The organism is Arthrobacter sp. 05L421 (genome assembly GCF_056397785.1).
The window spans coordinates 1-55,153 of record NZ_JBFTOC010000021.1 but is presented as its reverse complement, the minus strand read 5'-3'; the positions used below and the strand labels follow the sequence as shown (position 1 = coordinate 55,153).

At 65.8% G+C, this 55,153-nt stretch carries 54 protein-coding genes, 1 pseudogene and 1 riboswitch (1 of these 56 cut by a window edge); of the genes and pseudogenes, 23 read left to right on the top strand and 32 right to left on the bottom strand.

The window, feature by feature from the left end:
* Nucleotides 1-390: the 3' portion of an aspartate/glutamate racemase family protein gene (locus AC1DKQ_RS18930; protein WP_476919831.1), read on the top strand. Its footprint begins 264 nt before the window's first position; the window shows 390 of its 654 coding nt (coding positions 265-654); its start codon lies beyond the left edge, outside the window; it ends in the stop codon at nt 388-390.
* 91 nt (nt 391-481) lie between these two features.
* Here the strand turns inward: AC1DKQ_RS18930 and AC1DKQ_RS18925 are convergent, their stop codons facing one another.
* Nucleotides 482-1,552 carry a glycoside hydrolase family 16 protein gene (locus AC1DKQ_RS18925; protein WP_476919830.1) on the bottom strand — a complete coding sequence of 357 codons (1,071 nt, stop codon included), beginning with the start codon at nt 1,550-1,552 and terminating at the stop codon, nt 482-484.
* Between the two features lie 351 nt (nt 1,553-1,903).
* Here AC1DKQ_RS18925 and AC1DKQ_RS18920 point away from each other — a divergent pair, with 351 nt between their 5' ends.
* Complete coding sequence (locus tag AC1DKQ_RS18920; RefSeq protein ID WP_476919829.1) at nt 1,904-2,617, top strand: DNA alkylation repair protein; 714 nt, start codon at nt 1,904-1,906, stop codon at nt 2,615-2,617.
* Nucleotides 2,618-2,700: 83 nt separating this feature from the next.
* Here the strand turns inward: AC1DKQ_RS18920 and AC1DKQ_RS18915 are convergent, their stop codons facing one another.
* Together AC1DKQ_RS18915 and AC1DKQ_RS18910 are read right to left on the bottom strand one after the other, a co-directional pair.
* A complete protein-coding gene (locus AC1DKQ_RS18915) occupies nt 2,701-3,915 on the bottom strand; it encodes a cation:proton antiporter (RefSeq protein ID WP_476885679.1) in 1,215 nt (404 codons plus the stop codon).
* Nucleotides 3,912-4,190, bottom strand: a complete 279-nt coding sequence (locus tag AC1DKQ_RS18910; RefSeq protein ID WP_476919828.1) for a hypothetical protein — start codon at nt 4,188-4,190, stop codon at nt 3,912-3,914. Before AC1DKQ_RS18910 ends, AC1DKQ_RS18915 begins: the two co-directional genes overlap by 4 nt.
* A 181-nt stretch (nt 4,191-4,371) precedes the next feature.
* Nucleotides 4,372-4,561, top strand: a riboswitch (cyclic di-AMP (ydaO/yuaA leader).
* Nucleotides 4,562-4,569: 8 nt separating this feature from the next.
* Between AC1DKQ_RS18910 and AC1DKQ_RS18905 the strand changes: the two genes are divergently transcribed.
* A complete protein-coding gene (locus tag AC1DKQ_RS18905) occupies nt 4,570-5,283 on the top strand; it encodes a hypothetical protein (RefSeq protein WP_476919827.1) in 714 nt (237 codons plus the stop codon).
* Between the two features lie 98 nt (nt 5,284-5,381).
* Here the strand turns inward: AC1DKQ_RS18905 and AC1DKQ_RS18900 are convergent, their stop codons facing one another.
* Genes AC1DKQ_RS18900 through AC1DKQ_RS18885 form a run of 4 tightly spaced genes read right to left on the bottom strand, consistent with a single transcriptional unit; the run spans nt 5,382 to nt 8,596 of the window.
* Complete coding sequence (locus AC1DKQ_RS18900; RefSeq protein WP_476919826.1) at nt 5,382-6,386, bottom strand: sensor histidine kinase; 1,005 nt, start codon at nt 6,384-6,386, stop codon at nt 5,382-5,384.
* Nucleotides 6,379-7,056, bottom strand: coding sequence for a response regulator transcription factor (locus AC1DKQ_RS18895; RefSeq protein ID WP_476919825.1), 678 nt, complete (start codon nt 7,054-7,056; stop codon nt 6,379-6,381). The genes AC1DKQ_RS18900 and AC1DKQ_RS18895 overlap by 8 nt, the downstream gene beginning before the upstream one ends.
* Nucleotides 7,057-7,061: 5 nt before the next feature.
* The gene (locus AC1DKQ_RS18890) at nt 7,062-7,805 is read right to left on the bottom strand and encodes a DedA family protein (protein WP_476885684.1); all 744 of its coding nucleotides are present in this window, start codon (nt 7,803-7,805) and stop codon (nt 7,062-7,064) included.
* A 2-nt stretch (nt 7,806-7,807) separates the two neighbouring features.
* Nucleotides 7,808-8,596, bottom strand: coding sequence for a phosphatase PAP2 family protein (locus AC1DKQ_RS18885; RefSeq protein ID WP_476919824.1), 789 nt, complete (start codon nt 8,594-8,596; stop codon nt 7,808-7,810).
* 669 nt (nt 8,597-9,265) lie between these two features.
* On the opposite strand from AC1DKQ_RS18885, the gene AC1DKQ_RS18880 reads away from it, so the two are divergent.
* Nucleotides 9,266-9,976 (top strand): serine hydrolase, encoded by a 711-nt coding sequence (locus AC1DKQ_RS18880; RefSeq protein ID WP_476919823.1) that lies wholly within the window; start codon nt 9,266-9,268, stop codon nt 9,974-9,976.
* Between the two features lie 15 nt (nt 9,977-9,991).
* Here AC1DKQ_RS18880 and AC1DKQ_RS18875 read toward each other — a convergent pair whose 3' ends face one another.
* From AC1DKQ_RS18875 to AC1DKQ_RS18860, 4 genes are all read right to left on the bottom strand, one after another.
* The gene (locus tag AC1DKQ_RS18875) at nt 9,992-10,690 is read right to left on the bottom strand and encodes a hypothetical protein (protein ID WP_476919822.1); all 699 of its coding nucleotides are present in this window, start codon (nt 10,688-10,690) and stop codon (nt 9,992-9,994) included.
* 222 nt (nt 10,691-10,912) lie between these two features.
* Complete coding sequence (locus AC1DKQ_RS18870; protein ID WP_476919821.1) at nt 10,913-14,068, bottom strand: efflux RND transporter permease subunit; 3,156 nt, start codon at nt 14,066-14,068, stop codon at nt 10,913-10,915.
* A gap of 1 nt (nt 14,069) precedes the next feature.
* A complete protein-coding gene (locus tag AC1DKQ_RS18865) occupies nt 14,070-14,537 on the bottom strand; it encodes a hypothetical protein (RefSeq protein ID WP_476885689.1) in 468 nt (155 codons plus the stop codon).
* A complete protein-coding gene (locus AC1DKQ_RS18860) occupies nt 14,534-17,764 on the bottom strand; it encodes an efflux RND transporter permease subunit (RefSeq protein WP_476919820.1) in 3,231 nt (1,076 codons plus the stop codon). The genes AC1DKQ_RS18865 and AC1DKQ_RS18860 overlap by 4 nt, the downstream gene beginning before the upstream one ends.
* A 290-nt stretch (nt 17,765-18,054) precedes the next feature.
* On the opposite strand from AC1DKQ_RS18860, the gene AC1DKQ_RS18855 reads away from it, so the two are divergent.
* Nucleotides 18,055-18,249 carry a DUF1918 domain-containing protein gene (locus AC1DKQ_RS18855; RefSeq protein WP_476885691.1) on the top strand — a complete coding sequence of 65 codons (195 nt, stop codon included), beginning with the start codon at nt 18,055-18,057 and terminating at the stop codon, nt 18,247-18,249.
* Between the two features lie 23 nt (nt 18,250-18,272).
* Here AC1DKQ_RS18855 and AC1DKQ_RS18850 read toward each other — a convergent pair whose 3' ends face one another.
* Nucleotides 18,273-19,730 carry a DUF5129 domain-containing protein gene (locus tag AC1DKQ_RS18850; protein WP_476919819.1) on the bottom strand — a complete coding sequence of 486 codons (1,458 nt, stop codon included), beginning with the start codon at nt 19,728-19,730 and terminating at the stop codon, nt 18,273-18,275.
* Nucleotides 19,731-19,927: 197 nt separating this feature from the next.
* Here AC1DKQ_RS18850 and AC1DKQ_RS18845 point away from each other — a divergent pair, with 197 nt between their 5' ends.
* Together AC1DKQ_RS18845 and AC1DKQ_RS18840 are read left to right on the top strand one after the other, a co-directional pair.
* Nucleotides 19,928-20,125 carry a YegP family protein gene (locus AC1DKQ_RS18845; RefSeq protein WP_476885693.1) on the top strand — a complete coding sequence of 66 codons (198 nt, stop codon included), beginning with the start codon at nt 19,928-19,930 and terminating at the stop codon, nt 20,123-20,125.
* Nucleotides 20,126-20,175: 50 nt separating this feature from the next.
* Nucleotides 20,176-20,643 (top strand): SRPBCC family protein, encoded by a 468-nt coding sequence (locus tag AC1DKQ_RS18840; RefSeq protein ID WP_476919818.1) that lies wholly within the window; start codon nt 20,176-20,178, stop codon nt 20,641-20,643.
* A gap of 84 nt (nt 20,644-20,727) precedes the next feature.
* On the opposite strand, the gene AC1DKQ_RS18835 is transcribed toward AC1DKQ_RS18840, so the two are convergent.
* Nucleotides 20,728-21,768 (bottom strand): isopenicillin N synthase family dioxygenase, encoded by a 1,041-nt coding sequence (locus tag AC1DKQ_RS18835; RefSeq protein ID WP_476919817.1) that lies wholly within the window; start codon nt 21,766-21,768, stop codon nt 20,728-20,730.
* Between the two features lie 347 nt (nt 21,769-22,115).
* Here AC1DKQ_RS18835 and AC1DKQ_RS18830 point away from each other — a divergent pair, with 347 nt between their 5' ends.
* Nucleotides 22,116-23,063: an alkaline phosphatase family protein gene (locus AC1DKQ_RS18830; RefSeq protein WP_476919816.1), complete on the top strand. Its 948-nt coding sequence runs from the start codon at nt 22,116-22,118 to the stop codon at nt 23,061-23,063.
* A 57-nt stretch (nt 23,064-23,120) separates the two neighbouring features.
* On the opposite strand, the gene AC1DKQ_RS18825 is transcribed toward AC1DKQ_RS18830, so the two are convergent.
* Nucleotides 23,121-23,831 carry an endonuclease/exonuclease/phosphatase family protein gene (locus AC1DKQ_RS18825; RefSeq protein ID WP_476885765.1) on the bottom strand — a complete coding sequence of 237 codons (711 nt, stop codon included), beginning with the start codon at nt 23,829-23,831 and terminating at the stop codon, nt 23,121-23,123.
* A 210-nt stretch (nt 23,832-24,041) separates the two neighbouring features.
* Here AC1DKQ_RS18825 and AC1DKQ_RS18820 point away from each other — a divergent pair, with 210 nt between their 5' ends.
* Complete coding sequence (locus AC1DKQ_RS18820; RefSeq protein ID WP_476919815.1) at nt 24,042-24,845, top strand: thioesterase family protein; 804 nt, start codon at nt 24,042-24,044, stop codon at nt 24,843-24,845.
* A 50-nt stretch (nt 24,846-24,895) separates the two neighbouring features.
* On the opposite strand, the gene AC1DKQ_RS18815 is transcribed toward AC1DKQ_RS18820, so the two are convergent.
* Complete coding sequence (locus AC1DKQ_RS18815) at nt 24,896-25,285, bottom strand: DUF2177 family protein (RefSeq protein ID WP_476885698.1); 390 nt, start codon at nt 25,283-25,285, stop codon at nt 24,896-24,898.
* A 16-nt stretch (nt 25,286-25,301) separates the two neighbouring features.
* On the opposite strand from AC1DKQ_RS18815, the gene AC1DKQ_RS18810 reads away from it, so the two are divergent.
* Nucleotides 25,302-26,048, top strand: coding sequence for a lipoate--protein ligase family protein (locus tag AC1DKQ_RS18810; RefSeq protein ID WP_476919814.1), 747 nt, complete (start codon nt 25,302-25,304; stop codon nt 26,046-26,048).
* Nucleotides 26,049-26,063: 15 nt separating this feature from the next.
* On the opposite strand, the gene AC1DKQ_RS18805 is transcribed toward AC1DKQ_RS18810, so the two are convergent.
* From AC1DKQ_RS18805 to AC1DKQ_RS18795, 3 genes are all read right to left on the bottom strand, one after another.
* Entirely contained in the window at nt 26,064-27,632 is a 1,569-nt protein-coding gene (locus AC1DKQ_RS18805) for a carboxyl transferase domain-containing protein (RefSeq protein ID WP_476919813.1), read from the bottom strand.
* The gene (locus AC1DKQ_RS18800; protein ID WP_476919812.1) at nt 27,626-28,855 is read right to left on the bottom strand and encodes a CaiB/BaiF CoA transferase family protein; all 1,230 of its coding nucleotides are present in this window, start codon (nt 28,853-28,855) and stop codon (nt 27,626-27,628) included. The genes AC1DKQ_RS18805 and AC1DKQ_RS18800 overlap by 7 nt, the downstream gene beginning before the upstream one ends.
* 111 nt (nt 28,856-28,966) lie before the next feature.
* Nucleotides 28,967-30,379: an SLC13 family permease gene (locus tag AC1DKQ_RS18795; protein ID WP_476919811.1), complete on the bottom strand. Its 1,413-nt coding sequence runs from the start codon at nt 30,377-30,379 to the stop codon at nt 28,967-28,969.
* A gap of 124 nt (nt 30,380-30,503) precedes the next feature.
* On the opposite strand from AC1DKQ_RS18795, the gene AC1DKQ_RS18790 reads away from it, so the two are divergent.
* Both AC1DKQ_RS18790 and AC1DKQ_RS18785 read left to right on the top strand, forming a co-directional pair.
* Nucleotides 30,504-31,211 (top strand): FadR/GntR family transcriptional regulator, encoded by a 708-nt coding sequence (locus AC1DKQ_RS18790; RefSeq protein ID WP_476919810.1) that lies wholly within the window; start codon nt 30,504-30,506, stop codon nt 31,209-31,211.
* A gap of 6 nt (nt 31,212-31,217) precedes the next feature.
* Nucleotides 31,218-32,543, top strand: coding sequence for a carboxylesterase family protein (locus AC1DKQ_RS18785; RefSeq protein WP_476919809.1), 1,326 nt, complete (start codon nt 31,218-31,220; stop codon nt 32,541-32,543).
* Here the strand turns inward: AC1DKQ_RS18785 and AC1DKQ_RS18780 are convergent.
* The 3 genes and pseudogenes from AC1DKQ_RS18780 to AC1DKQ_RS18770 form a co-directional block, all read right to left on the bottom strand.
* Nucleotides 32,540-33,187 carry a hypothetical protein gene (locus AC1DKQ_RS18780; protein ID WP_476919808.1) on the bottom strand — a complete coding sequence of 216 codons (648 nt, stop codon included), beginning with the start codon at nt 33,185-33,187 and terminating at the stop codon, nt 32,540-32,542. The two genes, AC1DKQ_RS18785 and AC1DKQ_RS18780, sit on opposite strands and share 4 nt — an antisense overlap.
* 44 nt (nt 33,188-33,231) lie before the next feature.
* Nucleotides 33,232-33,456 (bottom strand): annotated as a pseudogene (locus AC1DKQ_RS18775) (GNAT family N-acetyltransferase); the annotation flags it as partial.
* A 300-nt stretch (nt 33,457-33,756) separates the two neighbouring features.
* Complete coding sequence (locus AC1DKQ_RS18770; protein WP_476919807.1) at nt 33,757-34,014, bottom strand: hypothetical protein; 258 nt, start codon at nt 34,012-34,014, stop codon at nt 33,757-33,759.
* A gap of 166 nt (nt 34,015-34,180) precedes the next feature.
* Between AC1DKQ_RS18770 and AC1DKQ_RS18765 the strand changes: the two genes are divergently transcribed.
* From AC1DKQ_RS18765 to AC1DKQ_RS18750, 4 genes are all read left to right on the top strand, one after another.
* Nucleotides 34,181-34,921, top strand: coding sequence for a GNAT family N-acetyltransferase (locus AC1DKQ_RS18765; protein ID WP_476919806.1), 741 nt, complete (start codon nt 34,181-34,183; stop codon nt 34,919-34,921).
* A 264-nt stretch (nt 34,922-35,185) separates the two neighbouring features.
* Nucleotides 35,186-35,383, top strand: coding sequence for a hypothetical protein (locus AC1DKQ_RS18760; protein ID WP_476919805.1), 198 nt, complete (start codon nt 35,186-35,188; stop codon nt 35,381-35,383).
* A 23-nt stretch (nt 35,384-35,406) separates the two neighbouring features.
* On the top strand, nt 35,407-35,958 hold the full coding sequence (locus AC1DKQ_RS18755) for an N-acetyltransferase family protein (protein WP_476919804.1): 552 nt from the start codon (nt 35,407-35,409) through the stop codon (nt 35,956-35,958).
* A gap of 387 nt (nt 35,959-36,345) precedes the next feature.
* Nucleotides 36,346-37,269, top strand: coding sequence for an alpha/beta fold hydrolase (locus tag AC1DKQ_RS18750; RefSeq protein WP_476919803.1), 924 nt, complete (start codon nt 36,346-36,348; stop codon nt 37,267-37,269).
* Nucleotides 37,270-37,348: 79 nt separating this feature from the next.
* Here the strand turns inward: AC1DKQ_RS18750 and AC1DKQ_RS18745 are convergent, their stop codons facing one another.
* Nucleotides 37,349-38,194 carry an alpha/beta hydrolase gene (locus AC1DKQ_RS18745; protein ID WP_476919802.1) on the bottom strand — a complete coding sequence of 282 codons (846 nt, stop codon included), beginning with the start codon at nt 38,192-38,194 and terminating at the stop codon, nt 37,349-37,351.
* Between the two features lie 145 nt (nt 38,195-38,339).
* On the opposite strand from AC1DKQ_RS18745, the gene AC1DKQ_RS18740 reads away from it, so the two are divergent.
* Nucleotides 38,340-38,828, top strand: coding sequence for a hypothetical protein (locus AC1DKQ_RS18740; protein ID WP_476919801.1), 489 nt, complete (start codon nt 38,340-38,342; stop codon nt 38,826-38,828).
* A 105-nt stretch (nt 38,829-38,933) separates the two neighbouring features.
* Here the strand turns inward: AC1DKQ_RS18740 and AC1DKQ_RS18735 are convergent, their stop codons facing one another.
* Nucleotides 38,934-40,310 (bottom strand): alpha/beta hydrolase, encoded by a 1,377-nt coding sequence (locus AC1DKQ_RS18735; protein WP_476919800.1) that lies wholly within the window; start codon nt 40,308-40,310, stop codon nt 38,934-38,936.
* Nucleotides 40,311-40,579: 269 nt separating this feature from the next.
* Between AC1DKQ_RS18735 and AC1DKQ_RS18730 the strand changes: the two genes are divergently transcribed.
* The gene (locus AC1DKQ_RS18730) at nt 40,580-43,195 is read left to right on the top strand and encodes a bifunctional lysylphosphatidylglycerol flippase/synthetase MprF (protein WP_476919799.1); all 2,616 of its coding nucleotides are present in this window, start codon (nt 40,580-40,582) and stop codon (nt 43,193-43,195) included.
* A gap of 48 nt (nt 43,196-43,243) precedes the next feature.
* On the top strand, nt 43,244-44,032 hold the full coding sequence (locus tag AC1DKQ_RS18725; protein WP_476919798.1) for a GNAT family N-acetyltransferase: 789 nt from the start codon (nt 43,244-43,246) through the stop codon (nt 44,030-44,032).
* Here AC1DKQ_RS18725 and AC1DKQ_RS18720 read toward each other — a convergent pair.
* On the bottom strand, nt 44,000-45,283 hold the full coding sequence (locus tag AC1DKQ_RS18720) for an MFS transporter (protein ID WP_476919797.1): 1,284 nt from the start codon (nt 45,281-45,283) through the stop codon (nt 44,000-44,002). The two genes, AC1DKQ_RS18725 and AC1DKQ_RS18720, sit on opposite strands and share 33 nt — an antisense overlap.
* 129 nt (nt 45,284-45,412) lie before the next feature.
* Between AC1DKQ_RS18720 and AC1DKQ_RS18715 the strand changes: the two genes are divergently transcribed.
* On the top strand, nt 45,413-45,766 hold the full coding sequence (locus tag AC1DKQ_RS18715) for a ClpX C4-type zinc finger protein (protein WP_476919796.1): 354 nt from the start codon (nt 45,413-45,415) through the stop codon (nt 45,764-45,766).
* Here the strand turns inward: AC1DKQ_RS18715 and AC1DKQ_RS18710 are convergent.
* Nucleotides 45,763-47,205: an AAA family ATPase gene (locus AC1DKQ_RS18710; RefSeq protein ID WP_476919795.1), complete on the bottom strand. Its 1,443-nt coding sequence runs from the start codon at nt 47,203-47,205 to the stop codon at nt 45,763-45,765. The two genes, AC1DKQ_RS18715 and AC1DKQ_RS18710, sit on opposite strands and share 4 nt — an antisense overlap.
* A gap of 209 nt (nt 47,206-47,414) precedes the next feature.
* On the opposite strand from AC1DKQ_RS18710, the gene AC1DKQ_RS18705 reads away from it, so the two are divergent.
* The gene (locus AC1DKQ_RS18705) at nt 47,415-47,726 is read left to right on the top strand and encodes a hypothetical protein (RefSeq protein ID WP_476919794.1); all 312 of its coding nucleotides are present in this window, start codon (nt 47,415-47,417) and stop codon (nt 47,724-47,726) included.
* 96 nt (nt 47,727-47,822) lie between these two features.
* Here AC1DKQ_RS18705 and AC1DKQ_RS18700 read toward each other — a convergent pair whose 3' ends face one another.
* From AC1DKQ_RS18700 to AC1DKQ_RS18690, 3 genes are all read right to left on the bottom strand, one after another.
* The gene (locus AC1DKQ_RS18700) at nt 47,823-48,224 is read right to left on the bottom strand and encodes a hypothetical protein (RefSeq protein ID WP_476919793.1); all 402 of its coding nucleotides are present in this window, start codon (nt 48,222-48,224) and stop codon (nt 47,823-47,825) included.
* A gap of 993 nt (nt 48,225-49,217) precedes the next feature.
* Nucleotides 49,218-49,520, bottom strand: a complete 303-nt coding sequence (locus AC1DKQ_RS18695) for a hypothetical protein (RefSeq protein ID WP_476919792.1) — start codon at nt 49,518-49,520, stop codon at nt 49,218-49,220.
* 15 nt (nt 49,521-49,535) lie between these two features.
* Nucleotides 49,536-50,261: a GAF and ANTAR domain-containing protein gene (locus AC1DKQ_RS18690; protein ID WP_476919791.1), complete on the bottom strand. Its 726-nt coding sequence runs from the start codon at nt 50,259-50,261 to the stop codon at nt 49,536-49,538.
* 330 nt (nt 50,262-50,591) lie between these two features.
* On the opposite strand from AC1DKQ_RS18690, the gene AC1DKQ_RS18685 reads away from it, so the two are divergent.
* Nucleotides 50,592-51,293: a GAF and ANTAR domain-containing protein gene (locus AC1DKQ_RS18685; protein ID WP_476919790.1), complete on the top strand. Its 702-nt coding sequence runs from the start codon at nt 50,592-50,594 to the stop codon at nt 51,291-51,293.
* A gap of 52 nt (nt 51,294-51,345) precedes the next feature.
* A complete protein-coding gene (locus AC1DKQ_RS18680; protein WP_476919789.1) occupies nt 51,346-52,089 on the top strand; it encodes a GAF and ANTAR domain-containing protein in 744 nt (247 codons plus the stop codon).
* A 24-nt stretch (nt 52,090-52,113) separates the two neighbouring features.
* On the opposite strand, the gene AC1DKQ_RS18675 is transcribed toward AC1DKQ_RS18680, so the two are convergent.
* From AC1DKQ_RS18675 to AC1DKQ_RS18660, 4 genes are all read right to left on the bottom strand, one after another.
* Nucleotides 52,114-52,614, bottom strand: coding sequence for a DinB family protein (locus tag AC1DKQ_RS18675; RefSeq protein ID WP_476919788.1), 501 nt, complete (start codon nt 52,612-52,614; stop codon nt 52,114-52,116).
* A 99-nt stretch (nt 52,615-52,713) separates the two neighbouring features.
* Complete coding sequence (locus AC1DKQ_RS18670) at nt 52,714-53,373, bottom strand: MBL fold metallo-hydrolase (protein WP_476885728.1); 660 nt, start codon at nt 53,371-53,373, stop codon at nt 52,714-52,716.
* Nucleotides 53,370-54,455 carry an S-(hydroxymethyl)mycothiol dehydrogenase gene (locus AC1DKQ_RS18665; RefSeq protein WP_476885729.1) on the bottom strand — a complete coding sequence of 362 codons (1,086 nt, stop codon included), beginning with the start codon at nt 54,453-54,455 and terminating at the stop codon, nt 53,370-53,372. The genes AC1DKQ_RS18670 and AC1DKQ_RS18665 overlap by 4 nt, the downstream gene beginning before the upstream one ends.
* A 123-nt stretch (nt 54,456-54,578) precedes the next feature.
* Nucleotides 54,579-54,836, bottom strand: a complete 258-nt coding sequence (locus AC1DKQ_RS18660; RefSeq protein ID WP_011692168.1) for a mycoredoxin — start codon at nt 54,834-54,836, stop codon at nt 54,579-54,581.
* Nucleotides 54,837-55,153 lie beyond the last annotated feature (317 nt).

Here is a 55,153-nt window from a genome sequence, read left to right as displayed (position 1 = left end):
GACATCCCCGTCATCGGGGCAGGCTCCGCAGCCGCGGCCGCCGCACTGACCTTTGGTGGACGGATTGGGGTCCTTGGACTCGGCGCCCACGTACCGGGTCCGATCTCGGAAGCGCTAGGGGAGCGCATGCTGCTTATTGATGGGGAGGGGCGGGTCGAAACGCCCGACGCGTTCCTCATGCCTGCCGGGATCTTCGATGCCCTCGCCGCGGCGCACATGCTGGTTGACGCCGGCGCCGACGTGATCGTCCAGGCCAGCACCGGCCTGAGCAGCATCGGCATGGCGGACGTGCTCCGCCGTCGGCTCGGGGTTCCGGTCATCGACGCCGTGACGGCGGCCGGCTCCATGCTCGTCTCCGCGGTGGTGGCCCGGGAACTTCAGGAGGTTTGAGTCCCGCCGCCGGTGGCTGCGCGCCACCGGTCAACGACAAGACAGCCCCGCACCCTGTTGGGGCGCGGGGCTGTGGGGTGCTGAGCCGGTCCTACTTGTAGACGCGGACCCAGTCGACCTGCATCTGCGAAGGTTTGGTGGCCGACCCGTCAGGGAACCAATCCAGCTGCAACGTCTGATGCATGCCCACGGAGGGCAGGTGCGCGCGGTTCGTGTCGGAGAAGGTCTTCACGCCGTCGATGTAGCCCGTGATTCCGGTCGGGGTCCATTCCACGGCGTAGTTGTGCCACTGGGTGGTGTCGATCGTCTTGGCCGCCGTGGTTTGGAAGCTCGAGCCGCCGCAGGCGTAGTGCAGGAAGAATTTGATCTGCGTGGTGTTGGTGCTGCCCTCGGCGTAGTCGATCTCGGCGCAGTTGGGGGAGGTGTTGTTGTTGGGCCACAGGATCAGCACGGGGTGGTACTTCGGGTCCCGGGCGCTGGTCCGCATGCGCGTCTCCCATTTGCCGTACTTCTGCTGTGCAAATTTTGCCGACATGCCGCCCGTAGTGCCGGCCGAGTTGCCGCTGACCGTGGCCACGCCATTGGCGACCGACCATGCCTGCGGGCTCCGCACACCCTTGCCGGCATGTCCGGTTCCCTTGAAGACGCTCCACTTGGTGGAGTCGGGGGCGCCGGCCTTGGAGAATTCGTCGCCTGCAACAACCGCACCCCAGCCCCGGGCGGTGGCGGCTTGCGACCCGCCGCCGGTCGCGGCGACGGCGGCCTTGGCCGCAACGGGCGCGGCGGCCGGCGTCGAGCCCGTAGTGGCTGCCGCTTGTGCGGCGCCCGATGCTGGCGCGGCGCTGAGCGTGGAGGAAGGTGCGACGGCGGCTGCCGGTGCCGCTTCGACCCTGGGATCCGCCGTTGCAGCGGCGGTGCCGACGACGGGTTTGGGTGCAGAGGGCTTCGCCGTCTTAGCCGCTGCGGCCGCTGCTGACGTGGAAGCCGCGGCAGGCCGCGGGGCCTGGGTGGCCGCCGCTGACGTGGAAGCCGCGGCAGGCCGCGGGGCCTGGGTGCCGCCGGAGGGTGCTGCCGCGCCGTCCGTGGGAGCGACGCTGCAACCGGTCAGGGACAGTGCTCCCAAGCTCAACGCAATCGCTATTTTGTGGAGCTGCGGTGTCATGAAGCGTGGTGGCTTCGACTCTGCGTGATTGAACTGTGCGTGATTGAACTGTGCGTGTTTGGACGGTGTTTTCTGGAACAACGGACCCCTCCGGGCTTTGTGACGGGCGCTCACTACCGTCGCTGCCAGGGCGGCGAGTGCGGGAAGCAACATCGGGCCCCTGCTGCCAGAGCATGGGCGAGCAGGCGCCGAACGGCGCAACCGGGCCCTGAGAAGGGGCGGTCCGGGGCCCTGCATTCGGGCCAGGCCTTCGCGGCCAGTGGCCTACGTTACCGGAACGTTACCTTGACCCGCAAACCTTCCGGGAAGGGTTCACGGCATTTTCCGGCGCCCAGGCGAAAGAATGGACGGGTGAGTGATGCTGGCGAATTCATCGACCTCTCGCTGCAGCGGGAAAGTTCCTGGCGCCGTGCGGACGGGCTGGCTTCGCGGCTGGAGATGGAACCAGGAGGCAACGGCCTTCGGTTCTACGGCACGTCCATGGGTGCCGTGCGCGGGACCGTCCGGGACGCCGGCCGCCGCTATCCCGGGCTGTCACACGATGAAATCACTGCGCTGAGTTCCGAACTGTGGGGCTCGAAACCGGGGACTATGCCGGTTTTCGAGCGCAGGCAGGCCGCGGTGATCCTGCTACAGGCCAATGTGAAGCTGCTGACCAACTCCGACCTCACCCGGCTGGAGGGCTTCATCCGGGAGGCGCACGTGCGGGAGCTCGTGGATCCGCTCGCCGTTGACGTTGTCGGCCCGTTGGTGGGCGGGCTTGACCTTTTGGCCAGGGTGCGGGCTGACAGCGTGCTGGACCGGTGGATGCGCGAGCCCGATGCCTGGCTGCGCCGGGCCGCGCTGCTTTCGCCGCTGCAGGCTCTGCGCGCAGGTACGGGGGACTGGGACAGATTTGTCCGCCACGCCAATGCTGTGCTGGGCGAGCCTCAAGGGCCGTTCGACTCCGACGCCGACCTCCACGCCGAGGGCGACGGCGCTGTGGTCCGGGATGCGGTTTCCCGCGTCCTGGCCGAGATGGCTAAGACAAGGCCGGAGCTGCAATTCACCGCCGCTGGAGAGTGACGACTCGAGTGCTGGCGCCAGCCCGGCCCGGCCCGGCCCGTGTTCTGACTTGCGGACCTTCGGGCTTCCCGTCGTCCGGACTTTCAGACTTTCGGATCTCCCGGACCGCCGGGATCACCCGGTCCGACGGCGCTGCCGGCATCGCCGGATCTGCCGCCGGCATTTGCGGGCAGCGCGAATGTCCTCGCCGCCCGCGAGCCGGCGACGGCGCTCGCGGCTATGGTGACCAGCGCGCCGACCAGCAGGGCCGCAGCCTCGCCCGGGAGTAGGACCTGCAGCTGAGTGCCGATGCTCGCCGCCGCCACGGGCACGCCCAGTTGGGCCGCCGACAACACCCCGAGTGGCAACGGAAGCCCCAGGAACGCCAGGCCGGCGTGCGTCAGCAGGGTCCCGGCTCCGAGGGCCAGTCCGAGGGCAATCATCTCCGGATGCCCGGCAAGGTCTTTGAGTGTCAGTGACGCGCCCAGCCACACGAAGAACACCGGGCCAAGGAAGCCGTCACTGAGGGCGAACAGTTGCCGGGCCAGGCGCCTCGGTTCGCCGACGGCGGCCACCACCAGGCCGAATGAAAAGCCTGCCAACATCACGGACACATTGCTCCACGTCGCGACTGCGGCCAAGGCGAAGAGGACGGCCAGTTGGCTCCTCAGCTCCAGGGCAAACTTGCGGCTTTCCGAGAGTCGGTGCATGCGCCCGTTGATTCCCCTGCGATCGAGCCAGCGCAGGACGAAGTAGAGCACCACCGCGCAGCCGGTCACTGCGAGCACGCCCAGTGCCGCGCGGCCTGCGTGGGGCGGGTCCACGAGGAGCGGCAACGCCACAATGCAGGCTAAGTCGGCGATGGCCACCTGCGCGGTCATGGCGATGACATGGGGTCCGCCGAGGCGCAGGGAATCGATGATCGGAAGGACCAAGGCGGCCGACGAGGAGGCCAGCAGCACTGCGTAGAGGGGAGCATGTCCAGTTCCGAAGAGCAGGCCGATGCCGGTGGCGACCGCCACCGCTGCCGCTGCGGCCGCAATGGCCCGGCGGGAGCCATGGCCAAGGGCGGAGCGGATCTGCGGATCCCTCACGGGAACATGGGTTCCGGCCACAAACATCATCAGCGCGAATCCGATGTTGGCCAGCAGGGTAAACGTCGGGTCTGTGGGGTCCACGAGGGCCAGGCCTGAACGTCCGATCGCGATGCCGGCCAGCAGTTCGCCCAGCACCACCGGCAGCCGCCAGCGCACCGGCAGAGCCAGCAGGGGGCCAGCGAGGGCGACGACGGCAATCAGCGCCAGGGACAGGAATGTCACGGCTCGCCGCTGCTCTCCTGCGCCGGGCCTGACCGCCGCTCCACCACCGCGTAGGCCTTGCCGTCCAGGAAGGCCCAGTCGTTGACAACCATGTACCCGAGCGCATCCACCCGATCATTGAGGACGTGCTCGTCGAAGCCGCCGTCGCGCGGTTCCGCGTCCCACGTGGTCACGCGGACGTCCTGGCCGTCCAGGATCAGCAGCTCGGTGTTGACGTCGAAATCTTCCTGGGGCTGAGTGCTCAGCTGGCAGATGGCGACACAGTGGCTGTTCATTTCGGGCCTCCGCTCAGGCGTGGTGCTGATGGCATCATCCTACGTTCGGATGCGGCGCCGCCCCATGGGCAATTGCGGGACCGTACTGTGGCCGCCGTTACCTGAATGTGACATTTACATCCGGTTCGGGTTACGGTGGATAGGCGCCTGTTGTCTCCGATACGGGCGCTCCCCAGCCGATTGCCTAACTCTGCCGCGGCCCGGGGATAACTCGCATCAACTACCGGCAGAGACGGGGAAACCACATTTGGCCTGCTGATGACGCAGGTCTTGGGGTGAAGCCGCACAGTGCCCGCAGTGACGGGCCCGGGAGTGCGGCCGGGTGACTCCCATCCGAATCCGACAGCTCACCTCGCAGGCACTGGGAGAGGCTACACTCATGTCTTCAATCAATACTTTTGCGCGCCATGCCGCCGTCTTCGCCGCCGCATCCGGCCTGGTCCTCACCAGCGGAATGGCAGCCAACGCAGCTGCAGCACCTGCGCAGCGCGACTCCGCTCCGGCGTCCAAAGTGGACGTCAACGCGCTGGTCAGTGCGCCCGTCAACGCTGATTCAAGCGTCAAGATCAGCTTTGACCGCCCGGCGGTAGCTACCGTCGCAGCACCGGTGATCGAAAAGCCCGTTGCCGTGGCGACGGCTCCCGCCGCAGCCCCCGCCGCAGCCCACGCCGTTGCCCCTGCTGCAGCGCCTGCAGCAGCACCGGCCGCAGCACCCAAGGCAACCATCAAGGTGCAGTCCGCTCCGGCCGCAGCGCATGCCGCGGCGCCGGCTGCCGGCGGACGCAACGCCATCATGCTCTCGGCCGCCTACAGCCAGGTGGGCATCACCCAGGACTGCACCGCCATGGTGGAAAAGGCCCTTGGCGCCGCGGGCAAGCCCGTCGGTGACATCGGTCCCCGGGCCTTCCTTGGCCTCGGAACCGTCGTTTCGACCCCGAAGCCCGGCGACATGGTGGTCCAGTCCGGTCACGTTGGCATCTACGCCGGCAACGGCCAGGTGGTCAGTGGCGGGATGAACGGGAAGAACCAGACGATGGTCCACCCGCTGTCCTGGCTGACCGCGACCGGCGGCGTGACCTTCGTCCGCGCCTAAGCTGTACGGCCCCTTCCAGGGCTATACAGTCCGGAAAGACCGGCGATCGATTCCCTTGGGGGCAAATCGATCGCCGGTCTTTTCTGTGCATATGGTTCTCAGGGATTCACGCGCCCGGCCAACGGCAGCGTCAATTTCATGACCGTGCCCTCGGCACCCGTCGCGGCCACCTCGACGGTCCCCCCGGCAGCGACGGCGATCTCCCGGACCAAGGCCAGGCCGATCCCAAAGCTCCGCTGTCCCTGTGAACCGTCAGTGCTGGCGGTCCGCACGAAGCGGTCAAAGATTCGGGCCTGATCGACGCCGGTGATGCCGGTCCCGGTGTCCGCCACCGTGATGACGGCGCGGCTCTGCTCGATCGACGTCGTGATGGACACGCGGCCGCCCTCAGGGGTGTGGGCAAGGGCGTTGTCCGCCAGGGCCAGTACGGCACGGCGCAGTGCATCCTTCTCGATCCGGGCCAGCGGCCGGGCATCGGCCACGAAATCCAGGCGCACTCTGCGCTGGTCCGCGACCTGCTGGAGGCTCCCTGCGACGCTGGCGGCGGCGTCGGCAAGGTCGGCAGGCGGTGCGGAGCGGTCCGGGGCTTCCGTGGTTGCTGCGAGGAGGAGTTCGTTGACAATCCCGGTCAGCGTTGCTGCGTCCTCTCGGATCCTGGCAAGGTCTTGGCCTTGCCTGGAGCCGGGCACGGTGTTGCGCTGGGCAAGCTGGATCCTGGTGTCCAGGATGGTTAAGGGTGTGCGCAATTCGTGGCTCGCATCCTGGACGAAGCGCCGTTGCCTGGCCAGGGCATCACCGAGGGGGCGGATGGCGCTGCGCGCGCTGAGCCACCCGACGATGCCGGCCAGCAAGATTCCCGCCACCCCGGCGATGACCATGGCTTCGAGCACATCTTTGGAATCCAAGTATGCGTAGGCCGTCCCGGCCGCCGCAGAGCCTGGCACTTCGGGATGGGCCAGTTGATTCAGGAGGTAAAGCGCCGTGGCGGCGAGCAGCCCGATGACCATGACCGCGCACGCGCCGCTGATCCGCAACGCGACCTTGAGCGAGGCCTTGCGCAGGATGGAGTAGTCCGGATTTCCGCCGGTTCCGCCGTTACTCATCAGCCTCGCCGATCTGGTAGCCGAGGCCGTGCACCGTGCGGATGACGGCCTTGGAGATCTTCCGGCGCAGGTGGTGAACATACGTATCGATCACGCCGGGCTGATCCGAGGCGTGGAAGTACGCCGTGAGGAGTTCGTCCCGGGTGAAGACGCGGTCCGGTTCTGCGGCCAGGGCTGCGAGTAGTTGGCCTTCTTTCGCCGTCAGCGACACCGTCTGCCCGTAGACGGAGCGGACTGTGCGCTGCGTCGGATCCAGTTCCCAGTTCCCGATCATCACCCGTGCCGGGGCCGGAGAAATGAAGGTGCGCGTCAGTGCGCGCAGGCGTGCTGCCAGTTCGCCGGCGTCGAACGGCTTGGTCACGTAATCGTTGGCGCCGGCGTCCAGGCCCCTGACCTTTTCGTCGGCATCGCCCAGCGCGGTCAGGATCAGGATGGGAGTGACAATGCCCTTCGACCGCAGCGCCGCGATCAGGGCGATGCCGTCCATTACCGGCAGCCCGCGGTCGATCACCATGACGTCCCATGTCCCGGTGAGCCCGTGGTGGAGGCCATCACGGCCGTTGGTGACCAGCTGGATCCGGTAATCCGGGTCCAGGAGCTCGGCGATGAGCGGTCCCAGGACGGCGTCGTCCTCGACGAGCAGCAGGGACGGGCGGTCAGCGATAGTCATGTCAGCTATTCTTTCGCGGCCATTTCCTCAGTCCGCAGTCCATCCTCGGATTCCTGCGCCGTGTCGCCGGCGGCTGTGCCCGTGGTGACGTCGGAGACCCGACTGTTGCGGCGGCGCTTGAGTAACTGCACGGCCGCCGGTAAGACGGAGACCAGAACCATGGCCACCGCAATGACGTCGATATTCTTGGCGATGATCTCAAAATGTCCCAACCAGGTGCCAAGCAACGTCACGGAGCTGGCCCAAGCCACCGCGCCGATGACGTTCCAGAGGGTGAAGTACTTGTACTCGTAGCGCGCAATCCCAGCGGTGAGAGGCGCGAACGTCCTGACCATGGGGACGAAGCGGGCCAGCACGATTGCCGCCCCGCCGTGGCGGCGGAAGAAGTCCTCTGTGGTGGTCAGGTGCGCTGTCTTCAGGATCCTGGCGTCATCCTTGAACCATCGCCTGCCAAATTTCCGTCCCAGCAAGTAGCCGACCTGGTCACCGGCGACGGCGGCCGCGGTGACGACGCCGATCAGCACTGGCAGCGTCAGTTGTAGCTGCTGGTGCAGAAGGCCTGCGGTGAACAACAGCGAGTCACCGGGGAGGAAGGGAAAGAGCACGCCCGATTCGATGAAGACCATGAGTGCGATGACGCCCAAAGCGGCCGGACCCAGCCCGGCGAGCAGGCTTGCCGGGTCCAGCAGTGACGGTGTACCGGCGGCGTCGGCGGCCGGTAATAAGGAATAGACGTCCAAGGCGTGCATTCTCATTTCCTCTCAGGGTCAGGGGAGAGGATGGCAGACGGGCCACGGAGCCGGTCCGCCACCCTGGGTATGACAACGTTCCAGAGTCCCGTCAGCAGGACCACTGCGGCGCTCGCGGCCAGGAATGAAGCTGCGACATCGGTGGGGTAGTGGACGCCGATATACAACCGCGACCAGGCGACGACCAGTGCCATCGCCGCCGCCCCCACGGCGGTGACCTTGGCCCAGCGGGTTCCACGGGCCAGGAAGTAGAGTGCGAAACCGACCGCCACCGCACAGGCCACATGGCCGCTCGGGAAACTGTCGGAGCCGTTTTCCGGAGCCAGGGGATCGAAGAGCAGGGCGGGGTTGGGCCGCTGGCGGGCAATGATGATCTTGAAGATTTCGCTGGCCACCCAACCGGAAGTTGCCACCAGGCCAAAAGCTACCGCCTTGAGGAGGCCGCCGCGGAACAGCAAGATGAAGAGGGCAGCGGCTCCGATCAGCGCGAGACCTGCCACCGGGCCAAAGATCACATTCAGGGCCATCGCGACGGCGGTCAGGGCGGCGAGGTGATGGTGGCTGAGGTCCTGGTCCACGCCGAGCTCGGTGGCGCTGAAGCCCGGGGTCAGCTGCGCGGCCAGCCCCAGTGCGACGACGGCGGCGGAGAGCAGGACACCCAGCAACAACCAGTGGCGGATCTGGGGGAGGGACCACAGGCGCGGCCCCGCGGCAGGACGGCCGGCGTCGGGACGGCCGCTGTCGGGACGGCGCTGTGCCATATCGCGGCTTGGTGCTGCATCGCGATTCACTGCTTCGCGTCTAACAGGGGCGGGTCCAGTCATGGGATCCTCCGGCTCGGGGCAAGGGGCGCCCGGTGAGGCACCACCTCCCACTCTCCCGCCCGGCGATTAAGAAACGCTTAAGAAGTGCAGTGGAATGTCGGCGAGATCCGCCCCGGCGTTGCGTCGCTGACTGGGGCGGAATAGGGGGCCCTGCCCTTGCGCGGGCAGCCGCCAGCGGGAAGAATGCTGGGAGTCCATGGCCTCACCGCGGTCAGTTACTTTCGGGGGAAGAACAAATGCCTGCGAACCATTTCAAGCAAATGCCCGGGGCCGGTCTGGATGTCTGAGCCCACGCCGCGCCACTACCGCTCCGGCGCGCACCGGGCTGGAGGCGGATCCCACTCCGGCGCGCGGCCCCTCACCAGGCGTGCGGGATGGATCCGGCCGCAGCATCTGACCGCGGGCGCCGTCGCACTCGCCCTTGTAACCGCCGGTGGCGTCTACGCAGGCGTCCAGGCAGGGTTACCGGATCCGCCGGCCGCTGCTGCAACCGCTGTCGCCACCTCGACTGGGACCGCGGTCGCGCCCGCGCCAGTTACCGTCGCCAGCCGCACAGCTCCGGGAGCTGTCCCGCCGGCCACCGCCGCCGCCAGCCGGACAGCTCCCGCATCTGCCCCGCCAGCTAAAGCCCCCGCCGTGCCCGCTGCCCCGGTCCGGGCCATCGGCCCCGGACTGGACGGCCAGATCAACGACATTATCGAGGACAACAGCGCTTACGCGCTGGGGGTGTCGCTGATCGATCTTTCGGATGGTGTGGTCCACGGCTACGGAGTCCAAGGCAATTTTGTGGCCGCCAGTACGGCCAAGATCCTTGCCGCGTCGGCGTATTACCACCTCGTGGAGACCGGCCGCGCCTCGCTGACTGCCCGGATGGGGGCCTCGACGGCCGGGGCCCAGATCCGCCAGATGGTCCAGCAAAGCAACAACGACTCGTGGGCGCTGATCCTCTCGGCGGTCGGCTATGGGCGCATTGCCGACTACGCCGCCTCGATCGGGATCACCTATGACTGCACGGTGAACCTGCTGGCCCCGGCAGAAATGGCCCGGACCCTCCAGCTGCTCTACACGGGACGGTTGCTCAATGCCGGCCACACCGCCCAGCTGCTGTCCTACATGCAGAACACCAATTTCGAGACGCTGATCCCTCCTGCGGTTCCACCGGGCGTCGGGGTCTTCCATAAGTACGGGCTGCTGTCCGGATACCTGCACGATGCCAGCATCCTGGTCAAGGACGGCCGGGCCTTCGTGTTCGTTGTGTACACCCGTGGCCTGAACTATTCGGACACGGGTCCCCGGACCCGGATCATTCAACAGCTCACCCGGACCGTGACCGCCGCCCTGTTCTGAGAGTACCGGTGGTTTTCAGGACCCGGCGCAGGACCTTTCGGTGGCCCTTTCGGTGGTGCCGTAGACGTCAGGGCTGACTTTATAGCCGTGGCGGTCCTGCGCCAACGCGCGCTTGTTGACGGCGGCCAAGGCGGCCGCATCCAGCGTCGTGGTGGAGTGGAGGTCCAGGAATTCCTGGCTGTCCCCACCGGAGGCCGTTACTTTGAAACTCCCCTCTCCGGCGCGGTAGTACTTCTGCTGATGGCCGGACGACGCCCCCTCGAGGGGGTTGAACTCGTCGACCCTCAGAATTTTGGCTTTCATGCTGACCACCTGGCCGCAGTCCAGGAAATCAATCGATGGTGCTGACCCCTCTGTATAGGGGCCAAATTTTCTCGTGGGGTGCGCCGGCATGGCAATGCCGGCCCGCGCATTGTCTACTCCGGCGATGAACGTGCTGGGGGCGCCGGCAAATTTTCCGGATTCAAGCTCCTCCGGGTACTCGCCCAATAGCCAGACCGTCCCCTTCCTGGTCTGGGCAAAGAAGGCCAGTTCGGATTCTTCGAGGACGCCGTCGGAGTAGTCACGGTCCCACAGGACAACCGTGCGAACTCCATCCACCACCTTTGTCAGGTCCGTCACGATTGACACCACACGGTGCGTGTGGACCTCCGGCGGACTCGTGGTGAGGTCGGTGACCCTGCCAATGAAGTCGGATCGGGTTCCCGGATTCATGGGAAGCCAGATGTTATCAACCTTCGGCTCGTCCGGGAAAAAACCCGCCCTTAAGTCAGGGAGCGTGCCTGGGCCGCAGTCGGTCGCGGCGCCGGTGCTGGACTGGGCGGCCCCGACTGTGAAGAGTGACAGCGGCAACGCCAGAAGGCAACTGACTATGGCCATGCTTTTGCGGAGCATCGGATTTCCTTTGAGGCGTTACGGCGCTGTCTCTGTCCGCGGTCAGGCCGTGACCGGCCCGGCGGCAGCCTGTTCCCGCTCGCGTGTCTTCCTGGATTTGGCGAACCGGAGGTAGAGCGAGGGCACGATAAACAGATTGAGCAGGGTGGAGGTGATCAGGCCGCCCAGAATCACGACGGCCATGGGGTGTTCGATTTCGTGGCCGGGGATGTTGCCCATGACAACCAGGGGCACCAGGGCCAGCCCGGTGGCCAGAGTGGTCATGAGAATCGGCGACAACCGCTCGGCGGCCCCGCGCAGTACCAGCTCGCGGCCGAAGGTCTCGCCTTCATAGGTTTCCAGGTGCTGGCAGTGGTTGATGAGCAGGATGCCGTTGCGGGCGGCGATGCCCATCACCGTGAGGAAGCCAACGAGGGACCCAAGGGACAGGACTCCGCCGGTTATGTAGGCGGCAATGACCCCGCCGACCAGGGCCACCGGCAGCGTGAGCAGCGACAGGACTGCCAGCCGCCAGCTCCGGAAGGACGCCTGCAGCAGCAGAAGGATCAGGGCAAGTGCCGCCGTGGAGTAGATCATCAGGCGGTTCGTTGCCGCCTCGCGTTCGGTGTATTCGCCGAGCAGCTGCACGCTGTAGCCGGCCGGGAGATCCAGGCTGGCCAGGCGCGACTTCAGTTCGTTGGCCACCTTTCCCAAGTCCGCTCCCCGGGCCAGGAAGGATCCCACCTCCACGCGGCGGGATCCGTTAGTGCGGTCGATCTGGTTCGGCGTCGCCTGCAGGCTCACGTCGGCGACGTCGGCAAGCCGGACCCGCGTTCCACTTGGCGTATCGATGGGCAGGTCCTCGATGCTGGTGACGGACGAGCGGGTGGCCGGCGTGCTCCATACCTGGACGTCGTAGGCCCGGCCGTCCCGGAAGACGTCGCCGACTTCCTCGCCGGCTACGAGTGTCGCGGCCGCGCGCCGGACGTCCCCTGGTTTGAGTCCGTACTTCTGAGCCGCGGCCAGGTTAACCGTGACGGCGATCTGGGGGACTTCCACCTCCAGGGAGACATGCGGGTCCTCGGTGCCCTCAATCGAGTCCATGACGGCCTTGACCCGTTGCGCCTGTTCCCGGAGCGTCTTGAGATCGTCTCCGTAAACCCGGACCAGGATGGGCTCGCTGGCGCCGGTGATGACCTCTTCAATCCGCTCCTTCAGATAGGTCTGGACGTCACGGTGCAGCCCGGGGTAGCCGTTGACCACTTCCTCCACCGCGGCCACCGTCTTGTCGTAGTCGGCGTGGCGGTCGATGCTGATCCAGTGTTCGCCGGCGTTGACACCGACGATCTCGTCCGCGGCGAATGCCTGCCCGATGTGCGTGCCACAGTTCAGGACACCGGGGACCTTGAGAAATTCCTCGCAGCCGCGCTGGGAGATCCTGAACTCTTCCGCGGCAGAGGTTCCCGGTTCCGAGATCCAGTGCATCAGGAAGTCCCTTTCCTTGAACGTGGGGAACAGGGACGAGCCCATCAGCGGAGCGAGGACCAGGCCCACTACCGCCAGCACGCCAAAGCCTGCGTAGCCGATCCGGGGCCGGTTCATGGTCTTGGACAGGGCAGTGTGATAGCCGCGTTTGAGCACACGGACCAGCGGCGCGTCGCGTTCTTCCAGTTTGGCGTTGCCCAGCAAAATCAGGGCAAGGGCCGGCGTCACTGTCAGCGCCACAAGCATGGAGGCAAGGACAGCAAGGGTGTAGGAGACGGCCAGCGGCCGGAAGAAGACCCCGGTCAGCCCGTCCAGGAAGAAGATCGGTACGGCTGCGACCACAATGATCAGGGTCGCGTAGACGATCGGGCTACGCATTTCCAGCGAGGCTTTCAAAACCACCGATGCCGCAGATTCGTCACTGCCAGAGCCCTTAGCGGCCCCGGCACGCCGCTGCCGGAGCCGGCGCATGATGTTCTCGACGTCGATGATCGCGTCATCCACCACGACTCCCACGGCGATGACCAGACCCGCAAGCACCATCGTGTTGATTGCACTGGAGGTGAAATAGAGCACGAGTGCGGCTGTGAGCAGGGACAAAGGAATCGCGACGATGCTGATCAGGGCCGTGCGCCACTGGAACAGGAACGCGACGAGGATCATGACCACGAGCAGGCAGCCCAGCAGCAGCGCAATACTGAGGTTGGAGATCGCCTCCTCAACGAAGCTGGCGGGCCGGAAGATCGTGGTGTCGAAGTTGATGCCGCTCAGGCCCGGCTGCATCTCGCGGAGGGCCTCCTCTACCCCCTTGGTCACGTCCAGTGTGTTGCCCCACGGCAACTTCTCGACGATCAGCATGAGCCCGTGCCCGTTGTTGATCACCGCATCACCAATCAGCGGCTGGTGGTCCTCGACAACCTGGGCCACATCGCCCAGATGCAGCGCCACCCCGTCCTTTTCCCGAATGGTTACCTGGGCCAGATCAGCGGGAGTCTGGATCGGCTGGACGTGGCGGATCCCCATTCTCTGGGTCGGGCTGTCAATGAACCCACCGGTTCCGATGAACCGTCCGGGGGAGTATTTCAGCAGCCCGGCGTCGAGGGCGCCGGCGGTGACTTCCATGACCTGGTTGAGAGAGACGTTCTGGGCCTTGAGCTTGTCAGGTTCCACTTGGACCTGAAGCATCTGGAGCCGCTCGCCCCAGATGGCTACATTTGCCACCCCGGGGACCCGCAGCAGCCGGGCCCGGATGGTCCAGTAGGACAGCATGGACATTTCGATGAGCGAATGTTCCGAGGACGTCATGCCGATCTTCATCACGCGGCTGGTCGCAGACAGCGGCTGGAGCATCACCGGCGGGGCCGCCCAAGTGGGCAGCGCCGCAGTCACCGCAGCCATCCGTTCTGATACGAGCTGACGGGCGTTGAGCAGGTCAGTGCCCTGATGGAAGAGCAGCACGATCGAGGAGAGCTGGGGTACGGACTTGGACCGGATCTCGTCCAGGCCCGGCATGCCGCTCACGGCGGCCTCGATCGGCACACTGACGAGCTCTTCGACTTCCTGGGCGGTCAACCCCAGGCACGCTGTCTGGATTTCCACCCGTGGCGGGGCGAATTCCGGGAAGACATCCACGGACGCGGAACTCAACTGCAGGGAACCGAGAAGCATCACGGCGCACGCGAGGGCGACAACAACCGTCTTGAAACGGAGGCTGATCCCGATGAGCCAGCGCATGTCACTCAGCCGTATCGAATTCAGTGCCGAGAAGTTCCTCCGCACCCGTCGTGACCACCACGGTCCCTGCCGGCGGCCCGTCCGTCAGGACGGCAACGTCGCCGTTGATGCGCTGGACCGTGATGGATTGGCGGACGTAGACCCTAGGTTCAGGGTTGGTGTACACCCACGCCTTGCCCGAGCTGTCGTACAGTATGGCCCCGTAGGGGACAGTGAGCTTCTTGGTCTGGGGATCGGCGGCAATCACGGCTGTCGCGATCCCGACCCGTTCGACGGCGTGCTCCGTGAGGGTGAGCCGGTGAAGGTCCGTGCCGGGTACTTCGGCGATCTGCGCCGGTTCGCCTTCGGACGGTGCGGCCTCCGGCGCCTGCGCGCAACCTGTGGCGGAGAACGCCAGGAAGACCGTTACGAACACCGCCACGATGAAAGTGGCCACCTTGTTGCCCCGCGACGATAGTGGGGAGTTCATGGTGCATCCTGGCTTTCAGTTGGTGCAGCGGTGCCCTCTCCGGTCCGGGCGCTTGGCGCTGGCTTCGGTTCGAAGCGCAGCAGCATAGCGGGCACAACAAACAGGGTGAAGAAGGTTGTTGTCAGCAGGCCGCCCCAGATGATCACGGCAAGCGGCAGGATAATTTCCGTTCCGACGACGCCGCCGAGGAGGACCAAGGGCACGAGCGCCAGGGCCGTTATCACGATCGACATCAGGACGGGCCCCAGCCTCTCCTTGGTTCCGCGGACCACCAGCGCGGGCCAGGGCGCCGAAGCATCTGTTGCCTGCAGGCTCCGGACCTGGCCTGTCAGCAGGAGGGCACCGCGGACGGCTATTCCCAGCACTGCGGCGAATGCGACAAGGGCCACCAGCGAGTTGACGCCGCCCGTGGCCTGGGCGGCCAGCACGCCGCCGGACAGTGCCAAGATCAGGCCGAGGAAGAGCGGGGCGGCGAGCCGCCAGCTCCCCGTCGCCGTCTGCAGTAACACCAGGATGCCGGCGGTGGCAACGGCAGCGAGCAGCCAGAGCCACTGGTAACTGTTTTGCTGCTGGGCGTATTGGGTGAGGATCTCGGCATGGTAGGAAATCGGGAACTGCATCTGCTGCAGCGCCGTGTCGATGTCCCGCTGGATGTCGCCCAGCGGACGGCCCTGGATCTCGGCCTTGACATCGACGCGCCGCGAGGTGTCGTCGTGCAGGATCACGGACTCGTTCCCGACCATGGTCACCTGCGCGACGTCGCCGAGGCGGGCGTGGCCGCCGTTGGGGGTGTCAATGATCAGGTTGCGGACGCTGTCAAGGCTGCTGCGGGTGGCCGCATTCCCCTTCACGATGACCGAGAAGACCTTCTGCTGTTCATAGAGGTTGCCGACTTCGATGCCTTGGAGCAAGGCGGCAGCCGCCCGCCGTACATCACCAGGGACGACGCCGGCCTTTTGGGCCGCGGCCAGGTTCACTTTGACCTCGGCGATCGGCTGTTCAGCGGGCAGGTCGACATGCGGATTGACCACACCGGCCGTGTGCTCAAGAATCTGTTGCACCTCCGCCGCCTTCTGCCGCAGAATCGTCGGGTCCAGTCCGAAGACCCGGACGGCAAAGCCGCTGTCCGCTTCTTCCCGGATCTGGTCGATGCGTTCCTGCGGATAGGTGGAGACTTTGCTGGTCAGGCCCGGATAGCCTGCGATCACCTGGTCGACGGCGGCGGCCGTGTCGGGGTAGGACGCGTCCGGGGCCACGGTCACCCACAGCTCGCCGGAGCTGACGTCGCCGACCTGATCCGAGGTGATTGCACGCCCGACGTGTCCTCCGACGTTTGCCACGCCCTGCACTTTGCGCAGTTCTCCGGCGGCCGCTTCGGTGATCCGGCTCATTTCCTGGTCCGACGTGCCGGCTATCGCGCTCCAGTGCACCACCAGGGTCTTGTCCGCCAGCACCGGAACCACGGGACGAGTCCCGGCCAACTGGGGTGCGAGCGCCAGACCTGCCACCGCCACCACTGCCGCGGCGGCAAATACCCACCGCGTCTTTTGCGTTAGGCGCGTTACCGTGCGGCCGTAAGCGCCTTGCAACCGCGCCAGCGAACGGCGTTCCGACGCCTTGGAACCGCCAGGAAGGACGAATGCCAGGGCCGCCGTGACCGTCAGCGCAACAATCATCGAGACCACCAGCGCGAGCAGATAGCTCTGCACCAGGGGGCCGAACAGGGCGCCGTTCTCACCCGGGATAAAGAGCGCAGGCATGAGGGCCAGCGCCATGATCAGCAATGCGTAGAGGATTGGCGTCCGGGCTGCCCGCAGGGCGCCCGGGATCACCGAGTCGCGTCGGTCCTGGTCCTGTTCCGGGCCCTGAACCGGGACGTGGTCCTGGCCGGTGCCGGGACCGGCATCGGCGGATGCTGAATCTGCCCCGGCGGCAGCTCTGGCGGCGGCGCTGCGTGCCCGTGCGATTCCGTTCAGGTCCTCCGCAACGTCTCCCACGATGACTGCCAGAGCAAGCACCAGGCCGGCCAGGACCATGGTGTTCATACCGGTGCCGCGCAGATCGAGCACCAGCGCTGCCGCGGTCAGCGACACGGGAATCGTGATCAGACTGATCAGGGCCGTGCGCCAGGAACGGAAGAAAGCACCGAACAAGGCAACGATCAGCAGCAGCGCGATCAGCGCAGCAACGCCGAGCGTACCGACCTCTTCGTCGATGAAGGAGGCCTGCCGGTAGACGCTGGTATCGATCGTGACCCCTGGCAAACCGGGTTGGAGCTCGCGGAGGACCTCGTCGACGCCCCGGGTCACGTCCATCGTGTTGGTCTCCGGGAACTTCTCGATGACCAGCAATAGCTCGGCTTCGTTGCTGAGCAGGGCGTCGCCGATCAGGGGCTGGTGGTCGGTTGCCACCGAGGCCACGTCCTTAAGCAGGAGCTTGCCGGCCGGACCCTGGAGGGGAACCTGGCCCAGGTCCTCCGGGGTGGTAATCGGCAGGACATGCTGGACGCCGATCCGCTGATGGCCCGTCTCGAAGAAACCGCCGGTGCCCGGTGTGGATGCTTCCAAGTAGCTCAGGGGCGACACCCACACGGAGTTGCCGGTGGTCTTGATGATCTCGTCAAGGGTGACTCCCTTGGCCTCGAGCCGCGCCGGGTCCACCAGGACTTGAAGTTGTTGGTCGCGCTGGCCCCAGATGGCCACGTTCGCGACCCCGGGCACGGCCAATAGCCCGGGCTTCATGGTCCAGCGGGCCAGGACGGACATGTCGATGGCGGACATGTTTTTGGAGGTCAGCCGGACCATCATGACCCGGCTGGTCGAGGACAGCGGCTGCATGAGCACGGGAGCTGCCGAAACATTGGGCAGTGCGCGCGCCTGGGTCAGCCGTTCCGAGACGAGCTGCCGTGCGCGCAAGATGTCGGTCCCCGGCTTGAAGACCATCTGGATCGACGAAAGGCCGGGCACGGATTTGGATCGTATTGCCTCAACCCAGGCCACCCCGTTCAGCAGGTCGGCCTCCATGGGGGAAGTGATGAGTTGCTCCACCTCGGCGGCCGAGAGTCCCAGCGCTTCCGTCTGGATCTCAACCTGCGGCGGGGCGAACTCCGGAAAGGCGTCCACGGACATGCTCGGCAGGTTGGTGAGCCCGAGGGCAAGGATTCCTGCCGTAGCGGCCAGGACCAAGAGCCTGAACTGCAGAGTCCAGCGCACGATTGCACTCATCATGGCCGTTACCCCGCATGCCGCACAGGGGTGCCGGGACCACGGAATTGACTCCGGCGTCGTCGGTAGCGTGGGCCGGTGGGGTGGGCCTGGGGAGTGGCCGGACCGTGCAGTCGCCCTGCCGCGGAAGCGGCTTCTGTAAATACGATGCTGACTGCTATTCCTGTGTGGCGAACTGCCAATATTCCATTCACGGCGCGGCTCCTCAACCTAAAGCCATAGCGCCCCCCAGCCGTCAAGAGCAATAATGATCTTCGGGCACACAGGCGTCAATAGAGATACAGGTGATCGCCATGAAAGCAGTCGCAGGGGACCGCATCATCATTCGGGGGCACACGGTCGAGTCCACAGACCGGCACGGCCAGATCCTTGAAGTGAGAGGGGACGATGGTGCGCCGCCGTACCTCGTCAAGTTTGACGACGGCCACGAGACGATCATATTTCCCGGCGGTGATTTCGTCGTCGAACGGCCCGGAAGCGGGCCCTAGAAACTCCGCACTGGAACCCGGTCCTAGAAACTCGACGAGCTCCCGGACCCGGAGAAGCTGCCGCCGCTGGACCCGTACCCGGTGGTGGTGGCGCCGCCGCCGCGCGCGCTGCTGACGCTGCTCACACCGCTGGTGAAGCCGCTGTTGAAGCTCGGGACCGAGAAGAAGTAGTAGGACGGGTACACCGTTCCGAGGATGCTCGGCTCGTACGCGTGGCCGTATCTGGCCTTGGTCCCCGACTGCGCACTGTCCATTTCCTGGCGCATGAGTCCGGCTTCCTTGTCATTGCGGGCATAGGCGTCGATCAAGGTGTCCGCGTGGTTCTTCAGGAGCTCCGAGAGGTGGGTCCGGGCGTCACGCAGCCGGTCCAACGCCGTCTCGGGTGTGATTGAGCCGTCCGCCAGTTCCGCCGACCAGCGCTCCACATCACGCCGGCTTTCATCGCGGAAGGACCGCAATGCCGCAGCCGTCGCCGAGGTTCCTTCGGCACGGCGCTGGCTGAGCAGGTTTTCCAGATCGTCCAGGTCACTGCAGAACGGTTCGAGCTGACGGTCCCATGCGGCGGGCCACGCTGAGCCGCGGTTGAGCAAGGCATTGGTATCGGCGATCACGTCGTCCAGTGCGTCGAGTTCGGCCGCGGCGTCGGCGTAGCTCCGGACCAGTTTGAGGTTGGGCCGGCGGCCCAGGTCCCCGCTGCCGAGGGCACGTACCTGGTTGGAAAGCTTGGTGGCAGCGTTGTACCGGTTCACAAATGTGCGGTGCTTCTCCAGGACGGTGCTTCCGTACCGGGACGACTCGGGAATGGTGCTGGCGTTGAGCTCGGTGACCTGCAGGTCCATGCTGACGTTGGCGTAGCTGACGTCACCCCGTGCCAGTTCCTTCCGGCTGGACACCCGCGTCCGCCACCGCACGATCAGCCACGCCGCAGCCCCGCAGACCGCGGCGGCCACCACCGTCCAGGCCGTGACCAGGAAAGCCGTGGAACGGTACCACGGCTGGTTGATGAGTTCGGCGCCGCGGCGGATCCCGGCAATGGTGCCGTCGGTCCACTGCGCATCGCGGAGCAGCTCCTTGGAGGCGTTCTGGATGTCCTCGCGCTGTTCGGGGGAGACCTTCCGGTCCTCACCCATGTACGTCCCCACATGCCGGCCCACCGGATCGAGGGCGAAGATAAACAGCCCGTCCGCCCACTTCTGCCCGTCGGCGCTGATCCATTCTGGATGTTCGGTGCGGGCGAACCGCAGGACTTCCGCGTTCAGGTTGTCCGCGGCCGTGCCGTTGTACGTGTAGATCGCAACTTTGGTGGGCATGTAAAAGTCGGTGGACCGCACCGCGGGCAGCAGCGTTCTTTGGTCCAACACGCCGGCGCGGTCTTCAACCATGACGGCGGTCGGCGTCACGGCGAGCGCCACGGAGGCTCCGCCGAGAAGGCCGGCCATCAGCACTACCAGGGCGGCGAGGGCCTTGCGCGTGATTCCCATTTTCCGAGCGTAGTGGCTGGCTCCAGCGACGTCGACGCACACGCCGCCGCAACGGGGAGCTCGCCGTTGGGTTGACCGTCCTGCGGGGCCGACGCGCGGCAAACCGATGGACTCTGGTCAGGCGATAGCGGCAACGCTACGCTATTCCGTGCCGGCTCCCCGGCCGGCCACACCGATGGAGAAATCAGGGATGCACCATGGCTGGCAAATTTGAGGTCTACAAGGATAAATCCGGCGGATTCCGGTTCCGGCTCAAGGCCTCCAACGGCGAGGTGATCGCCTCCTCGCAGAGCTACAAGACCAAGGCGAGCGCCATGGGCGGCGTTGAGTCGGTTAAGAAGAACGCGGCCTCGCCAGTGGTCGATATGACGGAAGCGGCCGCCGAGACGGGATGAAACCGCAGGTCAGGTGTCCCGTTGGGCCGGCCACCGCCTAGGATTGCGGCATGTCTACCTATGAACTTACCCGCAGCGCAGTCATTCCCGCGCCGGCCCGGGACATCTATCCGCTGGTGAACAGCTTCCACGAGTGGACCAAGTGGTCCCCTTGGGAGGCCGTAGATCCCGCCATGGAACGGAGCTACTCCGGCAGCGAATCCGGCGTCGGCGCCAAGTACACCTGGAGCGGGAACCGCAAAGCCGGCTCCGGCACGATGGAGATTGTCGATACCGCCGAGCCGCGCAACATCAAGATCCGCCTGGAGTTCACCAAGCCCTTCAAGGCGGTCAACCCCACGTCATTCACGTTCGCGCCCTCAGGCGACGGCACCCAGGTCACGTGGACCATGACCGGGGAGAACAAAGGCATCGGCAAGGTCTTCGCGCTGTTCATGAACATGGACAAGATGGTCGGCTCGGACTTCGAAAAGGGCCTGGCCTCGCTCGCGGGCGCCGTCGCACAGCGACAAGTCTGAAAAGGGATTCGCCGGACCGCCCGGTGACGGGTTCGTTATACCGGGACGGCTCGTAATACCGGGTGGTGCTGGCGGTTGGGGCCGTCAGGGTTGCCCGGCGGTCCGGACGAGTCCGGGGTGATGAATCCGGGCGACTTCCGGGTGGGCCCGCAGCCAGCCCTTGAGCACGTTGGCGCCGTAGGACGCGAGCATTGGATTGTCCGGATCATCCGTGATCCCCCGGGACCGGGCCGCAAGCGCGGGCGGAAGCGGCACCGGCTCAATGACGGCGTCGAGCCGGGGCGAGAAGAAGAAGGGGACCGTGTAGCGGTCGACTCCGGGCGGCGGCGCCTCGACGCGGTGAATGGTGGCCGCCAGGTAGCCCTGGGTGGCGACTTCGAGCATTTCCCCGAGGTTGACCACCAAAGCCCCCAGAGTCGGCTGCACCGGAATCCAGCTGTCGCTGCCCGGTGGGAGCACCTGCAGGCCGCCGACTTGGTCCTGGAGCAGCAAGGTGACGAAGCCGTAGTCCGCATGGGCGCCAACTCCTTGGGGCCCGGCGTCCGCGACGACGCCGCCGACGTAATGGACCAGCTTGGCCATCCAGGCCGGTGAGTCCCGGAACGGTTCATCGAAGTAGCCTTCCGGCAGTTCGAGGGACACGGCAATGGCGCTCAGCAATTCTGCGCCGACGCGGGACATGCGGTCCGCCCAGGCCATGCACACGGTGCGCAGTTCAGGCAGCGCCCGGTCCGGCAGCAGGTTCGGTCCCTGGACCAGCCAGTACGGCTGATCCGGCGGGTAGTCCTCGACGGCGGGGCGCTCGGGCCCGAAGTCGAGCTGCTCGCGGGCGTCCGGCCGTCCCTGGGTGATTTCGTGGCCCAGCCGCGTGTAGCCGCGGAAGTGGGGAGAAAGCCTGTTGTCCAGTTCGAGTCTTGACTCCAGCGGGAGCTCGAAGAACCGCCGGGTGACGTCGAAGAGTTCGTCCACCTCGGCCGCAGAGGCTCCATAACCCGTCAACTGGAAGAAGCCAACTCGATGGGTAGCGTCGCGCAGGGCATCGATAAACGCCGGGTCAAACGTGCCGTCCTCCCGCCTGGCGGTACTCAGGTCCAGGAGCGGAATTGAATCCGATGGTGCGTCCATGAGTGCAAAGTACCACCGGCCATGCTCTCCCAGCCACAAGTCAGGGTCCTCCCGGGTTTTGTGGACCGCGGTGTGAGAGAGTGCAACTGCTGGAGCCGCCAATGCACGCTGATCGGTCAATTAGAAAGCCGGAATCCATGAGCCGGAATGCCACGCAAAGTCATCGACGAGTGGCCGTGCGGCTGCTTGTCGCAGCAGTCCTCATGGTGTCGGCTGCGGCGTGCGAGCCGTCGCCGCCGGCCGGCAGCCCGGGTCCCAGTGCCGGAGGCACAGCTCCCACCGCCGGGGGCACAGCTCCCACTGCCGGGGGCACGGCCACCGCGGGGACGGGGTCGAAGCCCGGGCACGTGTTCGTGATCAATCTCGAGAACAAGGGCTACAACAAGGTGTGGGGCGCGGGCTCTGAGGCTCCCTACCTGTCGCAGACGCTTCGCAGCCAGGGTGTCCTGCTCTCCAAGTACTACGGGATCGCCCACAACTCGAACCCAAACTATTTGGCCCAGATCTCCGGCCAGGCATCCAACGCCATGACCCGCGACGACTGCCCCACCTACGCCGCGTTCGAGCTGACTGGGACCGACTCGCTGGGCCGGGCGGACGGCACCGGCTGCGTCTATCCGGCCTCGGTCCCCACGGTAGCGGGGCAGCTCAGCGCCGCCGGCAAGACCTGGAAGGGCTATATGGAGGACATGGGCACGCCGTGCCGTCATCCTGAACTTGGCGGGAAGGACAGCAGCCAGGGGGCCAAGGTGGGCGACCAGTACGCAACGCGGCACAACCCGTTCGTGTACTTCCAGGCCATCACGTCGTCACCGGAGTGCCAGAGCAATGTGGTGGACTTTAGCGAACTGCGCGGCGACCTCCAGTCCGTGTCCACCACGCCCAACCTGTCCTACATCTCGCCCAATCTTTGCAATGACGGCCACGACAACCCCTGCGTCGATGGCACCCCGGGCGGACTAGCCGCCGCCGACAGCTGGCTGAGCCAGCAGGTCCCGGCAATCCTGGACTCCCCGGCCTTCCGGCAGGACGGGATGCTGGTCATCACCTTCGACGAGTCCGAGGGCAAGACAGTTGGGCCGTCAGGGCTGCTACCCGGAGGGACGGACGGCGGCAGGATTGGGGCACTGGTCCTCTCGCCGTTGATTACGGGCGGCACGACGTCGGACCGGGCCTACAACCACTTCAGCCTCCTGGCGAGCATCGAAGACGCATTCTCCCTCCCGCGCCTCGGATACGCCGGAGCGCCGGGCCTGAACAGCTTCGGCGGTGACGTCTTCAACGCGGGCTCCTAGCCGCCGAGCCTCCCGGGCATGACCGAACGGGCAGAACCGACCCGGCCGGAGCGGCTGCTAGCTCGCTGCCGGGGCCGCGCCGTTGCCGTTGGAGTCCTGGCCGTATTCGGCCGAGATCAGGATGGGAAGGTGGTCCGAGGCGCCGCGGGGCAGCGTTTCCACGCTTTCGATCTCGAGCCCCTGCGAGGTGGCAAAGTCGAAATGGCCCTTGAAGACTCTGTACCGGGTGTAGGTCCGGCGGTCACTCATTGTGAGGTCGTAACCGGCGTCCTTCATCTGCGCCGTCAGGGACTTGGTGAAGAACGGATAGTTGAAGTCACCCACCATCAGCGACATCAGACCGCCGCCCATGCTGAGCAGCTCCGCATGGGCGGCATGGATCTGGTTCCGCCGCAGGGAGTTCGACGCCGTCAACGGCGCCGCATGGAAGGACGCGATGACGAGGCCGTGGTCGGTCTCGTTGTCGGTCACGCGCGTGCCGATGAGCCGCTCGTGCGCGGGGGCCAGGACCCTGTCGTGGAGGGACTTCTTCAAGGCAAACGTCTGCGTCTCGTAAGCGGTGAAGCGGTCCTTACGATAGTAGATGGCCAGGCCCAGCCGGTTGCCCCGGGTGGAGTCGGCAAGGTGGAGATCCCCGATGGTGTCCGGCAGATCCTCCGTGTCGCACTCTTGGAGGCACAAAGCATCAATCTCGAAATCGCGGGCCAGATCGACCAGCTCGCCGCTGGCCGCGTGCTTGCGGAGGTTGTAGCTGATGACTCTAAGCAGGGGGAGCACCTCTTCGGTGGGTAGTGGTTGAAACCTCACCCGAGTCTACCCAGTCAGAGCGGATCGAGGGGGAATAAACGCCCCGCGCGTCCGGATCAGGGCCTCAAACACGGCGGCCCGTGCGGCCGCCTGCGCGGTGGTGTGGCAGGGTGCCGCCGGTCCGAAAGGATAGTGTGTTCTGGAATCACCAGCCACGCGAAAGGGCGGACGTTGACTGCTGCACAACCGGAACTTGCCGAGGGCGATTTCTATTATGAGACGTTGGGCGCCGGGCGGTTCCGCTCCACGATCCATGCCCAGGGTGCCTGGAACGAACACGAGCAGCACATGGCCCCCGCGTCCGGCATCATGGCAGACGCGCTGGCCAGGCATAAGCCCCGCGGGGACATGCGCATGGCGCGGCTCAGCTATGAAATCCTCGGGCTGATCCCGGGCGGTGAGTTCGAGGTGGTGACCTCCACCCTCCGCCCTGGCCGGACCATCGAGCTGGTGCAAGCCGAGTTAGTAGCCGGCGGCCGCACGGCCATCCGCGCCACGGCCTGGCGGATGATCACCTCGGACACGTCCGCCATCGCGGCTTTCGAGGATCCCCGGATCCCCGCGCCGGAGGACTGCGAACCGTACGACGCCGCACGCATTTGGCCCGGCGGCTACATCGCCTCACTGCATATGCGGATCGCCGAGGGCCACCGGGCGGGCTCGGGGACTGTCTGGCTCCGCACCGACTACCCGCTGACCGACCAGGCAGACAGCGGCGACCTCGCCCGGCTGGTCGGCCTGGTGGACACGGCCAACGGAATCGCCGCCCGGGTCCCGCCGGGCAAGGGCAGTTATGCCTTCCCCAACCTGGACCTGCAGATCCACATGTACCGGCAGCCGGAGGGGGAGTGGCTGGGGCTGGACAACGAGGTCTCGTTCGGCACGGACGGGATCGGGCTGACCTCCACGGTGCTGCATGACCTCACTGGCCCGTTCGGCCGCGCCGAACAGATCCTGACGCTGCGCAAATCCTGACGCTGCGCAAATCCTGACGCTGTGCAAGTCCCAGGCGGGTGCGAAGGTCCCTAGCTGGTGTGGAAGACGAGCCAGCCGGCCAGCGTGGCCAGTGCCGTCAGGGCGGCACCCCAGAGGATGTCGACAACAACCAGCCGCCAGGGCCACGTCTTGAGCGTGGCGGCATTGGTGAGGTCGTACGTGGCATACGCAAACGCGCCAAGGGCGGCACCGTAGCCGACGGCGCTGAGCCAGCTGCCGCCGTCGAGCGCTGGGCGCAGGGCAAAGAACACGATCCCGGCAATGTAGATCACGTAGAACACCACCGCGTACCCTAGATTGGGCTTGCTGGCCATTAGCTCACCAATCTGGCGGCGGTAGAACGGGTTCATCGTCTTGAGCCAGATGGCGTCGATGACGGCGAACGCGGCGGCTACGACGAGGAATTGCAGAATGACCATAAGGGAGCATAACAACATGCCGCAGGCGCCAGCCGGGCCCCGGACCCTGACGGTGGTCCGGCAGCAGGAATCACTCGGTGCCGCCGCCGACCTCGACTTCGCGCTCGAGCTCCTGCAGAAGATCAAATCCGGTTCGTTGGGCCCTACCCTGCGGCTTTACCGTCCCGTTCCCACGGTCGCTTTCGGGCAGCGCGACACCCACCTGCCCGGGTTCGAGGCAGCCGCCGAGGCCTGCAGGCAGCTCGGGTTCGAGCCCCTGGTCCGGAAGGCCGGGGGCCGGGCGGCGGCGTACCACCAGCGGACGCTCGTCATCGATCACCTGGAGCCAGATACAGACGCGATTGCCGGGGCCAAGGGACGGTTTTCGCGCTTTGGCGAACTGCTCGCCCGGGCGCTGCGCGACGCCGGCGTGGATGCCTGCGTCGGTGAAATTCCGGGGGAATATTGCCCCGGCGAGTTCAGCGTGCACGGCAGCGACCCGGAATTCCCGGAGCGCAGGATCAAGCTTGTCGGCACCGCCCAGCGGGTGGTCGCCGGCGGCTGGCTCTTCAGCTCGGTGATCGTGGTGGCGGACTCCGCCCCGATCCGCGCGGTCCTGGAGGCCAGTTACGCCGCCCTCGGCCTCGAGTGGGATCCGGCGACGGCGGGCGCGGCCGACGACCTCGTGCCGGGCCTGGACGTCGACGCTGTTGAGGCTGCGGTGATCGCCGCCTACGGACGCTACGCCCCGCTCAGCCACGCGGAGTTCCCGAGCCTGCTTTGACTCCAGGGACGGCTCCTAACCGGACGGCGTTCCGCCCGTGCTGGCAAGGATGCTGCCCAGATTGCGGTATTTCGCCAGGCGCCGGGGGACCAGTTCGTCCACCCCGGTGCTGGCGAGCGTGGCGAGTTCGTATTCGATGGCCCGGCCAAGGCGCCGGCAGAAGGCCTGGGCTTCCTCGGCCGCATCGGGGCGTTCGTCCACGATGTGGTCCACGAGCCCGTTGGCGTGCAGCGATGCGACGTTGACGCCTTGGGCCTCGGACATGGCGGGGGCGAAATCAGTGCTCCGGTGGACGATGGCGCTGGCGCCTTCGGGCGGGAGCGGGGACAGCCAGGCGTGCTGGGCCGCGATGGTGCGGTCCGCGGGCAGAAGGGCCAGTGCCCCGCCGCCCGCACCTTGACCCAGCAGCACGGACACCGTGGGCGCATTGAGCCCGATGAGGTCGTGCAGGGAGCGGGCGATCTCCCCGGCCAGGCCGCCCTCCTCGGCCTCTTGGGACAGGGCGGCACCGGCGGTGTCGATGATGGTAAGCAGCGGGAGCCCGAGTTCCTCGGCGAGGCGCATACCGCGACGGGCCTCCCTGAGGGACGCGGGCCCCATCGCCGACTGTGCCAATACGCTCTGTCCCATGCGCGTCGGCCGCGTCGGCCTCGGCCGGGTGTGGCCGATGACCACGCAGGATTGCTGGCCGAAACGGGCCAGGGCCAGTTGAAGGCCGGGGTCCTTTTCGCCCTGTCCGGTGCCGTTGAGCGGGAGCACGTCCCGGGCGCCGTGCGCCAGCAACTGCCGCACATCCGGCCGCCGGGGATCGCGGGAGATGCCGATCGATTCCCAGGCGCCGGCGCCGGACGGCTGCACGGACAGTGTCGCGGGTGCGGCGATCGGGGCCTGCGGGCCGGTGACCAGGATGCTCAAAGCGCGGTCGACGACGTCGGACAGCTGCCAGGGCGGGACCACCGCGTCAATCAGCCCTTTATCGAAGAGGTTCTCGGCGGTCTGGACGTTCTCCGGGAACGGGGCGCCGTGGACGGCCTCGTAGACCCGGGGTCCGAGGAAGCCGAGCAGGGCGCCGGGCTCGGCGGCGGTGATGTGGCCGAGGGATCCCCACGAGGCCATGACCCCTCCTGTGGTGGGATGGCGCAGGTAGACCAGGTAGGGCAGCCCGGCCATCCGGTGGGAGCGGACGGCGGCGCTGATCTTCACCATGGAAAGGAACGCGATTGTGCCTTCCTGCATGCGGGTGCCGCCCGAGGCAGGTCCGGCGAGGAGGGGCAGGCCTTCGCTGGTGGCGCGTTCGACGGTGTTGACGATCCGTTCCGCCGCGGCCTGGCCGATGGAGCCGGCGAGGAACCGGAACTCGCTGATGATGACGGCGACCCGGCGGCCGCGGATGAGGCCTTCGCCGGTGAGGACTGATTCGTCCACGCCGCTCTTGGCCCGCGCGGCGGCCAGTTCCTGCCGGTACTCGGGGCCGGGATCAGGGTCCGTGACGGGCGCATCCCAGCTCCGGTAGGACCCGGGATCGAGCACCGCGGCGATGAGTTCGGTGGCGCCCAGGTGCCGGACCTTCTGCTGGGTCAGCATGCCCGGTCACCGACCGTGCCGCTGGCCCTTGTCAGCCCGAGCCACCGGCGGATCTGGTCCCCGTCCTGGTCCAGCAGCGGCGGCGCAGTGTGGGCCTTCAACGTGGTTTCTGCGGTGTCGGCGGCGCTGAAGAACCGTAGCGGCGGGCCCGGCAGGCTCACGGTACCGAGAATTTTGTGGTCGACGTCGATCACGAGACCCTGCGAGTGGACCTGCTCCCATGCGTAGACTTCGTCCAGGCTTCTGACCTTGCCGGCAGGGATGCCGGCGTCGTTGAGTTTGGTCAGCAGCGGCTCCGCCTCGAACTCGGAGAACACCCGCTCCACTTCCTCGATGACCTTCTCGCGGTTGCGCACCCGGTCCGCGTTGGTGGCGAACTCCGGCCGCGCGGCGTCGATCCCGAACGTCGAAGCGAACCTGTTCCAAAGCTTCTCGCTTCCCACGCTGATCTGTACCGTGCCCTGCCGGCAGTGGAACAGGCCGTAGGGGGCAATTGAGGGGTGGTGGTTGCCCTGGGCCTTCGGGGTTTCCCCCGCAACCGTGGCCCTGGTGCCCTGGAAGGCGTGGACCCCGATCAGCGCAGCGAGCAGTGATGTGCGGACGATCTGGCCTTGGCCGGTACGCTCACGCTGCAGCAGCGCCGCGAGGGTGCCGAATGCCCCGTACATGCCGGAGAGGAGGTCGGCGATGGGGACGCCGACGCGCTGCGGATCGTCCGGGCCGGAGCCGGTCAGGGACATCAGTCCGGCCTCGCCCTGGAGGATCTGGTCGTACCCGCTGCGCCGGGATTCCGGGCCGTCGTGCCCGAACCCGGTGATGGAGAGGACCACCAGCGCCGGATTCAGGTCATGCATTTGTGCAGCGGAGAACCCGAGCCGGTCCAGGACGCCGGGGCGGAAGTTCTCGATGACCACATCGGCGCGCTCCAGCAGTTCACGCAGCACTGCCCGCCCGTCGTCGCCCTTCAAGTCCAGGGCAATGGATTCCTTGTTGCGGTTGCAGGACAGGAAGTACGTGGCCTGCGGATCATCCTCCGGGCCCACAAATGGCGGGCCCCAGCCGCGGGTGTCATCTCCGGTGCCAGGGTTCTCCACCTTGATCACGCGCGCTCCGAGGTCAGCCAGCATCATCCCGGCATGCGGGCCGGCCAGGGCACGGCTCAGGTCCACCACGAGATAGCCGGTCAGGGGGCCTTCGGCGTCGGGCAGGGGTTCGGTGCTCATTGGTGTGTTCCTTCTCTGGTCGGGTCTTTGCGGGTGCGCGCGGCGACCTCGGTGTGTCTGCGCGGTTGGTTGACGTGCCGGCGAGCTACACCCAGCGGTCACATCCAGTCGTCACTTCCAACCGGGCACCACCATGACCAGCCAGGCGATTGCCGGCCCGACGGCGACGACGATGCCGCTGTACGCCAGGATCTGCTTGTAGAACCTGTCCTTGTCCACGTCCTCCGGCGCGTTGGCCAGGACCAGGGCGCCGTTGGTGGAGAACGGGGACACATCCACGATCGTGGCGGCCACGGCCAGGGCCGCGATCACGCCGACGGCGCCGACCTCGCCGGTGGCCAAGAACGGCACCGCCAGTGGGATGAGGGCCGCGAGGATGGCGGTGGAGGACGCGAAGGCCGACACGATGGCGCCGATGTAGCAGATCAGCAGGGCGGCGAGCAGGGGCATGCCAAGCTCCGCCACCCCGCCGGACACGAAGGCGATGGTGCCGGCTTCTTCGAGGACCCCTACGAAGGTGAGCATGCCGCAGATGAGCAGGACGGTGGACCAGCTGATCTTGTTGACTGCGCCCTTCTGCGCCGCGGGGGACACGAGGGCAAGGACGATCGCGATGGTGATCGAAACGAAGCCGACGTCCACCTTGAATCCGAGCGAGATGACGGCCAGGGCGATCAGACCCAGGATGGTGGTCAGCTGGGGCATGGAAGCACGGGCGCCGCCGGCCGGAGGTGCGCCGGCCCCGGCGGGATTGGCCGGCGAAGATGCACCGGAGCCGCCTGAGGTGCCTTTGGCCGCGACGCCGTCGGCGGAGATGTCGGAGCCGGAGCCCTGCAGCGTGACGCCGGCCGCTCGGGCACCCACACTGACGGACATGCGCTTTTCTGCGGCTTGTTCCACGAATCGCCCGCCCGGGGTGGACAGCAGTTTGCCGCCGCCGAGGACGACAAACAGCACCAGCGCGATGGCCAGGTTGAACAGGAAACTGGCCAGGAAGATTGCCATCGGGTTGGCATCCAGCTCCGTCTTGGCAATGATGCTGTTGACGGTGACGCCATAGACGGCGATGGGGGAGAAGCCGCCGGCCTGCGCGCCGTGGACCACCATCATGCCCATCATGAGCGGATTGATCTTGTGCTTGGCGGCGAAGCTAAGGGCGATCGGCGCGATGATGGCCACCGCGGCCGGGGAGAGGGCGCCGACGGCGGTGATCACCGCGGTGATGGCGAACATGACCCACGGGATCAGGGCCACCTTGCTGCCGACCAACCGAACCGCGCCCCGGACCAGCAGGTCGATGGTGCCGTTGTTCTGCGCGATGGCGAACAGGTACGTGACCCCGACGATGGTCAGGAAGAGGCCGCCGGGGAAGTTGGCCAGGATGTCGTTGGTGGACATCCCCAGCACCACAGAGCCCAGCAGGAAGGCACCTACGAAGGCCAAGGCACCCATGTTGAGCGGCAGCACCGTGGCCAGCAGGAACATCACCGCCAGGATGATGATGGACAGGACGGGAGCGGACATCGTTGTTCCTCCGGATCGAAATGGTTCATTGACTGGCTTAGTGGCCTAGCCTCCTAGACACTAGGTGTCTTTGTCAATAGTTCTCCGGTAGTCTTAGGGGTCAGGACAGGCTGGAAGGACGTGCATGGCAAAGCAGGCGGCAACGCATCAGATTTCCCGCGTTTCGCGGCCCCGGCTCTACGAGCAGCTGGTGGAGCAGATCATGGACTTCATCGAGTCCGCCGAGCTGGGTCCCGGCGACACGCTGCCGGCTGAACGGGAGCTCGCCGAGCGGCTGGGGGTTTCGCGGGCAACCCTGGCGCAGGCCCTGGTGGCCCTTGAAGTGCTCGGCGTGATCGACGTCCAGCACGGCACCGGAGCAGTGCTGGTCTACCGGCCCAACGTTCCGTCCGTGATCAAGGGCCTCCGCGAGCATCGCAGCCGTCTGCCCGAGATCGTTGAAGCGCGGAGCACGCTGGAGGTCAAGCTGGCCGAGCTGGCTGCGGCCCGGCGCACCGAGCAGGACATGGACGCCATCGACCACGCCCTCGAAGCCATGGCCGCGGAAGTCGCCTCGGGAGAACGGGGTGCGCGGGGCGACGAGCTGTTCCACCAGGCCGTTACTGCCGCGGCCCACTCGGCAGTCCTGGCCCAGTTGATGACCTTCATCGCCGGAATGGTCCTGGAAACGCGCCTCGAATCCCTTGGACAGCCCGGCCGGCCGGAGCAGTCACTCGCGTCCCACCGCAAGATCGCCGACGCGATCAGGTTCCAGGATTCGGCGGCCGCCGCGGCGGCGATGCTCGAGCACATCGACCTCGTCTCCGACGTTGCCCTGCTGAAGAACAGCTAAGCCGGGATGAATGTGAACCTTTCCTTCGATCCGCCGTGTGGCCCCGTCACCGGATGGCGCGACGGCGCCGTCGTGCGTGCCACCGGCATTCCCTACGCCACCGCGGAGCGGTTCCAGCCGCCCGCGCCGGCCACCGACTGGTCCGAGACGCTCGAGGCAACATCCCTTTCTCCGGCGTGCCCGCAGGCTCCGGTACCCTTCCTGGACGACGTGCTGGGCACCCGCTACGGCGAACTGCCAGGCAGCGAGGATTGCCAGCGGCTATCCATCACCCTGCCTGCCGATCTCGACGACGATGAGCGGCTGCCGGTGATGGTGTGGCTGCACGGCGGGTCCTACACCTCCGGCTCGGGGGATCTGGCGATCTTCGACCCGGCGGCGCTGGTTGCCGAAACCCGGGTGATCGTTGTCTCGGTAACCTACCGGCTGGGCCTCTTCGGCTATTTGTCCACCAGCACCGGCCGGCCCGCCAATCTGGGCCTGCTGGACCAGATCGAGGCGTTCCAGTGGGTGCAGCGCAACATCGCATCGTTTGGCGGTGATCCGCGCAGGGTCACCGCGTTCGGGCAATCCGCAGGGGGCGACGCCGTCGCGCACCTCATGGCGACGCCGGGCGCAGCCTCGCTCTTCCAGCGGGCCATCATCCAAAGTGCCCCGCTGGGTATTACCCGGGGGCGGGAAAAGATGAACGCCGCCATGGGCGTCGCCGCGGAAGCGATCACCGCCGGCACTCCGGCGATGGACGTCGTCGCCCTCGAAGACGACGTTGCGCGGGCGGCTCGGAAGTTCGGGCTGATGGCTGCCATGCCGTTCGGGATTCAGTACGGGCACGCACCCCTGCCGGCGGAATCCGCGCTTGACGGGGCCTGGAATGCGGCTGCGCCAGGGATCGATATCCTGATCGGCCACACCGCGGAGGAGGCCCGGCTGTTTCTGCCGCGAAGCCCATACCTGGGCAGGGTAGCGAGGATTCCCGTGGTGGGCAGCGCGGTGCTCAAGGCGGTCACGTGGGTGGTTACAGAAATGGTGTACGGCAAAGCGGCCAGGCAGTTTGCCAGGCGGCATGTGCGCGCAGGCGGGCGGGCCCACCGCTACGTGCTGTCCTGGCGCGCACCAGGGAATCTGTACGGCGCCGCGCACACGGTCGACCTGCCGCTGCTTTTCGGGCACCAACGGACCTGGGAGGGTGCCGGGCTGCTGGCGGGCGCCACCTGGGAGGAGATCAATGCGCACGGCCGGGCGATGCGGGCGCTGTGGGCACGGTTCGCCTACGGGGAAGGCCTGGGGACCCGGGGCGAGATTCCCGGCTCGCTCCGGTACCGCTCGGTCTAGAACAGCTGGGCAGCGATCACCCAAAGGAGCACTACGACGCCGAAGGCGATCAACGGGCGGTTCCAGGTGGTGGTTACGGTTTCGCCGGAGGAGCGGAGTCCGGTGGCGCGGGCGTCCTGCCACGCCTGGGCGATCTCGTCACGGCCGGTGGTCACCGCGGGCTGTTGGTGGCTGAACCGTTCATTGCTCGGCAGGATGCTGTACGGCCGGCTCTTCAGGTCGCTGACGTGCTCAAAGCCGGATTCGAACGAGCCCGGCGGGGTGGGAGCACCCCAGCTCACATACTTCTTGCCGGCGGCCCTGACAGTGACGGCGTAGCGGACCTCGACGTCCTGGACCGTTTCGAAAGGTATCCGGTGGTCGCGGAGGCCGTTGATCAGCGTAAAGCCGCCGCCATCGGCGCGCAGGCACGGCCGCCACTGGGCCGCATAGACCAACCAGGACACCAGTACCAGCCAAGGTGCGGCGTCTATCGCGGCCCGGGTTTCTCCGCTCGCCATCAGCCACCACAGGGTGCCCGCAGCGGCGGCCCAAACGGCCGCGGCCACAGGGCGGCCCGACGCCGAGCGGTGCGTTTTGGCTCGACGGCCGGAGTCCGGACGGCCCGCCTGCGGCGGGTGGTGCTGCTCCTGTGATGCTTTCAATGGTCCCCCTCCATTGCCCGCGTCGTCGTCGGGATGAGTGCAATCTACCGCACGCGGTGTCCGACTCGATGGTCAAGGGTGAAACCCGGGCACCCGGGAAAGTCGCCGACACGATCGGCCGTGAACCCAAGTGCCTCATAGAAGCCGATGGCTGACGGACTTGCCTGCCAGTCCAGGATCATCGGCTGTGGCCGGGTCCGCGACCAGTCGAAGATGAAGTCCATGAGGGCCCTGCCGGTGCCGCCCAGACGTGTGTCAGGTTCGACAAAGAGGTCGTGGACACCCTGAAATTAGTGCGGAAGCTCTGCTGCCTCGGCGGTCAGGGCCTCTGCGCGGAGCTGCGCGATCCGTAACTTCAGGTAGGTGTTCAGCCGGAACACGGTTCGCGCCAGAACGAAAAATGTTGCCACGGGAAAGGCCCAGTAAAGGGCCGCAACGAGCAAGCCCAGAGCCAATTTCAAACCCCCAGTGTCGATGCCGCGGTTGCGACTGAACGCAGCATAGATGCTCCGGCGGGTATTGCCGTAGTCAATTTCGGCTGGGGAGATCCTGCCGCAGCACGGGAGGGTCTACTCAGTGAGTTCGGCCAGCAGGTCGGCTGCGTCCGTATTTCCGGCGGATGCCAGACGCCGCAACTCTGCGAAATCTTCCTTCTCAGCTGCGAGTTCAACAAGCTGATCCTCAGCGTCTTTGCTGCCGCCGTCGGCAAGGCGCCGCAGTTCGTCGAAGTCTTCCCGCTCCGCGGCAAGCTCGATGAGCTCACCTATGGCGTCGTTGTCACCAAGGGCGGCCCGCTCCCGGAGAGCTGAAAGTTCAGGGTCTGACATAGCGCGGACCTTCCAAGAAGAATTCTGCTGGACACTTCCTGGCCGCTGTGGTCGATGCGCTTCATCGTGGCCGGGAGTGGCAAACGGGGTGTCAGTGAAGGGTACCTCGCTGAAGGAATCGGCCGAAAGACTCTCTTGCTTCTCAGCGGCGGCTGAGTGATCCGATATGGTCAGCGATATGCGGAAACCGGTGATCGAACCCGCGACGGTTGCTGATGCGGACCGCTTCGCAGCCGACCTGCCATGGGCCCGGGCCGACGAATGGCGTGTCGGGGGATCATCGCTCGTGGCAAAGATCAAGGGGGAGCCGGCGGGCATCGCCGTCTCGGCCGCCAACCGCGTCCATCCGACTCGGGACCCGGTGTTCGTGTTCGTCGCCGAGCAGTTCCGGCGACAGGGCATCGGCTCGGCGCTGGTGAAATCCATCCAAACCCGTCGTCGGATGCCGCTATCGGTTAAAGCCCACCCCGGCACGATTGCGCACGAGTTCTACAAATCGCTCGGCGCCGTGCGCTACCAAGTGTGCCCGCCCGAGCGGGTCGGCACCTCAAACATCGAGGTACGGCGCTGGGCACTCGAAAACCGCCGGGACGGCATCCGCGCCGGCGACCGGCTACCGCTGGAACAACTGACTGAAGCCTGGACGAAAATGTATGAAAACGTTCACGCATCATGGTCGCCCACTGGGACGCGCAATGGCCTCCTCGCCGAATTCGGACCCATGATCCAGAACGAACTGGATCCATCCCGAAGCATGTTCGTCATCAGCAACGACAGGATTACCGCTGCATGCTTTGTCTTCGGTACAGGCAGGGATCCGGAAGTCGAGGCAATATGCGAATCCCTGCAGCCGAACAACCGTTGGCGCGCACCGACGTCGCCGCCTGCATGGCAGAAGTGCTGGTGAACGCCGGCGGCACCCCGGTGCTGTTTGACGGACACATCACCGACCCACACTTCTTTCCGACCCTCCAACGCATTCCGGACGTTGCAGGCAGGACGCTGGAGCTCCTCGAAATTCGGTCTCGCCACAGCACCCGATTCGTGCTGTGATGGCTGCCAGGTGTCCTACGGGCTGGCTCCAATGCGGAGCTGCGGAAGGGGAGTCGTGGAGGAGACGCCTCAACTGCGCCGGCGTCCAAGATGGCCCTGGGCATTAGCCATCCTTCTGGTGATCGCCGTCGACGCGTTGCTGATCGGTTTTCGGACTGGCGAGTGCTTCGATTACACGGCGGAGTCGGGCGCCGTCAGCACGTGCACGAGTGGCCCGGTCTTGGGGCCGGCAGGCATGTGGCTCCTTGTCGTAATCAGCGTCATCCTCATCCTCTACCTTGCCCGCCGTCTGGTGCGCGCCGCGCGGCACCGCTGAGCTGGGTTGATAGATTCGGGACCATGACCACTCCGGATATCCGCGTCAGGGCAGCGACCGAAGACGACGCCGCCCGGCTGGCCGAGATCCACGTTGCGGCCTGGCGGGCCGCTTACCGTGGAGTCATGACCGATGAGTATCTTGACGGTCTCGACGTCGGCCGGGCGGCAACTGCGTGGCGTCGGAACATCCTGGAGCCCAGGGAAGGGACTATTCACCTCGTCGTCCAGAGCGGCAATGAGGTTGTGGGTTTCGCCATCCTCGGTACTGCTTCCGGGGACTCGGACCCGGAAACCGGCCAGCTCCACGCGATCAATGTGCATCCGGACTGCTGGGCGCGGGGAGCGGGCTCCATCCTGTTCGCGGCCGCAGAACAAAAGCTCGTCGAACTCGGCTACCGCCGGGCATTTCTCTGGGTGGAAAAAAGCAACACTCGGGCCATCAGCTTTTACAGCAACCGCCGCTGGCTCGACGACGGCGGGACCCTGGAAGACACCAGATTCGATCCGCCCGTGGCTGAGAACCGCCACAGCCGGACATTCCCGCCCGGAAGGGTCCCGCCCGACACGCTGTGAGCGCACCGTGCGCAGGCAATCGGCATTGCTCCGAGCCGAGTACCGGCTTCATGCGCCGGCCCAGCGCCGCAGTGTGCTGTTGAGCAGTCCGACCAGCACACTCGTCCACCAGCAGGTTTGCGAGATGCACAAAGCCGCGAGCAACCGGGCCCGCAGCCCGGCTGCCATTGCCGTGAACAAGGTTCCCGGCGGTGTTGCCCGAGCGCAGCGAGGCCCTTTTCGCTCCTGCTGCGGAACCCTGACCGGCTTTCGAGGAAGGACCGAAAGGCGCGACTGACTATGCGCCAGCTTGGCGGTGCCGGACGGCAGGTCGGACGAAACGCGCTGTGGCAGTAAGCCGAATCTCTCCTCAAGCCGTCTCGCCAGCCATTGGAGTACTGTTCGATCATGACGACATCCGGGCGGGAATCCGGTAGTCCACAGCCCAACGTCAGGGTGACGACGAACCGTGTCAGGTCGGAAGGCGATGACCTGTATTTTGAAGTACGAGGTCACGGGCCGGCGTTGTTGTTGATCCCTGGAGCCGGTGGGAACGCGGACTTGTACGCCGCTGTCGCGGACCTCCTCTCGGATGAATTCAAGGTCATCACCTACGACCGCCGCGCGAACGCCCGCAGTACTTCCAACAGTCCCCAGAATTTCGAGATCAGCCAGCAAAGCCGGGATGCGGTAGCAGTAATCCAGGCCGCCGGTGAGCAGGCGGCCTTCATCTTCGGGAGCAGCAGCGGGGCTGTAATTGCCCTTGATGTGGCGAAGACCCAACCCCATGCCGTGCGGGCCGCCATCGCTCATGAGCCGCCGTGTGCGAGGATATCCCCCAACGCTGCCAAGTGGCAACGTTTCTTCGCCAACGTATACCGAATGGCCTACCACTTCAGCCCTTCGCTGGCAGGGCTTCGTTTCATCTTCGGAATTCAGGTTCCCGTGAGGAAGCTTGTCAAGGGACATGCTCAAGCCGCGGAGTATGCCCGCGGCCATAGCGAGTCCCGGCAACGCGAGCCCCGTATCAGCTCGCTCGACACGAACGAGGTCCTGATGAAGCTCGAGCTCCTGCCGGTGACGAACTATCTGCCGGATGTTCTACTGGTTCATCGCAACGGGGTGACGATCATTATGGCCGTGGGCGAGTGGGCCCAGGACCGGAAGACCTGGCTCGGCGAGGTGTCACACATCTTGGCAGAGCGGCTGGGCTGTGAGCTGGTGACATTCCCCGGCCACCATGGCTCGTACACCGACATGCCACACGAATGGGCGGCAACCCTGCGCAGGGTTTTGCGCAAAGCCGGCGGAACAGAGCAAACCGCCAGCTGACGAAATGACACCCTGCTCAGACGCATCCCTGCCTTGGACCGCCGCGTTGGCGCTCGAGGCTCGGCGCTCGCGGCCAGCGTCAAGCCAAGTTCTTGCCCAGGAACGCGAGGACATCCGGGAGGATGGAGCGCCAGTAGCCGCCGTCGTGGCCGCCGGCCTGGAAGCCTCCCTCATGTGCGCCCGGAAGGTCCTTCACATAGTCCCTCACGCTGAAGAGCAGGTTGTCCGCCGTGCCGCAGTCAATGCGCTTCGGCAGCGGCTCCAGCTCCGAGCGCAGGGCAAAGATGTCGTTGGCCGCAAAGTCCGCGGCGCTGTCGAAGTTGTCGGACCGGCCGGCGTCGTACAGGCTCCAGACGGCGGGACTCATCGCGGCGACGGCCCGGAGACCTGGGACGCGGTGCTGGGAGGCCAGGAGCAGGGCGCCGAAGCCGCCCATCGACAGGCCAAACACGGCGAGCCTGCCGGTGTCGACTCCCTGGCGGGCCAGCAGGGGGACGAATTCCTCCACCAGCATGGACTGCGTATCGGTTCCGGATTCCCGGCGATGCCACCACGTCTCGCCGCCGTCGATGGCGGCGATCGCAAATGGCGTCCCTCCGCCGGCCACATGCCCGGCCAGGACGCCGCCGGCGTCCAGCTCGTCGAAGACCATGCGGTGGTCCGCGCCCGTGCCGTGCAGGAACAGGGCAACGGGCAAGGGGCCGGTACGGCCGTCGGTGGATCCCGGCACCGCCAGTGACCAGCCCGTGGGTTTCTGGGGCCGGTACCGCGAGGTGAAGCTGCCGCTGCGCACGCCGATCGGCGGGGCTGCTGCTGCCGCCTGGCTGGACGTGCCCCGGCCAGCGCACCCCGCGACCGACGCCGCCGCCACGGCGCCGGCTCCGAGCCCCAGCAGGCGCCGTCGGGAAAATCCGGGTGATCCCATGGCCCGATCATAGGCCCGATGCCTCGGTCTGGGAGTTGCCATGCGGGCGGCGGCTCCATGCAGTCGCGGCACACTCCGGCAACAATTCGGGTACGAATCCGCGGCAACCGTGGGCTTCTGCTGCTGCACCGGAGACACTGACGGCATGGCATTCCACCTGAAGGACCGTGACGGGCGCTCCGCGATCTGCGCCACGATTGGCGTGCTGATGCTGGTTGCCTCGATATCGGGGTGCTCGCCCGGCACGGGCGGGGAGCCTCCGTGTTTCCCTCCCGCCTATACGCTGACCCCGAACCAAGCCAAACCAGGGCAAAGGGTCACAGTGGCTGCATCGGACGCTGACTGCAATCCCCGCTACGGCAACAACGCGCGAATCCAAGTGAGCGTCGCCGACGCAACAGGGGCGGAGGTTGTCAACACCACCTCCGCCATGAACGACGCCGGTGGGTTCACCTACACGTTTGTCGTGCCCGCCCAGACAGCCGCCGGGGATGCCGCGGTAACCGCAGCGCCTTACAACATTGACTGGTGCGATGACACCGGCAGGAACAACCGTGTGTCGGGGGCACGAGAGGTCACTCTCGTGCGGGAGTCGTGTGTGCTGCCTGTGAGGCCGCTGACCATCACCCGCTAAAGCGTATGCACGGCCGGTGGAGCGGCACTGAACGCTTCGACGCGCCAGCACGAACGTGCAGGGCCAGGATCCACCAGAACTTGTACCGGTAGCCGGTGGTCCTCCTCAAGGGTGGGCGAGGCCGAATCTCTGGAAGAGCATCGGAAGTCCGGTCTTGAGACCGTAGGCCAGAGCGTCCCCACGGTGTCCGATCCCTTCCCCGACGAACAGGTGCGTTGTCATGCCGGCGGCCTTCGCATCCTTCTCAGCTTCGGCGCTCTGGGGCCCGTACCTTGCGTCAAGGGTGCCGCTGGTGAAGATAGCGAGCTCATCAGAATACGTGTGGGCTTTGAGGATTGTTGCGGGCTTCTCCGCAGTGAACGCGGACTCACTTCCGCCGAAAATGGTCTTGACCGTGTTCTCCTTGGAGCCATTCACGGGTTCCAGCTCTCCGGAGATATCAAGAAGTGAGCCGAATATATCCGGCCTCTTGGCCGCGAACGAGAGTGCGCATTCGCCGCCGTTCGAGTAGCCAGCCACCGCCCATTGGGTCCGGGCACTGGCAACGTTGAGGTTCGTGCGGATGTAGTTGACGACGTCGGTGGTGACATACGTGTAGACGTTGCCCTCCGCGGAGTCGACGCAGACAGGGTTCCTGTAGGGATTGCCCAATTGATCGACGGTGAGGAGCAGTGGGGCCAGGCCGTGGTTTTGCCGCGCCAGGGCATTGAGCTGATGTACCGCAGACCTGCTCTGTTCAGGGCCGCCCGGCTGGCCCATCATCATGACGATGATCGGCAGGGCTGGCGGATTAGCCACCAGGGCAGCGGGCGGGAGGTAGAGGAATGCGTCGCGGGCACGGAATCCTGACGCGCTGGCCGGAATCGTCACTGCGCCGCTTCGCCCGACAGACGGCATTCCCGCAGGCGGCTTCCAGTGCTGCCGTAAGGCGGACCCAGTCAATGACGGGTGCGCGGGGTTTAGTTTGGGCAATGTCAGATGCTTCGTCACGCTCATGCCCAACATGGCTCCCAATGTCGGGTTGAGCCCGTAGCCGGCGTTGATGCCGAGTGCCGCCGTCGCAACGAACAACAGGCAGGCGAGGATGGCGACCGCCTTCCGCCACCAGCGGGACCGCCACAGGTTCACGGCAGCCAGGCCGAGGCCTCCGAACGCGCAAATCACCCAGACGCGGGTGTCCGCATCCAGCGGCAAGCCGAAGACGTTCAGCACGACATCCGAGACGAACAGGACCACGGCTCCGGTCAGGGCGCCGCCGGCAACGGCCGCGGCCGCCGTGACGAGCCATTTCCGCCACCTCGGCAGCTGTAAGGCGCGCGGGGGCGAGCCGTCGTCGTCCCCGGCCGAAGGCCCGACGCGGATGGTCGGGCCCGGACGAAGTCCAGCGCGCAAGACCAGGACGAGGGCTGCCAGAGCCGACAGGGCATAGACCGAGTACAGCAACGGGCTTGCGATGACGCTGAGGTTAAGAAGTTGCTCCATCTCGTCTCCTCCTGTCCGTCATTTTGCGCCATGGCCAGCGGCCGGCCACCGGGCTCGGCTCCGGAGCGAACTGCAGGCTCCCCTAAGAGGCTTTATAGCACGTCCGTCGTCGGCGAAGCTGGGAGCGTTCCGGGCCCTCGCCGCAGACCGGACGGGAGCCTGTCGATGCTTCAGCGGAACCGTCCTATGCTGGCTTGTACGTCAGTGATCAAATGGAAGCTACAGGATGGGCCTGTCGGATTGTCCCTAAAATCCTGAAAGGATTCACCGTGCTAGAGTCGCCGGCCGTCACCAAGCCAGGGCGATTCCGCCGCGGCGGGCCCGTGCGCTGGCTGCTCGCGGTGGTGCGCGGGTCTCCCGTCACGGTGTCCTTCGTCGTCGTCTACTGGATCTTGGGTCTCCTGTCCTCGAGTCTCCTCTTCGGCCCTGCAGCGCAGTGGCGGGCGGAAGTGGCGGCATCGGCACAATCGTTGCCGAATCATTGGTGGGCGGTGGTGTCTGCCGCATTCTGGGCAAGAAACCTGCTCGGCTACGTGGTGGGAACGGCGCTTGTGCTGCTGGCCTGCTTGCCGCTGGAACGGCAGATGGGGAGCAAGAACTTCTCTGTCGCGGCCGTTCTGACGCAGATCGCGGGCATCCTGGCCGCCGCTGGATTTTGGGAGGCTACCCGGCTACTGACGGGGAACTGGGCCCGGGAAATGCGCGGACTGTACTTCTTCGGCCCGACTGCTTTCATTTGCGGAACGGCCATGGCAGCGACCGCGTCCATGGGGGCCTTGTGGAGGCGGCGGATCCGCCTCGGCCTCTTCGGGCTGCTGATACTCCTCGCCCTTTACAGCGGGGGTTTCGCCGATCTAAGTCGACTTGGGGCCGGCGCTGCGGGCGCGCTCTTGGGCCCGTTCCTTCTGGGCCGTCGCCCCCGGCTGGTGCGCCCGGTCAGTTCAAGGCACGAGGGCAGGGTGCTCGTGGCCCTCCTCGTGGCTGTTTCGGCCGTCGGGCCGGTGGTTGCCGGCCTGGTCCCGCACGCAGTGGGGCCGCTCGCCGTCCTGCGCTTCCTGTTCACAGACATTCGGCCCGTGGACCCCCAGACAGTACAGGCCATCTGCGCTGTTCCGGCCCAGCATCGGGACTGTGAGGCCGCGCATCTGCAGTTGCGGGCGGGTGCTGGCGCAATCTTCATGGCGATTGTTCCGTCATTTATGCTGCTGCTGCTCGCTGAGGGGCTCCGACGCGGACGACGCTTCGCCTGGGCAGGAGTGCTCGTGGTCCAGGCCGGGTTGTCACTGCTGGCGCTCACTACACTGGTGGCAGTTCTGCAGGCGGCCGGCCCAGACACAGTCGCGGGGGAGTTGGTGGACGCAAGCCAGCCGGGTCACAGTACCCAACCGCTGGCACTCGTGGTCCCGCTGCTTGTCCCGGTGTTGCTACTCGTTGTCCTGATGGGGTGCGGGAGGTTGTTTCCCGTGACCGCACCCCGCGGCACGTACACCCGGCTGGCACTGCAGCTGCTAGTCCTTGCCGGCGCCCTTAGCCTGGTCTACATCGCGGTCGGGTTGGCCCTCGCGACTGAGTTCACCCCTGTCCCCGCCGCAGCCGATCTCCTGGCGGACACCCCGGACAGGTTCTTGCCGCTGGGCTTCATTGCAGACGTTCCGCCTGCCTTCTTACCCCAGGGCACGCTGGCAGTTCTGCTTTACGAAGGAGTCGGCATCGTGTTCTGGGCCGTCACCGGGGTGCTGGTCTTTAAATCGTTTGTGCGGCCAAGTCAACCCCGGCATGGCGATGGCAAGGAGCGGGCCTTGGCCATCCTGAGATCACAGGACGGGAGTTCCATATCCTGGATGACCACCTGGGCCGGGAACACCTACTGGTTCTCGGCCACCGGCCAGAGCTACATCGCATACCGCGTTATCGCCGGCATCGCGCTCACGGTGGACGGCCCAGTCGGACCCAAGAACCTGAACGCCGCGGCAGTCGATGAATTCTGGGACTACTGCCGGTCAAATGGGTGGACACCCTGTTTCTATTCCGTATCCGCGGAGGTCCGGGATGCGGCAACCGGCCTTGGCTGGGACACCGTTCAGGTTGCTCAGGAAACTGTCCTGTCACTGGAGTCCTTGTCATTCAAGGGGAAGAGATTCCAAGATGTACGCACCTCTTTAAACAACGCGGCCAAGGCGGGAATCCATGCAGAATGGGTTAGCTACCCCACGGCAGGCTTGAACATCCAGACCCAGATTCTGGCTATCTCCGAAGAATGGGTTGCGGACCGGACGATGCCCGAAATGGGGTTCACCCTTGGCGGGCTCGACGAACTGAACGACCCTGAAGTCCGCTGCCTGCTCGCAATAGACGCCGACCAACAAGTGCACGCCGTCACCTCCTGGCTTCCGGTCTACCGCAACGGAAGGATCGTGGGCTGGACGCTGGATTTCATGAGAAGGCGCAGAACCGGCTTCCGGGCGGCCGTCGAGTTCCTCATTGCTTCCGCAGCGATGAGCCTCAAGGATGAAGGGTGCGATTTCATCAGTCTTTCCGGTGCACCACTGGCCCGGACTGCGCCGGTCCTCCGTCCGGACGTGACCCCAGCGGGTCCGTCAGCGACCGCCGGCCTGGACCGACTGCTGGATCGCCTTGGGTCCGCTCTTGAACCCGTCTACGGGTTCAGGTCCCTTTTGGCCTTCAAGAGCAAGTTCCACCCCAGCTATGTCCCCCTCTTCATGGCATATCCCGACTCGGCGGCCCTGCCCGGAATCGGGAACGCCCTTACCCGCGCCTATCTGCCCGATCTGTCACTCGGCGAGGGGTTCAGGCTGCTGCGAAACTTACTGAGCGAACGCGTCAGCGGTGTTGGACGCTCTGGTCGCCAGCCGACGGAAAGCTAGCCGGGACACACATCAAACCGAATCCGGACGATGTTACCGTAGAGGCCGATGACTCTTTCTGAAGAACTTCTTATGGCATACGACCAGCAACTCCGAACGGATGCCGAGACGCCCAGTGCCATCGGCGTTGAACGGCTGGGTCCCCTACGTCTGGTGACCTTCGCAGGCGGCAGAGGCTTCGTGACCTACCAAGACCTCGACGGGGCCAGCGCCCGAACAATCGCGCGTTGGGTGGTCGAGGCGCTCGCGGTATACCGCAGCGATCCGGCAATCGTGCGAATTGAGTGGAAAACCCGTGGCCACGATCACGCGCCCGGGCTCCATGACGCACTGCTCGAGAACGGATTTGAGCCGGACGAAACAGAGTCGGTCATGATCGGACCGGCCAGCGCGTTGAATGTGGAGGTGCAGCTCCCGCCCGGCATCAGCCTGCGGCGCGTGACTGAAGAACGGGACATTCGCGCCATGAGCGCCATGCAGGACGAGGTTTTCGGCACTGACGCGTCCGAGGGCAATGCCGACGCCATCCTGCGTCGTGTGGCCCTGGAAGACGGTATGGAACTGTGGGTTGCCGAACACGACGGGGTGATTGTGAGTGCGGGCCGCCTCGAGCCGGTACGGGACACCGACTTCGCGGGCATCTGGGGCGGGGCAACGCGTGCAGAATGGCGTGGCCTGGGTATTTATCGGGCCCTCACGGCGGCCCGGGCTCGAGCCGCGCTAACGCTCGGCAAGCAACTCATCCACAGCGACTCGACAGAATATTCGCGACCGATTCTGGAACGCTACGGCCTGCACCGGGTGTCAACAACCACTCCGTACCGCTGGCGGCGCTAACGGCCCAAGCGCGTCCGCCGGGATTGTTGTCCAGGTCCGCAACGGCGAGAACACGATAGGGACTGCCGAGGCGCCGGCGAGCAGTGCCCAGATCCAGAGCACGGGCTCAACGCCTGCCCATGCGGCGAGGGCGCCGCCGGCCAGGCTGGCGACGGGCATGACTCCGAGGACAAAGAGTCTGTTGCTGGCCAGGACTGTCCCGAGCCTGTGGGGCGGAGCGAGGCGCGGGATGATCCCGGCGCCCGCCACGGCCATAACCACAACAAGAAAAGCCCACCCGAACGTGGACGCGCTCAGCCAGAGAGCCGGGAACCACGGCAGGACCGCGGACAGGGGAGTCAGCGCCACGGCCGGGACGCAGGCGATGCCGGCGAGGATTCTGGTCTTTCCGATGCCGAGTTGGCCCAGGATGGCCGGCGCGGCGAAGGACGCGGCAAGGCCGCCCACGGCGGCGAAGGTGCTCAGAAGCGCGAAGACGGCCGGGCTCAGTCCCAGGACGTTGAGGGCGTAGACCGCGGTGGCGGCGCTGCCAAACATGGTGGCCGCGTTGAGAATCATCCCGGACAGGAACAGAGCCCGGAGTGCCCGGTGGTGAATGGTGAACGACAGTCCTGCCCGGGCCGCAGTCCAAAACGCCTCGTGACTCCGGGGTGGCTTGACGTCATCATTTACCTGAATTCTCGTGAGGACCAGGGCGGACAGGGCGTAGGCGAACCCGGCCGCCACTAAGACGAACGGCGCGGCGACGGCGCTGAGCAGCGCCCCGGTCAGGGACGGAGAGCCGACGGCGACCGCGCTGGCGGCCGTTTGCAGCCGGGCATGCGCGTCGCTCATCTCTTCCCGCCCCACCACGGAGGGCACGAAAGCTCCGTGGGCGGTGGTGAACACGACGTCGGCAATGCTGATCAGCGCTACGCAGGCCAGCAGCTGCCCCAGCGTCATGACGCCGCAAACAAAGGCTGCCGGTACGCTCAGGACCACCAAGGCCCGAGCCGCGTCCGCTGCAATCATCAGCCGGCGCCGGCGGAACCGGTCCACCCAGACGCCGATCGGCACGCCCAGGACAAGGAACGCACTCATGCCCAGGGCGTTGATGACTCCCACCTCCAGGGCGCCGGCACCGAGCAGGGAAACGGCAATGATCGGGATCACCACCCGGCTTGCTTCGTCCCCCACACCCTCGAACGCGGCGGCTATCCACAACCGCCGGAAGGCAACCAGCTGCAAAATTGGTTTTTTGGCCGTCTTCACCGTCCTTACAATCGGCCGGGCGCCAGTGCTGACAACTCGCTGTAAGGCCATACCTGACAATTTGTCAGGAACTGCCTGACAAATCAACTATTCTGGCAGTGTCAGGCGATAAGTCTTAAGGAGAATGCCGTGGAACTGGAACCGCCGCTGGCCGGCCCGCTGATGTGCAGCTTCTGCGCGAGACCGGCCAACACCTCCCGACGCCTCGTGGCAGGTCCCGGCGTAGCCATCTGTAAGGACTGTGCCCAGGCGTCCATGGCGCTGTTCAGCAACGCGGATGTTTCTCCGGCGGCGGCCCCGTGGGCGAGAATGACCGACGATGAACTGCTGGCCCACCTGCCGGAAATCGCCGCCGTCGCCTCACAAGTCGAAGACCGGTTGAGGGCCTGGGTGGGGACCACGCGTCAAAGGCGCATCAGCTGGGCGCGCATTGGCGCGGCGCTGGGTATGACGCGGCAGTCAGCGTGGGAACGATTTTCCTAGCTGCCGGAATAGAAGGTTGCCGGCGGCCCGGGGAACGGTCCTCCACTGCCCTCAGTGTCGCCACCCGCGCCGCTGCCAAGGAGGCTCCGGGTGAGGGCGGCGCTGTCGGCCATCAGGTCTTCCACAGCCTTCGCCAAATGGTTGTCCGCGACCGGTACGCCTTCCAATGCGCCTGCGACGACCGCCCGGCGGACGAGTTCACGTGCGAACGAGGCCGTGGTGCCTTCGGTGCGGGCGGCGGCATCTTCAACCGCGTGCGGGCTGAAGGGGATGCCCCTGGCATACAGCCTGACCAGCGAAACCCGCTCCGGCTGGGCCGGCAGGGGAATTTCCACGGCCAGGTCCACACGTCCGGGACGCTGGGCCAGGGCGCGTTCAAGCATGTCCACCCGGTTGGTGGTGAGGACGAACGCGACGTCGGCGTCGCTGGCCAACCCGTCCATGGCGTCCAGCACCTCGAAAAGCAGCGGCTGGGGTCCGTGCCCGAAGCTGCGGTCCTCGGCGATGAGATCGCAGTCCTCAAGAACGACGATGGAGGGCTGCAGCGCCCTGGCCATGGCGGCGGCTTCTGAGATCCTGGCGAGCGATCCCCCCGAGAGAAGGATTGCTGTGACACCGTCGCTCCGACTCAACAGGTACCGCACCGTGTGGGTCTTGCCGGTCCCCGGCCTGCCATAGAGCAGGACGCCGCGTTTGAGGTGCTGGCCGTACTTGTTGAGGGATTCCCGGTGCTCGGCGATGCCTAAGGTGTGGTCCGACACTTTCTCCAGCAGGCCATCCGGCAGGATGACATCGGACGCGGCAAGGGCCGGCCGGGCGTGAAAGGTCACCCCGGCCGCGCTGGGACCATATTCGCCCATCACCAAGGAAATGACCTGCCCCTTGAGCACGCTGCGGTGCTGCATCCGCCGGCGGAATTCCGAGAGGAAGTGTGCGGCCTTATCCGTCGCACCGGCCAAAACTTCAAGTGAAGCGGACTGCCGGCCATACCGGGGGTTGGCGTCCCGCTGCAGCACTGCGATTGGACTGCCGCCGTGGCTGAATAGCCACAGTCCCAGTGCCACGGCCTGCCGCTGTTGGTCCGGACCGACCGCGAGGTTGGCGTAGTCCGGCTGGGACAGAGGGTACTGGGGAAACATTTGGGACTGCTGCAACATGTCGCTCAGCGAATGATGGTGCCTTTGGTCTCCGCCGCCGATGCCCACGAGCCGGAACCCGGGGTCCTCTGCAGCGAGTTCCTCCATCAGGATGTCCGCGTCCACGAACCGGTGCGGCGGAATCTCCTCAACCACCACAGCCACTGATTCCGCCTGGACCGCCAAGTGGTCGGTAAGCGTGGTCAGCAGCTGGGTTCCCCGTTGCACCCGGTGCTGCCCGGACTGTGCAAGCTCCACCAGCTGCGCGAAATTGTCGATGAACTTCCCCAAATTTTCATCCATGGGCTGACCCTACCAGCGCCGCATTCCCGTATTGACGATTAAGGATGTTTCCGTCCTGGCGCATTCGAGCAGGACCGTATTGGCGTCTGCAGAGTTCCCGAAAGGTTTCACAAATCCCAAAGGGAAGAAAATATCTTCCTCGGAGGGCCGGCCCTGTTTGGTATGCTCGCAAACTATTCTGGCTATTTGGGGGGACCATGAATAAGGGAATGAAATCCGCAATTGCAGTCGTAGCGCTCACTCCGCTTCTCGCACTGGGGCTGTCAGCCGCTTTCGGAACGTCGAAGTCCGGTCCTGCTGGCATGCCAGCTGGTGCATCGGACCACCCAGAGTGCTACAACCGGGCCAGGCTGAACGATCCGAATGACTTCTGCTACCGGACCATGGGTGCTTGGAATAGCACCAAATCCTCTGACGAGGAAGTCCGGAGCATGATGTCCATTGAGCGAATGGTGAAGGCCCGCAAGACCGTTCAAGAGATCCAGCGCTACTACCCGGAGTATTCGCCGCCCACGAAATGACGCTGCCACGCATATCAACCCCGTGACTGTATTAGCGGCCGGAACGGGTCTACCGGTGCGCATTTGCGCCTCCCGTTCCGGGATTCCGGCAGCCGGTTAGCTCGTGGGCCGATTCGGCTCATCGGCATCCCGCGTCAGATCGGCGCCCTCGGGTATCTGGAGGGCCTCGATTCCCGGATCGGCGACGATTTCCGAAATGAGGTTTTGGCTACCCCCGATGATTGTTGAGTCAAAGTCGATCTCTGTCACCAGTGTCCAGGCGCGGTCGGCGGGCCACATGAGGCTCGGGGACTGTGGCGAGTGTGCATCACGTGTCCACAGTGCGGTGCGGACCCAGCCGGGGCTGGCGAACGCTATCGGAGCTTCGGAGAAGAGGAAATGCGCTCGTCCGGGCAGCTCGAGCCGGGGTCCGATCACTACCGCGGCGGGCAGCAGTCCGGACCCGCCGTCGGCTCCAGATGACGGAACAGCGGAGGCGCTGTCGGCGGCGACGAGCAACGGCCACGCGGGACCAAGGGACGGATTCGACGTCGATCTCCGTAGCAGTTGGCCTGCTGTGTCCGCGCCACGTGCCGGGTATCGGCTGGCCTGTCACGCGTCGCGGGATGGAACACGCGGGCATAGGTATCCGTACGGCACCACGCAGTGCATGTCCCTCGCGGAGCGGTCCAGAAGAGGACGCAGCCAGTCGGCGAATGCAACATCACTGATAGGTTCCATGGGCCCAGCCTAGGGTCTCGGAGCCGAACACAAACCGCATTGGATGAATCTCCGGGGGTTCGGACAACGCAGGACGGAGAACCACAGACCCGCGTCACTTAAAGGCGCATCTGAATTGTTACTCTCTTTTCCTTTTGTGCGGCAAATGCAATTGATATTCTGAATTTGGTCAGGAAGAGGCCGCTCACCTCGTTGCGGGAGTCCTTGCCTCATGCCCACCAGACTCGATGTCATCGTCACTGCCGACGCGGACGTTCTGGCTGTCGCCATGAATCCACTCGAGTACTTGACCGCCCACAGTTTCACCGCCCCAGAGCATGGTTGGGGCGTTGCGGCATGATCGGCACAGGGTCACAGCGGCGCCCCGGCAGCAGGATCTTTTACACGTTCCAGCACTTGCCGCAGGTGCCCACTGGCGACCTCCTGCAGCTCCGGCAGGCGCTGGCGAATAGCCAGGAACCAGCTGAAAACCCTGCTGCGTCCGAGCTCCTGCAGATCATCAACGCGGAACTGCGCGGGCGCGGCCGGCGGCGCGAGTGGCGTCCGAGCCTGGTCGGGGCGCGATCACGCCGCCGGCACGCGGGCCGACGGTCCGGCAAGCAGGATCAGAAGCCTGATCCAGGCTTCCCTTAGACCAGCGCGGATGCGGCCCTTATGAAACGTATCGGGGGTGGCCGCATCCGCGCTAATACGCACATAGTGCACGGCGTGCCGTGTACCCGGCTGGCGCCGGAGAGCGCGGGCCCAGGTGCCGCCCTCGAACCGGCGACATCACGGGCGCTGGTCCGGTTCGGTGCCCTCGTCTGCCGTGCCCGTAGCGGGTCTGCTGTAGGGAGCCCGCGGAGCGGGGGAGTCCAGCGCATTCAAACGTTCGTTGACCGCATGGGCCAGAATGTCGCGCTGGAGGTCCGGCAGCGACATTGCTCCGTGCAGGTACGCCTCCACCTCTAACTCGCCGGCTTGTCCACCCAGAGTGAAGTATTTCAGCCAAAGTTCATCGAGGTTGAGCCCGGTGTAAGGAAGCGAAGCAGCAATCCCGCGTCGTTGCTCGCTTTCTTCATTGCTCAAGGCCATTGTTCCGCCTTGTGTTTACGTGCCGGACGACGCAGAGAAGCGGACCAAAGCCGCTGCAGTCTCATGCAAAGTGTCCCCTGACCGGCGGGACATGGCGATCAGGGTTCGGAAGGCGTCGTCCTCTCCGGTGTTGTCCCGTGCCATCAGCATGCCTTTGGCCACGCTGATGGTGTCGCGCTGAAACAGGGCGTGCTGGAGTTGCTGGCTTAGGACCGCGGCAGCTTCACGGGCCTGCGCGTGAACGACAAACAACACTGCCTGTTGCGCAAATAGGGCAAGCAGCCGGACGGTGTGATCGTCGAACCGGTCCGATTCGCCGGCATAGACCTTAACCGCCCCCACTGCCGTGCTTCCGGTCAAGAGCGGGCTGCTGGCGACCGAACCGATGCCCATGGGTGCCACGGCCGCACTCCAGGCGGGCCAGCGGTGATCGGTAGAGGCATCGCTGACCAGCACGGGCTCGCCAGTTGCCCACGCCGTCAGGCACGGACCTTCGCCCAGTTCAAACTGCAGCGTGTCCGCCCGCGAAACGACGTCGCCGCCCGAAGACGCAGCCGTGAGGCGCTGGCCCCCGGGGTTCATCAGGCTGACCCCGGCTCCCACCGCTCCGGGAATGGCAGCCACGGCGGCGTCCGTGATCACCTGCAGGGCATGCACGACAGTTTCCTCGGTCAGTAACATCCGGGACGCGCGGGCGAAGACCGCGGTGAGTTCCTCTGCCAAGGGCAGGTCGATTTCCATGTTCTACCTCGACAGGTTGCACGGTGCCGTGTTCAATGTGCTGTGTTCACTGTGCCGTGTTCACTGTGCCGTGGCGGGGCGCTGCGGCTGCGTCTTCCAGCATAACCGGCCTCGCACCGTAGGACACCTGTTCACCACACCGCAGCGCGCGTAGTGTGGAAAGAGGAGATACCCCCGGGAGAGTTCGACCGGCCGACGTTCTTCGCACCAGGCTGCGTACGAACTAGAGCGCGCACCCGCAATCAGGGCTCCTGCAAGGGCGACCCACAGGAAGAGGACGCCGTCACTTCACAATCAGGGGCTGCGCCGACCGCGGAACAGCTCCAAGATATGCTGCTGGAGAGCCCGGGCTTCATCGATTTCCTCCTCAGCCTTTCCACACTGGCGGCTACCGCGTTAGGCGGCAAGAACACCAGGATGTGTGCCATCACCGTGGAACGCGACGGAAGTCCAGCCACCGTCGCCAGTAGCGGACCCGAAGCGCAACGTTTGGATGAAATCCAGTACGGCCTTCACAACGGCCCGTGCCTGACCGCATTGCGGACCTCTCAGACCATCCTGGTGACCGATGCGGGCACGGATCCGCGCTGGACTGCCTACGCCCGCGCCATGTCCGCGGAAAACGTCCGATCGGTGCTAGCAGTGCCCATAACCTCTGACGCCGGATCGGCGGCGGCGCTCAACTGTTACTCCTCCGAATCGGGGGAGTTTGAACCCGGCACCGTCGAACAGGTGCAGGAATACGCGGCGTCGATCTCCAACATTCTCCGTCTTGCCCTCAGGGTTCATCCGGCCCCTCCCTACCCGGAACATCTGCGGTCGGCTCTGCAATCGCGTGCCGTGATTGATGCCGCCGTCGCACTCGTCATGGCCCAGAATCGATGCAGCCACGACCAAGCCTTGGCGTTGATAAGCCGTGCAGCCACTATCCAGGGCACGCGGATGCATGACATCGCGGCTGACATCATCGCCGGGTCCGCGCCGCAGGCCGGTCCTGCCGATCGCGGGAGTGACGACCCAACCGGCCGGTAACGTTGCCCGCGATGTAGCATGATTTGGGGGCATGCGGCCGGAAGGAGCCGGGGTGGAACTTGCAGAGCAGCGTTTGGTTGACGGGACCGCGGAGCAGCTACAGGACCTGGTGCTGTCCAGCGAGGACCTGGAAGAATTTTTGGGCCAGCTGGCCCAGCACTTAGCCACGGGGCGATCCCACGCAGATCGGGAAATCATCTGCGCCGTAACTGTCGCGTGGCCTAAGAAACCCGCCGCAACCGGCGCCGGCAGCGCCAGGGCAGTCGAACTCGAAGAGCTACAAGCCGAGGCCGGCGAGGGGCCCTGCATCACGGCCATGAGCGGAGCACGCACGGTATACGTCAGGGACGTGAGGCGCGAGAGCCGGTGGCCAGTATTCGGTCAAGCGGCTGCGGAGCGGGGATATGCTGCCGTCCTGGTGGTCCCCATCGATCTGGACGACGAATGCCGGGCCGCCCTGAGCTTCTACGCCACGCACCATTCCGGATTTACGGACGGCGAGATCCTCACGGCAGAAAACGTTGCCCGGCAGGTCTCCCGGCCCCTGCGTCTGAGCCTGCGGATCGGTCGCCTCCAGGACGCCCGCGACGACCTCGCGTCCGCCATGAAATCGCGTACGGTCATCGACATGGCTATTGGCGTGGTCATGGCCCAGAACAGGTGTCCGCCGGATGAGGCATTCACGTTGCTCCGCAAAGCCTCCAACGCCCGGAACATCAAGCTGCGCGAAGTCGCGGTATCCATCGTTGCTGCAATTGCCGGCACCACGGACATCCGTTCACGCTTCGACTTGTAGCCTTCACTCGAGCGGCCGGCGCCGTCAGGAGCGTGCAGCGAGGATCTGCTCGCGCAGAATGTCCGCGTGACCGCAATGCTGGGCGAGTTCCCTGAGCATGTGCAGGTAGATCCACCGCAGGGGCAGCGGACCGCGCCGGTTGCCCGTGACGACGTCGTCAAGGTCGAGGGGAGCGGCCATGCGGCGTGAATCCGCACAGGCCTGGCTGTAGGCGGCTTGGAGGCCCGCGATGGTGTCGTCGTCGGCCAGGATGAACGATTCATCCGGAGTGGCGGGGATGCCGATCTCCTCCCGGCTCCTACCGGTGATGGCCTCGTCGAACCACACCTTTTCCACAAAGGTGGCGTGCTTGACCAGGCCCAGGAGGGTGGTCCGCGAGGGCACAAGCGACGCCCGGGCCTCCTGCTCCGAGAGCCCGTCCAAGCAGCTGTTCAGCGCCTTCCGATGCTCATCGAGGAATGCATCGAGCTGGGTCCGGGTGTCCGCTGTGAATGTTGCAGGATCCATGCTGGGGTTTGGTCTCATGGCCTCACAGCCTAGTACCGGCCGCCGCGTTCCGGGGGACCCGGACCCGCCAGCGGGGTCCAGGTCCCCAAGAATCCGACACGTGAGGCTGGATCGCGGTCAGTGCCCGCGCGCGATCCATTCCTCAAGCTGCGGGGCCTCGTCACCGATGGTCGTCGGATCCCCGTGACCGGTCCGGACCACAGTGCCCGCCGGAAGCGGCAGGAGCCGGTTCCGGATGGACTCGATGATGGTCGGGAAGTCGCTGAAGGAACGGCCGGTCGCTCCCGGTCCACCCTTGAACAGCGTGTCGCCGCTAAACACAGTGTGTTCAGGAACTGGGTTTCCAAATTCTGGGCCTTCGCCCTCGAGGAGGAAGCACACGGATCCGGGCGAGTGGCCGGGGGTGTGCAGTGCCGCCAGCCTGGCCCCTGCGACATCGAACGTGTCGCCGTCGGCAATGGCGTGGTCCGGCTCGGTGCCGGGGAACACTTGCTCCCACAGCATCCAGTCTTCCCGGTTCAAGTACACGGGCGCGTCCACGAGGGTCCGGACCTCGCCCACGGCCCGGATGTGGTCATCGTGGCCGTGCGTGAGCAGGATTGCCGTGACCTTCCTGCCCGCGACAGCGGCGGCTACCGCAGCGGGATCGTGGGCAGGGTCGATGATGACGCATTCGGCATCATCCCCGATGATCCAGACGTTGTTGTCAACCTCCCACGTCCCGCCGTCGAGCGAAAACGTCCCCGAGGTGACCAGCCGGTCGATGCGGACGCTCACAGCTCCACCACCGAGCGCAGCACCGCGCCGGCGTGCATCTTATTGAAGGCTTCCTCGATCTGGTCGATGGTGATCCGCTCTGTCACGAACGCGTCCAGGTCCAGCTTGCCCTGCTGATAGAGGCTGATCAGGGTGGGGAAGTCGCGCGAGGGCAGGCAGTCGCCGTACCAGGAGGACTTCAGCGAGCCGCCGCGGCCGAACACGTCCAGCAGCGGTAGTTCCAGGGTCATCTCGGGGCTCGGCACGCCCACCAGGACCACGGTGCCGGCCAGGTCCCGGGCGTAGAAGGCCTGCTTGTACGTTTCCGGGCGGCCGACGGCGTCGATCACCACATCGGCGCCGAAACCGCCGGTCAGTTCGCGGATTGCCTCCACGGGGTCGACGGCGGAGGAGTCCACCGTGTGGGTGGCGCCGAGCTCCTTGGCCCGCTGGAGCTTCTTGGCCTCGATGTCGACGGCGATCACGGTGGTGGCGCCGGCGAGCGCCGCCCCAGCGACCGCCGCCACGCCCACTCCGCCGCAGCCGATCACTGCGACCGAATCGCCGCGCTGGACGTTTCCGGTGTTGATCGCCGCGCCGATGCCGGCCATGACGCCGCAGCCGAGCAGGCCGATGGCGGCGGGATCGGCGTCGGGGTCCACCTTGGTGCACTGGCCGGCGGCCACGAGGGTCTTTTCGGCGAAGGCTCCGATGCCCAGCGCGGCGGTCAGCTCCGTGCCGTCCTCCAGAGTCATCTTCTGGGTGGCGTTGTGGGTGTTGAAGCAGTACTGGGGCTGACCCCGCCGGCAGGCACGGCATTCGCCGCAGACGGCGCGCCAGTTCAGCACCACGCGGTCACCGGGGGCGACGTCGGTGACGTCCGGTCCCACAGCGCTGACAACGCCGGTGGCCTCGTGGCCGAGCAGGAACGGGAAGTCGTCGTTGATGGCGCCCTGCTTGTAGTGCAGATCGGTGTGGCAGACGCCGCAGGTCAGGATGTCCACGAGGGCCTCGCCGGGCCCCGGGTCCGGAACCAGGATCGTTTCGAGGGTGACGTCGGCATTCTTGGACCGGACAACGGCTGCCTTGACTTTATGGACCATGAAACAAGCTCCTCTGCTCTGAACGCGGATTTCTCGAATAAATACTGGCACAACGGGCGACGGCGCGGCCCTTGGGAGGCCGCGCCGTCGTGGTTTGGTTTTGTCCTTGGATACAGGAAGAGACTAGGCGGCGAGCCGGCTCTTGACCTCTGCCGCGGAGGGATTGGTGGCGGCGGTGCCGTCCGGGAACAGCACCGTGGGGACGGTACGGTTGCCTCCGTTGAGTTGCTCGACGAGATCGGCCGTGCCTTCGACTTCCTCGATGTTGATCTCGGTGTACCCGATGCCCTGCGCGTCCAGCTGCTTCTTCAACCGGTTGCAGTAGCCGCACCACGTGGTCGAAAACATGGTGATGGTGCCGGATTCGGGGGTGAAATCCACGAAGTTCTCCTCAAACATATGGGTGGGGTCGGCGTTTAGGCCGGCCCCACTGAAGTCGTACGTCACTACCAACAACCGTACCCCGGAGCCCGCTATTCCCGCAGAGTGTGCTGCCTCGCTACGCCGTCGGTCGCGAATTCGCGGGAAAGCTGCGAAGTCGCCGGAAAGTCGGAATGAATCAAGCTGTTTGTGACAGCGGGTTGGTTTTGTGGTTGATGCCGGCGTGGGTCGGGGCGGCTGGTGCGGTGGGTTTGTTTCGGTAGCGGTGAGGGTGCCGGGCGTGGCAGGCGTTGAGGGTTGCTTGGCGGCGTTGGCGT

Coding starts and splice junctions, on each gene's coding strand:
- AC1DKQ_RS18925 (WP_476919830.1), bottom strand. CDS start 1,552: ATGACACCGCAGCTCCACAAAATAGCGATTGCGTTGAGCTTGGGAGCA.
- AC1DKQ_RS18910 (WP_476919828.1), bottom strand. CDS start 4,190: ATGAACAGCCACTGTGTCGCCATCTGCCAGCTGAGCACTCAGCCCCAG.
- AC1DKQ_RS18905 (WP_476919827.1), top strand. CDS start 4,570: ATGTCTTCAATCAATACTTTTGCGCGCCATGCCGCCGTCTTCGCCGCC.
- AC1DKQ_RS18900 (WP_476919826.1), bottom strand. CDS start 6,386: ATGAGTAACGGCGGAACCGGCGGAAATCCGGACTACTCCATCCTGCGC.
- AC1DKQ_RS18895 (WP_476919825.1), bottom strand. CDS start 7,056: ATGACTATCGCTGACCGCCCGTCCCTGCTGCTCGTCGAGGACGACGCC.
- AC1DKQ_RS18890 (WP_476885684.1), bottom strand. CDS start 7,805: ATGCACGCCTTGGACGTCTATTCCTTATTACCGGCCGCCGACGCCGCC.
- AC1DKQ_RS18875 (WP_476919822.1), bottom strand. CDS start 10,690: ATGAATCCGGGAACCCGATCCGACTTCATTGGCAGGGTCACCGACCTC.
- AC1DKQ_RS18870 (WP_476919821.1), bottom strand. CDS start 14,068: ATGCGCTGGCTCATCGGGATCAGCCTCCGTTTCAAGACGGTTGTTGTC.
- AC1DKQ_RS18865 (WP_476885689.1), bottom strand. CDS start 14,537: ATGAACTCCCCACTATCGTCGCGGGGCAACAAGGTGGCCACTTTCATC.
- AC1DKQ_RS18860 (WP_476919820.1), bottom strand. CDS start 17,764: ATGATGAGTGCAATCGTGCGCTGGACTCTGCAGTTCAGGCTCTTGGTC.
- AC1DKQ_RS18855 (WP_476885691.1), top strand. CDS start 18,055: ATGAAAGCAGTCGCAGGGGACCGCATCATCATTCGGGGGCACACGGTC.
- AC1DKQ_RS18850 (WP_476919819.1), bottom strand. CDS start 19,730: ATGGGAATCACGCGCAAGGCCCTCGCCGCCCTGGTAGTGCTGATGGCC.
- AC1DKQ_RS18845 (WP_476885693.1), top strand. CDS start 19,928: ATGGCTGGCAAATTTGAGGTCTACAAGGATAAATCCGGCGGATTCCGG.
- AC1DKQ_RS18840 (WP_476919818.1), top strand. CDS start 20,176: ATGTCTACCTATGAACTTACCCGCAGCGCAGTCATTCCCGCGCCGGCC.
- AC1DKQ_RS18835 (WP_476919817.1), bottom strand. CDS start 21,768: ATGGACGCACCATCGGATTCAATTCCGCTCCTGGACCTGAGTACCGCC.
- AC1DKQ_RS18815 (WP_476885698.1), bottom strand. CDS start 25,285: ATGGTCATTCTGCAATTCCTCGTCGTAGCCGCCGCGTTCGCCGTCATC.
- AC1DKQ_RS18810 (WP_476919814.1), top strand. CDS start 25,302: ATGCCGCAGGCGCCAGCCGGGCCCCGGACCCTGACGGTGGTCCGGCAG.
- AC1DKQ_RS18805 (WP_476919813.1), bottom strand. CDS start 27,632: ATGCTGACCCAGCAGAAGGTCCGGCACCTGGGCGCCACCGAACTCATC.
- AC1DKQ_RS18800 (WP_476919812.1), bottom strand. CDS start 28,855: ATGAGCACCGAACCCCTGCCCGACGCCGAAGGCCCCCTGACCGGCTAT.
- AC1DKQ_RS18795 (WP_476919811.1), bottom strand. CDS start 30,379: ATGTCCGCTCCCGTCCTGTCCATCATCATCCTGGCGGTGATGTTCCTG.
- AC1DKQ_RS18790 (WP_476919810.1), top strand. CDS start 30,504: ATGGCAAAGCAGGCGGCAACGCATCAGATTTCCCGCGTTTCGCGGCCC.
- AC1DKQ_RS18785 (WP_476919809.1), top strand. CDS start 31,218: ATGAATGTGAACCTTTCCTTCGATCCGCCGTGTGGCCCCGTCACCGGA.
- AC1DKQ_RS18770 (WP_476919807.1), bottom strand. CDS start 34,014: ATGTCAGACCCTGAACTTTCAGCTCTCCGGGAGCGGGCCGCCCTTGGT.
- AC1DKQ_RS18765 (WP_476919806.1), top strand. CDS start 34,181: ATGGTCAGCGATATGCGGAAACCGGTGATCGAACCCGCGACGGTTGCT.
- AC1DKQ_RS18755 (WP_476919804.1), top strand. CDS start 35,407: ATGACCACTCCGGATATCCGCGTCAGGGCAGCGACCGAAGACGACGCC.
- AC1DKQ_RS18750 (WP_476919803.1), top strand. CDS start 36,346: ATGACGACATCCGGGCGGGAATCCGGTAGTCCACAGCCCAACGTCAGG.
- AC1DKQ_RS18745 (WP_476919802.1), bottom strand. CDS start 38,194: ATGGGATCACCCGGATTTTCCCGACGGCGCCTGCTGGGGCTCGGAGCC.
- AC1DKQ_RS18740 (WP_476919801.1), top strand. CDS start 38,340: ATGGCATTCCACCTGAAGGACCGTGACGGGCGCTCCGCGATCTGCGCC.
- AC1DKQ_RS18735 (WP_476919800.1), bottom strand. CDS start 40,310: ATGGAGCAACTTCTTAACCTCAGCGTCATCGCAAGCCCGTTGCTGTAC.
- AC1DKQ_RS18725 (WP_476919798.1), top strand. CDS start 43,244: ATGACTCTTTCTGAAGAACTTCTTATGGCATACGACCAGCAACTCCGA.
- AC1DKQ_RS18710 (WP_476919795.1), bottom strand. CDS start 47,205: ATGGATGAAAATTTGGGGAAGTTCATCGACAATTTCGCGCAGCTGGTG.
- AC1DKQ_RS18705 (WP_476919794.1), top strand. CDS start 47,415: ATGAAATCCGCAATTGCAGTCGTAGCGCTCACTCCGCTTCTCGCACTG.
- AC1DKQ_RS18695 (WP_476919792.1), bottom strand. CDS start 49,520: ATGGCCTTGAGCAATGAAGAAAGCGAGCAACGACGCGGGATTGCTGCT.
- AC1DKQ_RS18690 (WP_476919791.1), bottom strand. CDS start 50,261: ATGGAAATCGACCTGCCCTTGGCAGAGGAACTCACCGCGGTCTTCGCC.
- AC1DKQ_RS18685 (WP_476919790.1), top strand. CDS start 50,592: ATGCTGCTGGAGAGCCCGGGCTTCATCGATTTCCTCCTCAGCCTTTCC.
- AC1DKQ_RS18675 (WP_476919788.1), bottom strand. CDS start 52,614: ATGAGACCAAACCCCAGCATGGATCCTGCAACATTCACAGCGGACACC.
- AC1DKQ_RS18665 (WP_476885729.1), bottom strand. CDS start 54,455: ATGGTCCATAAAGTCAAGGCAGCCGTTGTCCGGTCCAAGAATGCCGAC.